Here is a 57,671-nt window from a genome sequence, read left to right as displayed (position 1 = left end):
TAATTTTATTTAAGAACGCATCTACCGGATTAATTTCTAAAACAGGAGTTGGATAATGCGTTTTTAAACGCGATACTTTACCAGTTTTTGTCATGGTGTGCCATTGATCGCGCACTCTACCGGTTGTTAAAATTAAAGGATACTCGCCATTAGGTTGCACCGAAGTATTCTCGATGGTTGATGGTAAATTGAATATCGCTTTTTGAGATGGTGTATAAAATTTTTTATCTTCAAATAAACGTGGTGTTCCTTTATGTCTATATTCCGGAACTGGCCATTGAAAGGTGCCTTCGTTCTTTAATCTATCGTAATTTAAGTAAGATACATCAATATTTGTTCCTTTGGTCATTGATGCGTACTCATCGTAAATTTCCGAAGCATTATTAAAATTAAACCCTCGGAAGCCCATACGTTGTGCAAAATCGCAGAATATTTCAACATCTGGTCGCGCTTCTCCTGGAGCTTCAATTTCTTTTGGTAAATATGATATACGACGCTCAGAATTTGTCATCGTTCCTTCTTTCTCTAACCAACCTGCTGCTGGTAATACTAAATCGGCATATTCTAAAGTATCCGATTTATGCGAAATTTCTTGAACCACTACAAACTTCGCCTTTTTCATGGCACTTTCAATTTTGTGGGTGTTCGGCATACTCACCAATGGGTTAGTACAAGCAATCCAAACCGCTTTCAATTTTCCGTTTTCTAAAGCATCAAATAGTTCTGTAGCGGTTAAACCTGGTTTAGGTGAGATTTGATCGACGCCCCAAAACTGAGCTACTTCACGACGGTGTTCTTCGTTGCCTAAATCTTTATGTACAGCAAGTAAATTTGCCATACCTCCTACTTCCCGCCCGCCCATAGCGTTGGGCTGACCTGTTAATGAAAACGGTCCTGATCCTGGTTTTCCAACCTGACCCGTAATTAAAGATAAATTAAGTAGTGATACATTTTTATCGGTACCAACCACACTTTGGTTAAGTCCCATGGCCCACATACTAATAAACCCTTTAGAAACGCCAATAATATCGGCTGCTTTTCTAATATCTTTTTCCTCTACACCACAAAGTTTTGAAGCTTGTTTTAATGACGTTTTAAATATTAATTCTTTATAATCTTGAAAACCTTCAGTATGTTTTTTTATAAATTTTTCGTCTATTAAACCTCTTTTATACAAACATCTTCCGATGGCATTGTATAAAATAACATCGGTTCCTGGAAGTAATTGTAAATGTAAATCGGCAAAATTAGCAGAATCGGTTTTTCTAGGGTCAATAACTATAATTTTCACCTCCGGATTTGCTTCTTTACGCATTTCTATGCGTCGGAATAAAATAGGATGGCACCAAGCAGGATTTGCACCTGTAATAAGGAAACAATCGGCCAACTCAATATCTTCGTAAGATACCGGCACACTATCTTCTCCAAATGTTTTTTTGTATCCAACCACTGCAGAACTCATACACAGCCTAGAGTTGGTATCAATATTATTAGTCCCTATAAAACCTTTAGCAAGCTTATTTGCGATATAATATTCTTCGGTTAAACTTTGTCCCGATACGTAAAATGCAACGCTATCTGGTCCATGTTTTTTTATAATCGATTTAAAAACACTCGCTGCACGATCTAAACCTTCGTCCCAACTTACACGCTCTCTTGGATGTGAACGACTCCAACGCATTTCTGGGTATAGAATTCTATCGGAAACATCATTGGCTACATAATGCAAATTCATACCTTTTGAGCACAACATACCTTTGTTTACCGGATGATCTTTATCGCCCTCGACCAGCACTTTACCATTGCTATCTTTTTTAACAATAATTCCGCAGCCTACACCACAATATGAACACGTTGTTTTTACTTCGTTTTTAATCATTGAGATTCACATTTTACACTAAGTAACATTATTTAACTTCAGAAAACAAATTCATTTTTTATTATTCTGAATACTTTAAAAAAGATGCATTTAATTTATTATTTATTAAAAACACCTTTGTAATACTACCTTTTACTTTACCAGAATTAAGTTCTCTGGTTTTACTAAACCATCTACTTTTGCAACTTTCTCATCTTCCGTTGAAAAACGAATAGATAAAGAAACTACCGCAGTTATAACTACTGTGACACCAATTATGAAATAGCCACTAGAAACTGCGGTAGCTGATGCTGCTGATTGTGCGGCTTTAATAGCCTCTTCGCCTAAACCTTGACTAGCAATGATGGCGCCTTTTTCCGCTACGGCCGATTGTGATTTTAATAGCATTGCTGCTAAAAACGCACCTACATTACCTCCTGCTCCAACAATTCCTGAAACCGAACCTATAGCTTTTTTATTTATAAATGGAACTACCGAAAACGTTGCACCTTCTGCCATTTGAACTGATAAACTAAATAATATTAAGAATGCCACACCAATTACAATACTTGTTGTAGTAGAGAACGTAATTAACATTAAACCTTGTATAGCTAAAATGAATGCTAAAAACAAAACTCGCCCTCTTAATCCTTTTAATTTCCCGAATTTATCTCCAAAGAATCCGCCCAATGTTCTTGCAAAAATATTCATTAACGCGAATGATAACACAATGTTTCCTGCTGTAACACGCTCTAATTGAAAGGTGTTTTGAAGATAATCATCCATAGTACCATAAACCGTTAACTCGATACCAAAACTAGCTGCATAAACCACAAATAAAATCCAAACTCTATAATCTTTCAAGACTTCTAAAAACCCAATTTGATCTTTTTTAGTTGAAACCATTTCTCCTGAAGCTCTCAAGTCTTTAAAATTTCCGTTAAGTGTATCTTTAGTAAAGAAGAAATAAATAATCCCCATACAGAAACAAACAATTCCTGCAACAATCATAGAATATCTCCATGCATCAGCATCGGCAACACCAAAACTAACAACAGCGGCAGCAATTAATGGCATACCTAATCTGTTCGCTCCTCCACCAAGGTTTCCCCATCCGGCAGATGTTGCATTTGCTGTACCAACAATGTTTGGCGCATACATTAAAGATGTATGTACTTGCGTGATAACAAATGACGCTCCAATAAAACCAATAAATAATCTACAAATTAAAAACTGCGTTGGCGTTTGTACCAAACCACATAATATTACAGGTATCGCTCCAATAGTAAGTAACCAAGTATAACATAACCTTGGACCATACTTATCACATAATTTACCGATAAGCAAACGCGCAAACACGGTTCCTGACACGGCTAAAATTATAGAATTCCATTTTTGATCTGGTGTTAAACCTAAGTCTTTAACCACATCGGGCATAAATGGAACAATACCGAACCATGCGAAAAAACACATGAAAAACGATATAGAAGTTATCCAAAATGTTCGTGTAGAAACGCTTTTAAAATCTAATAAACTTAGTGTTGTTGACTTTGCTTGTGCTAAATTTGCCATAATTGATAATTTTATACTTACAAAACTAAGTATAATTACTTAATTTATACGTAAAACATATACGTATTTATAAATTTATACTAGATTAACAATTTTAGTTTAAACTTTTTGAGGATCTGGTAAAATGGTATTAAATTTTAAGAAGAAACTTATATTATGATAATTAACAGAAGACAAAAAACAGCTTAATTATTTATAAACTAAACCATTATACATAATAATTATAACAGTTTTAAATAAAAATAAAGCATAAAAAAGAGCTGATAAGTTTATAAAAACCTAACAACTCTAATATGTAAACACTACTTAAAACTTGTAAGTAGTTATCGTTAATTTGTTTACTCTAATCCGTATTCCTTGGCTTTATTAGATAGTTCCATTAAATTCTTAACCTCTAATTTTTTCATAAGATTAAACCGATGCACTTCTGCTGTACGTTTACTAATGTTTAGCTCGTCTGCAATATCTTTATTATTTTTAAGCTGAAGTACTAAATTAAGTATTTGTTTTTCGCGCTTTGTAAGCTTAAAAGGATCTTCTACAGGTTTTACTTTTGGAGCAACAGCTGTATTTGTATTACCGTTAACAAAGTTATTCATGATAATAGCTGACACATCTCCTGTAAAATATTTTCCACCAGAAGCTACTTTATTCAAAGCTTTTAAAAACTCTTCCTTACTTGCTCCTTTTAATAAGTAACCATCGGCTCCAGCTTGAATGGCTTGTAACACATACTCTTCCGAATCATGCATAGATAGTACAAGTGTGCGAACATCTGTATATAATCGATTAACCTCTCTAACAGCATCAATACCATTCATTTCTGGCATACGTATATCGATAATTAGCACATGTGGTTTATTGGTTTTAAGAACTTCCAAAGCCTCTTTTCCGTTTGAAGCTTCGTCTATAACAACTACACCAGACTGATCTTCTAAAAGCGCCTTTATTCCATCACGAACTAAAACATGATCATCTGCTAATACAACATTAATAATATCCATAAATAACAATTATAAGTACAAAAGTAAGACTTTTTAAGTAATGCTACGTAATTTGAATTTGATTGTTGGCTTAGTGTTATTAGAAATCACATAACTAAATTAGAAACCTCACTCTTATGTGATGTCTCGATGCCTTGACATGACAAAAGAAAATAAAAAACTAATCATCCCTTAAAGGAATATTCAAAGTAACTCGAGTTCCTTTGCCTTCCTCAGAGCTTAGAAACAAACGGCCATCTATATATTTTATACGTTCTTTCATAAAAGTCATTCCCATACCTCCATCAGCATTTTTAAAGTTTTTTACATTTTGAGGATCAAAACCTTTACCGTTATCATCAATAACAATGCTTAAAATATTTTTACTATGAGAAAGCGACACTAAAATATGAGTGGAATCGGCGTATTTTATCGCATTATTTATCGCTTCCTGGGTTATTCTATAAATATTGATTTCAACTAAAGAATCTAAGCGGTCAGAAAAATCGGTTTTATTAAAAAACACAATTTCTTTTGCTGTAAGTCTAGCTAATTCTTTTGTGAGTTTAGTTATTGCTGGCACTATACCATGATCGGATAATTCTGGCGGTGTTAAATTAAATGTTGCCGTACGTACACCTTTTATAATATTAGTGGTAAGCTCTTTTAGGTGTTCAATTTTGGAAGCCGTTTTTTCAATATCGTTTATATTTATGCTTTCCAAATTATATTTTAAACCTGTAAGCATTTGCCCAATGCCATCATGAACATCTTTAGCTATACGGTTCTGTTCTTTTTCTTGATTCTCAATAATTTTACTTGAAATAATTTTTTGCTGACTTATCTCTTCTTGAAAATTCTTTTTATTTAAACGTTCAATTTCCAATTGTCCCGCCTTTCGCTCCGTAATTTCAGAAGCTATAATAAGAAGTTCGGTTTTCTCATCATTTGGACTAAAAGGAATTATAGCCATTTCTAACCAAATGCTTTCTCCTTCTTTAGTAGTTGCTTTTACTTCACCTTGCCAACCCGTTTTTTTATATTTTGTTACTAAGTTTTCTAATGCTATTTTCTCACTTTCTATAGTAGACATCACATTCCAAAACATAGCCGTATCATTAAATCTAGAAAATTTAAAACGTCTTGAAAACTTATTACCAATATGGATAATTTGACCGCTAGATAAAATACGAGCAAAAAGCAAGGTCTCATCCATCGCCTGACTTAAAGCACGTAATTCTTTAATAGATTTTTCTTTAGCATAACTAAGCTCATCAGCATCGAAAGCCATTTTTTTAGCATGCTTTTCGGCCTTGAGTAATTCTGCTAAAGTTGCACGAACCGATTTTGCTGTTGGCCAAAATATAAACAGTAATTCTCCTAATAAAATAACTAACGTTAAAACCATTAAAAGCGTCTCTAGTGTGCCTAGCCAGCGTACTTTTTCGTCCGCCTCTAAACTATACTGATTCACTATTTGATCCATGATTAATAAGAAATCACCCTCGTTATCTCTAACCAAGTTAATATCTTTATTAAAACTTTCAAGAACCAAACTATCCTTACTTTCGATACTAGTAATAATGCGCTGTGCAGCTTTTTCTATAACTTCAAAAACAACATTTAAAGCTTTAAATTTTATGGAAATATCTTTGCTATTTTCCGCAGGTAGACCTAATTCAACATCTCCTTGTTGTAAAGCATTATGAGATAATTGCCAAAGTGACAATGTTTCCTTTAACCGGTCTTTAATAACAATACTTGCCCTAGGAGTTTCTGCAGTAGCTAGTAATAAAATTTCTTTGGTAAGTTTCTGACTCAGCATACGTTGCCTACCCGCAACATTTATAACTGTAGAATCACTCTGCTGCGCCTTTAAATGCTGACGAACAAATATATTACTTACAATTACCGATAAAGCAATGGTGCTTAAGGCAATAATATATAAACGGCTCAATTTACCAAACGTACGCTGATCTAAAGAATTGCCGTTTTTTGTCATTTATTTTAATTTTTAAGAAATAGCTTCTTTTACCAAAGCTAAACTCTTTTCGGTAAACTTAATTTTCAATGCCTCGGCATGGCCTTCATCAGACATTTTCTTCCAAGTTTTTTGTAGAATATCAATTATTTTTTCATCGCTGTGTTTAGCAGCGAACTCATCGAAGTAAAAATCAAGAAACACTAAACAAATAACATCTTCAATAGTTTGAGATTCTTTATTTTTCTTAATTAGTTTTTTAAGTACAATAGCCTTAACACGGTCTATAAATTCATCATCGTAACCTACTTCTTTTAAAATGTCACCAGTTAATTCTGCATGCATTTGCTTTAAATCTTGGCGCCATTTTAAATAACCAACACGATCCATTGGGTATTCATTTCTAGCAATTTTCCATCTGCAAATATGCTGAGCTCTAGCAGCTATCTGCAAGGCTTTAGAAGCATTCGGGTCAAACTGCAACAAGGTTCTACTCATGCGTTGTGAGTACAATAATTCTTTCGGATATTCCATACCCGAAACCGAATACGTATTTACATCTTCAGCATTTTTTTTATCAATTAAAGCAATCGCAGTTTCAAATCTTGTAGGTTTCATTTTTTCATTTTTTAATCTGAAAAGCCAATATACACATTTTCTCCTTCAATTTTAACAGGATAAGTTGCAATGGGGTCTAAATCTCCATTTAAATTCTCTCCTGTTAGTAATGAAAATGTTTTTTTATGCAACGGACAAGCTATTTTTGGAATTCCTTTATGATCGCCTAACATACCTCTAGATAAAACCATTTCTTGTTTTTCTGGAGACAAATTTTGACAAGCGTACCATGTATTTAATCTAGAAAAATTGAAAACAGCAATTTGCAAATCTTTATACTTTACACATGCTCCTCCATCTTTAGGAAAGGCATCTACTGAAGCTGCTTTAAACCAAACTTTTACGTCTTCTTCTTTTACTGTTTTGTATTTTGATAATAAAGTTTCCATAAATATATCTGTTTGAAATAAGAATTATTTTTAATTTTTCCAGTGTTCTGGCATTTTTTGATCTCTCATAGGAACAAATACTAAATTATCATCTCTATCATCTGAATTCACAAAATGATTAAAACGTTTTTTAGTGTTTTCATTCTCTATAGCTTGTTTCCATTCACACTCGTAAGCATCGATCAAAAACTGCATTTCTTTTTCTAATTCCGAAGCAATATTTAAGCTATCATCAATTACAATTTTTTTCAATTGTTCGATACCACCTTCTAACTTATCTAACCAAGCAGCAGTTCTCATTAATGGAGCAGCTGTTTGTATGTAATACATTAAGTAACGATCTAAATATTTTAAAACCGTTTCATTATCTATTTTTTCAGCTAATAACTCGGCATGTCTTGGGGTTGCACCACCATTTCCACCAACGTATAAATTCCAACCACCTTCTACAGCAATTACGCCAAAATCTTTTCCACGAGCTTCGGCACATTCACGAATACATCCCGAAACCCCACCTTTTAATTTATGCGGAGAACGCAAACCTTTATATCTATTTTCTAATTCTATAGCGAAAGAAATACTCTCATCTAAACCGTAACGACACCAAGTAGAACCTACACAACTTTTTACTGTTCTTAAAGATTTACCATAGGCATGTCCACTCTCGAAACCAGCATCTATTAACTCTTTCCAAATAGCGGGTAAATCGTTTAATTCTGCTCCAAAGAAATCGATACGTGCACCACCGGTAATTTTTGTATATAAATTGTATTTAGAACCAATTTGACCTAGAACAATTAAACCTTCGGGTGTAATTTCTCCACCAGCAATTCTTGGTACTACAGAATACGTTCCGTTACGTTGAATATTGGCTAAGAATTTATCGTTTGTATCTTGTGTAACATCTTCTTTATTTGGAGTGAAATTATATAAACTAGCAAAAATAGAAGATACTAATGGTTTACAAGTTTCGCAACCATGACCGGTTCCACAAGTATCAAGAACCTCATTAAAAGAGGTCAGTTTTTTAATTTTTATAATACCATATAATTCTTGACGACTATATTCAAAATGCTCACAAATGACATTTTTAACCGTTTTACCAAGAGATTTCAACGTTTCGTTTACCAAATCGGTAACCATAGGTTTACAACCTCCACAACTTGTACTGGCTTTAGTAGATGAAATTACACCGGCTAAATCTTCGCAAGAACCATCTTTAATAGCACCACAAATTTGACCTTTACTCACGTTTTCGCAAGAACAAATTTGCGCCGTATCCGGTAAATCTAAAGCACTACCAAAAGCACCGCCTTCGGTTGCTGGTAATATTAATTGTGCAGCATCTTCCGGGATAGCCATACCATTTAAGTATACTTGATGAAGCATATTATAATCGGATGCATCACCAACTAAAATCCCTCCTAAAAGACTTTTACCGTCGAGACTTACATTAATTCGTTTATATAAATGTTGTGTTTTATTTTCAAAAATAACCGAATGCCCTTTTGATGCCGGCATAAAAGGTTCACCAAAACTCGCCACATCAACACCAATTAATTTTAATTTGGTAGACATATCAATTTCGGCAGGCATTAAACTTTCGGTTTTACCTAAAATTTGATCGACAGCAACACCAGCCATATCATAACCTGGAGCTACTAAACCAAAAATCATTTGATTGTAAAGAGCAATTTCACCAATAGCATAAATACTATCGTCCGATGTTTGCATCTTGTTATCAACCACAATACCACCACGTACCCCCATTTCTAAACCGCAAGTTTTTCCAAGTTCATCTCTTGGTCTAATTCCTGCTGAAATAATAAGCATATCGCAATCTAAAACGTCGTCTTCTCCAAACTCCATTCCCGTAATTGCTTTATCTCCTAAAATTTGATTGGTTGCTTTACTTAGGTGAATATTTAAACCGATAGACTCCAATTTTAATTGAAGCACTTGGCTACTACGTGAATCTAACTGCCTTGGCATTAATTTAGAAGCGAACTCTACAATATGCGGCTCTAAACCCATATCCATAGCAGCTTTACCAGCTTCTAAACCTAATAACCCACCACCAAGCACAGCAGCTCTAGGGTTAGGATTTGTCTTTTTAACCTTTTCTGCATACGCCAACATGCCTTCTAGATCTTCAATAGTTCTATATACAAAAACACCTTCTTTTTCAACACCTTTTATTGGTGGAACAAAAGCAGATGATCCCGTAGCTAAAACTAAGTAATCGTATGAAAATTCACGGTCTTTAACCGTTGTTATGGTCTTTTTTGAACGATGAATATCACTAACACGTTCACCTGTTATTAATTCTATACCATTTTCGGCATACCATTCGGCAGGTGCCATTTCTAAAGCTTTAGCATCTTGATTTTCAAAAAACTCACTTAAGTGTACACGATCGTACGCTGGGCGAGGTTCTTCACCAAAAACCGTTACTTTAAATGCTTCATTTCCAGATTGTGCTACAAATTTTTCACAAAATTTATAACCAACCATTCCATTTCCAACAACTATGATATTTTTCATAAACTACGTATTTAATACAAAACTAAGTAATTTTACTTAATTTTAATACTTAAACATATAGTTTTTTACGTAGTGCCCTAATAATTACATATTTCCTAAATTGACAATCGTTTAATTAAGTATTAGGCAAAAAACAGGATTATGAATTATCAAAATATCAGGATTTAAACAGATGCTTCTACCGTAATCACCACACTTTTAGATGCTGGAGTCTTTGCGGTATGCGCAAAACTATCTAATGGTACCAGCACATTAGTTTCAGGAAAATATGTAGCACAGCAGTTTTTAGGGATATCATAACCAACCACTTTAAAGTTGTTAGCATGGCGTTTAACACCTTTAAATTCTGACTTTAAATTAACCACCTGATGTTCTTTTAAGCCACGTACCTCCATGTCTTCACGATTCATAAAAATAATACGACGTTCGTTAAAAACACCTCTGTAGCGATCATCTAATCCGTAAATTGTAGTATTAAATTGGTCGTGACTACGTATTGTCATCATAATCAATTCATCATCCTTTAATTTCCATTCAGGAAGTTTATTAACCGAAAAATTAGCTTTTCCTGTTTTGGTGTTAAATTTTCTAACGCGAGCCCCATTTGGTAAATAAAAGCCTGAAGGATTTTTTAAACGCGTATTGTAATCCTCAAAACCAGAAACCACTTCCGCAATATCATCACGAACCAATTTATAATCATCTTTATAAGATAACCATTTCACCTTAGTTTTATGTTTTAAAGTCGCATGTGCAACACCACAAACTACAGCGACCTCACTTAATAAATCATCAGAGCATGGCTCTAAAATACCTTTAGTAGATGATACCACACCCATTGAATTCTCTACACTTTGCACCTGTTCTCCAGATTTTTGATAATCTTTTTCGGTACGCCCTAAACATGGTAAAATCAAAGCTTCTTTACCGGTAACCAAATGCGAACGATTTAATTTTGTACTCACATGCACCGTTAAGTTACAATTAGCTAATCCTTGGGCTGAATAACCCGTATCAGGCACAGCTGAAATAAAATTACCACCTAAACCAAAAAAGACTTTTACCTTTTTCTCGTACATGGCTTTAATGGTTTCAATAACTGAAAAACCATGTTTTGCACTTGGCTTAAATCCATACTTAGTTTCAATTTTATCCAAAAAAGCTTGTGGAGCAGCTTCCCATATACCAACCGTTCTGTCGCCTTGCACGTTAGAATGCCCGCGTACAGGACAAGTTCCTGCGCCTTCCTTACCAATACTTCCTTTTAACAAAAGTAAATTAACAAGTTCTCGAATATTATCAACTGCATTTTCATGCTGCGTTAACCCCATGGCCCAACAGACAATAATTTTTTCATTGTTTAAAATTAAATCAAAAGTTTGATTAAAAATATCTACAGAAACACCCGAAGCTTTTAAGCATTCATCAAAATTATAAGTTTTTAAATCTGCTACAAACGCGTTGTAATCACTAGTATATTCTTCAATAAAATGTTTATCAAAAACATTACCTAGCTCCTCTTCTTTTTCTAATAATTTTAGAAGAATTGCCTTTATAAAAGCCACATCGCCATTTATAGTAATTGGCACAAAAACATCGGCTAATTTTGTACCACCTGTTAATAATTTTATAGGATTTTGAGGATCGGTGAATTTAATTAAGCCCGCTTCTGGCAACGGATTAATCGCTATTATTTTACCGCCATTATTTTTACATTTTTCTAAAGCACTTAGCATTCTTGGATGGTTCGTTGCTGGGTTTTGACCAATAACCATAACCACTTCAGCTTTATATAAATCGTCTAATTTTACCGAGCCTTTACCAATACCTAAAGTTTCAGTAAGCGCACTTCCACTAGCTTCATGACACATATTCGAACAATCGGGTAAATTTGAAGTTCCAAATTCGCGTACAAATAATTGATATAAAAAAGCCGCCTCATTCGTTGTTCTCCCTGAGGTATAAAAAGCTGCTTCGTCTGGATTATTTAGCGCATTTAAATGGCTTCCTACTTTCTCAAAAGCAGCTTCCCAAGAAATGGATTGGTAATGCGTAGCCCCTTCCGGCAAAAACATAGGTTCTGCTAAACGACCTGATTTACCAATTTCAAAATCGGTAAAATTTGCCAATTCATCAACAGAATATTTTGCAAAAAAATCGCGATTAATGGTTTTATTCTGTGCTTCTTCAGCAATAGCTTTCATACCATTTTCACAGTATTCACCAATAGCAGAACGCTCATCATCTGGATCTGGCCAAGCACAACCTGGACAATCAAAACCACCTTTCTGATTTATTTTCAATGATAACTTCAACGCATCAGAAGCTTTCATGTATTTATTAACTTGTATTGCAGCCGCTTTTAGAGCACCAAAACCTACCGTGTTTTTTGGAGGGGCTTCCGTTTTTAAATTGGTAAATCCCTCTGGTGTTTTTGCTTTATCTTTTGCTGAACTGCTCATAAATAATAGTGGTTTCTGTTTTAATTATCTAAAATTACATTTTTATATAAGACTTAATCAAATTGAAATAAAAATATTTCATAGCTAAAGAATGATTAAATAAAACATAAGACACAAAAATATCTTTATTCAAACGGAGATTTATCCTCTATTTTGATAAAATCATACTCTAAAACAGCTACAAACAAATGAATAAGCTATTTTTTAAAAATTTCCTTATGTAGATAATTATAATCTTCTTTAGAATCGATGTCTAAATTTTCAAATTGAGGTTTCAAAGAATTCACCGAATTAGCATACGTTTTCAAGAGAGTTTTAGCGCCATCGTCATCATTCAAAAGCATTAATTCTTCAAAATAATATTTATCAAAAATAACTGGCACACCACGCTTTCCGTTTTTATATGAAGTGGTTATGATCTGGTTATTATTAGGATTAAATGCATTACATAATTCTCCTAAAAACCGAGAATCAATTAATGGCTGATCAGCTAATACAATCATCACACCATCTACTTTATAGTTTAACTTCTGAATATATTCAACCGCAACAGCAATAGATTTTCCCAAACCCACCTTCCAAGATGTATTATTTAAAACTGTAACCGGATATTTCGAAATCTCACTTTGTATAATCTCAAAATTAGCACCTAAAACAACAACAACTTCTGATGAATTTAGCTCTAAAACGGTGTTTAAGGTATGTTCCAATAAGGTTGAATTGCCCCAATTTAGTAATTGCTTAGGACTTCTCATTCTTGTCGAAGCTCCTGCTGCTAGAACTACAGTGACTATATTTTGGTTTTCTTTTTTCATAAAATGAAAAACCTATTCCTGAGCATGAATGCGTCCTGATTTCTTACTTAAAGACATCGGATTCTGATTTCTAACAAGAGCTAAAATTTCCGAAACAATAGAAATTGCAATTTCCTGAGGTGTTTCTGCTCCAATATTTATTCCTGCTGGCCCATGAATAGCATCCAAAAAAATATCTGATATTTCTGGAGTATATTCCAAAAACTGATTTAATAAATCTTCTCGTCTACGTGATGGACCAAGTAAGCCAATATATACCGGATTCGTTTCTTTTAAAGCAACCAAATATCTTAAATCGGTCGCAAAATTATGAGTCATTAAAACTACAGCGGTTTGGTTATCTATTTTACTAACATTCATTTCTTCCGGAGAAACTGCATAAAATGTTTTCGCTCCAGGGAAATTTTGAAGAGATTTAGGTTCTAATGGTCCTGTAATTACAGAAACCTCCCAACCTGTTAATGATGCATATTTGCATAATTGAACCGCATCATGTTCTCCACCAATAATTATTAATTTAAACCTTGGCGGCATAGTTTGTTTGAAGACGGATAATGATTCTGATTTTGATAAATTTTCTTTTTCTTCGGAAATAGGAAACACTGCGCTATTATCAAATTTCACGAACGAACCAATTCCATCGAAAACACCTTCTTTTTTATTCAAATATGAAATAATTTCAAAAGAATATCTCTCATCAATACACTTATAAAACATATCTAGAAATACATCAGAAAACTGAATAGGCTCTATTAAAATATACAAAACACCTTCACAACCTAAGCGATATCTTCCATCATAAGTCATCATCTTAGCTTGTCCTGTTTTAAAAACAGAAGCCGATTGTCTTAATATTTCTTTTTCCACGCAGCCACCACTTACAGCACCAACCATACCACCATTTTCATCGATAAGCATTCTTACACCTGGCCTGCGATAAGACGAGCCATCGAGCGCCACTACAGATGCTAAAACGGACTTTAAATTTCGTTTTTTAGCTAGCAGTGATTCATTAATAATGTCTATAAATTCGTGTGTCATAAAAAGTATGAGTAATACACTTTATCCTAAAACTTTTTCTTTAGGCTCCAAGTTATTTATAAGCGGTTGTTTATTAATTCTGTTTCCTGTGGCCGCATAAATAGCATTAGCTACAGCAGCACCAATAGGCGGTAGTGTAGGCTCTCCCAATCCTGTTGGATCGATATCACTTTCAATAAAATACACATCTACTTGTGGCGTTTGCCCCATTCTAATCATCTGATAACTATCAAAATTATTAGATTTAGGTACACCATCTACAAACCCAAAATCTGCATACATAGCATGTCCAATACCATCCAAAACACCTCCTTTTATTTGATTCATTGCTCCAAACGGATTAACCACAATACCACAATCTACAGCACAGGTAACTCGTTTAACACTTGGCACACCATCTTCCATGGTAATATCAGCAACCTCCGCGACATGGGTATTGTGGCAGTAATAAACAGAAAGTCCTTGAAAAACGCCTGCTTCGGTTTTACCCCAATTCGAATTTTCAGTAGCCAATTGCAACACACCTTGTAATCGCTCCGGACTGTATTCTATATTAGCATCTGGATTATTTTTAACATTATCCAATAAATTCATGTGCATTTGCACACGATCTATACCTAATTCTTCGGCTAACTCATCAAAAAAGCTTTGTTCTGCACTTGCCAAGAAGTTAGTATAGGGCGCTCTCCAAGCTCCTGTGGTAATATTACTTTTATAATTTGCGGTATCTACTTGGTAGTTTTCAATTGCTCCTGCTGGAAAAAAGTTAGGTATTAAACCATACATATTTCCGTTAATAGAAGCTTCTTTTAAATGATATCCCGTTATTTTGCCATTTTTAATTGAAGCTGATATTTTATATTTCGAAGAAGGACGATATACACCCATCGTCATATCATCTTCACGGGAAGACACTAATTTTATTGGTTTTTGAATTGCATTAGAAATCTCGGCAGCTTCATAAACAAAATCACCATACAATCGGCGTCCAAAACCACCACCCATTCTCGTCATATCGATACTTACATCTTCAAGATCTCTTTCCAATAAATCGGCAACCACTTGAGCGGCTGCTTCAGGCGTTTGCACAGGCCCAACTAAACGCACTTTTTCGGGAGATACATTAGCAAAGAAATTCATAGGTTCCATGCAATTATGAGGTAGAAATGGCGACTCATAAACACGTTCAAGAACCTTATCGGCATTTGCAAAAGCGTGTTTTACATTTCCATCTTGCCGTCTAGTATTAAATTTATTTCCTTCCAATAAATCTAATAGAACTTTATCATGAGTTTCAGAACTCTCAAGAGCAGTTTCGGTTTTCCAAACAGCCTTTATGGCCTTCTTTCCCTTCATGGCATCCCAAGTCGTTTTCCCTATCACAACCACTTTATCCGTACCACTCATTGGCATCGTCCAGCTATTTTTTCCACTATCGTTATAGGCTCTTACTTTTTCTCCAATAGTAATTACATCAACCACTCCCGGTAAAGCCCTGGCTTCAGAATCATCAAAAGATTCTAAAATTTGACCAAAAGCAGGAGGCCTTAAAACTGTTGCATAAAGCATTCCTTCTTCTTTATAATCTAACCCATAGAGCGGTTTTCCTGTTATAATTTTATCAATATCAACATTCCCTTTTCCTTGGCCAATAATAGTAAAATCTTTAGGATCTTTTAAAGTTACATCTTCTGGAACTTCAAGCCCTGCAGCTTCTAAAACCACATCACCATAACCAAGTTTATCTCCTTTAACGTTAGTAATAACACCATTTTTAGCAGAACATTCTGAAGCATCAACGCCCCATCTTGCAGCCGCAGCATTAACCAACATTTGCTTTGCTGTGGCTCCTGTTTGGCGCAATGGCTCCCAACCAAAACGAATAGACTGGCTTCCACCAGCTACTTGCCGTGTATAATTTTTTGTATCCAAAGGTGCTTGAACCACGTAAACATCTTCCCAAAGCACATCTAATTCTTCTGCGATAATCATCGGCATCGATGTTTTCACTCCTTGACCAATTTCTGGGTTAGGTGAAAAAATAGTTACTTTTCCTTCTTCGGAAATTTTAATAAACGCATTAAAATCATTGTAATTTAAAGCGCTCAAATCTACAGGAAGTTTTGCTTCAGGTTTACAAGCATTGAATAAATTAAAACCTATTATCATACCACCACTAGCTAAAGCCGATGATTTTAAGAACGATCTTCTACTGAATGTCATTTTTTTTGAAGGTGCCATTTTGTGTATATTAGGTTGATTAACTTAATTTTTCTGAAGCCACTTTTACTGCTTCCTCAATACTATTGTAAGCTGCACATCTGCAAATATTCCCATGCATGGCATCTCGTATTTCAGTTTGTGAAGGACTAGGATTTGTTTTTAAAAAAGCCGAAGCTGTCATAATTTGTCCAGCTTGACAATAACCACATTGCGGAACGTCAACCTCTTTCCAGGCTTGTTGAACCGGGTGATCGCCATATTCAGAAAGCCCTTCAATGGTCGTTATATTTGCACCTTCAGCTTGAGAAATTTTCAACAAACAACTTCTAGTCGCGTTACCATCTACATGAACTGTACAGGCTCCGCACTGTCCAATACCACAGCCAAATTTAGTTCCAACAAGATTGATTTTATCTCGTAACACCCACAATAAAGGCGTATCGGCATCGGCTTCGACCGTATGTTTTTCGTTGTTAACTTTTAAGTTGAATGTTGGCATGATTTATATTTTGGTATTAAGATATTAAAAATACAATGAAAATGTTGCGAACTTATTATTTTAACATGAGATTAACCGACTCTTAATTATCTCTCCTTCCTCCTATTTTACCCTTTAAAAAAATGATACTATTGAAAATCGGCAAAATAATGGCATGAATTATTAAATATAAAATATTGTTTAGTCTTTAGCGTATTTGAATATTAGAAAGCAATAGCCTCAAAAAATTGACAATACGAACTAATTTGAAAACCCAAAAGTTATCCTAAACTATTTACAAACTCCAAAGCACGTTGCTCATTATAATAAACATTGTTTTTAGAAATAAAACCAACATGACCGCCATGTTCAGGCATTTCTAAAAATAAATTCGGATTGTTTTTTGCTTCTTTTACAGGATAACATTCGGGAGATAAAAACGAATCATTTAATGCATTAATAATTAACGTAGGCGTTTTTATATTGGGTAGAAATTGTCGGCTGCTACTTTTTTCGTAATAGTCCGCAGCATCTACAAATCCGTGTGCTTTTGAGGTATAAACATTATCAAAATCTCTTAACGTTTTAATAGAATTAAACGTTTCTAAAGACATTTCATTTGGAAATTTTTCCATTTTTAATTTTAGAGACGCTTTTAAATGACTCAAAAAACGACTCGCATAAGCACTATTTTTCAATTTATGTAATTCTACACAGGCACCATTTAAATCGCAGGGTGCGGAGATTGCGATGGCAGCTTTAACTTCCGTGGGAACATGATCGCGTTCGCCTAAATATTTTAAAATAATATTAGCTCCCAAACTAATCCCTTTAAGGTAGATGGTTTCATATTTTTTTTCTGAAATAAGGTGTTGAACAATATCAACCAAATCTTCAGTAGCACCAGAATGATAACTTCTAAACTTTGTATTAATCTCGCCCGAACAACCTCTAAAATTAACTGATACTGCATCTATTTCATTCTCATTAAAAAGCTTTGCAGCACCTGTTAAATAAGGACGTTGCGCATGCCCTTCTAAACCATGAAGCAACACAATACAGGCGTTAGATTTTTTAGGAGAAAAACTCCAATCTAAATCTATAAAATCGCCATCAGATAATGTTAAACGCTCACGTTCTTGCTCTAAATAAATTTTACGAACAAGCCCAGAATATATCGTAGAAACAAAGCCACTTTTAAAATAAAATTTAGGTTTGTAGGTCGATGTTAATATTGGCATTATCTATAATTATTAGTTGTTAATGAAAAACAAATATTTTTTCTTCTAAAGAACAAAAGTAGTTAAATTACAAACAGTTTTATTTTATTCTAGCATTTCTTAAAAGTGATTATACTTAGTTTACATTCTCACTAAAAAACTTATAAGAATTTTAGTGAGAATGTAAAAACACAAGATAAATTAAAAGTAGTTTAACTGTTACTTTTTCGACCGATAAGCACACTATTTGTTCCTTCAATATTTTTAAAAAGTGATATTTCAAAGTAAATTGACTTTTCAAAATAAGCAATTACTTGCTCTGTTTTCTTTGTCATTTTTCCTTTTAAACCTAAATTAAAAATGAAATATCCATTTTCGTTAACTAATTTTGAAATATTCTCACAAAAAATAACAGAATAAAATTGATCTGGAACTTCATTATTAATAAATAAATCAATAATAATCAAATCATGTTTTTTATTATTCTTTTTAACAAATTTGTAAGCATCATATTTACTTATCGTTAGGTTGTGCGCAGTATAAATATCAAAATCATTTTTAGCAATGGTTATAATCTTTTCGTCAATATCTACCGCTTGAATATATCCATTAAAGTCAAACTTTTTTCTTAAGGAAGATATAACGCTACCGCCTCCCAAACCCAATATAAGAACATGTTTAACATTATCAAACTCAATTTTAGAAAGTGCATATTCTAGAATTTTTTGAAGGGATCCATAAGAATAGTTAGCATCTTTAGTATTGAGCATTTTTTTACCATTATAATAGGTTATTTGTAACTTCCCATTGGTATCAGAATCGATAGTTTTAGCTGTTATAGGCCATATATAACTTAATATTTTTTTCATTGAATAGAAATTACAACTAATGGATTACGTTAAATTTAGATTGTTATTAAGCAGTTGAAACCCTAAACTTCTAGCGGTGTAAACTTAAAATCTGTTCCGTTAAATAAACCTTTATCACTTAGTTTTAACGACGGAATAACTAACAATGCCATAAATGAAAGCGTCATGTAAGGCGCATTTAAATTAGAACCCAATTGTTTTGCCATAACATCAAGATCAGCATATTGTTTACCAATAGTTTCACCATCTTTATCGCTCATAATTCCTGCAACAGGTAATGACACTATTTTTTCTTCGGAAGCAGTAACAGCACAAATACCACCTTTATTTTCTATTAGTAAATTAACAGCTTTGCAAATCATTTCGTCTGAAACTCCAACAGCAATAATATTGTGAGAATCGTGACCAACCGATGATGCTATAGCGCCTTCTTTTAATCCGAAGTTTTTAATAAATGCCATGGCTGGTTTTTGATCGTTGTAGCGATTAACAACCGTGATTTTCAAAATATCTTTTTCGGTATTTGAAACAAGATTACCGTCTTCAATTAACGAATCTTCAATTAATTCATTGGTTACAAGCTGCCCTTCTAAAGCCTCAATAACTCTTATTTTATCTGATGATGACGCCACTTTAAAATCTAAAATTTCTTTTTTAGTACAGTCGAAATTATTCAAGTTTGTAAAAGAAACTGGCTTAATTAACGGCTTACCGTTATCTGAAACCAATTCACCATTTATATAGGTTTGAAGTGTTTTAAAATCTTTTAAATCTTCTACCACAATACAATCGGCAACATCATTAATTTGTAATAAACCCACATCTAAATTATAGTGCTTCACTGGGTTTATGCAAGCCGCTTGCAATACTTTAAAAACATCGATGCCTTTGGCAACGGCTCTTGCACATAATTTATTAATATGATTAAGAATTAAATCGTCAGGATGTTTATCATCACTACAAAACATCATGTTTTCGAAATATTCTGGTAATAAATCGATTAAAGCTTCAAAATTTTTGGCTGCACTTCCCTCTCGAATTAAAATTTTCATACCTTTTTGAAGCTTCTCTAAAGCTTCATCATAAGTAAAACATTCATGATCTGTAGAAATTCCCGCTCTAATATATTTTGAAACATCATCACCTCTTAATCCCGGTGCATGTCCATCAACAGGTTTGTTAAAATATTTTGCCCAAGCTATCTTTTTCATAACTTCATCGTCATTAAATAAAACGCCAGGATAATTCATCATTTCTGCCAAATATTTAATATCTGGATTTTCTAAAAGGATTTTGATATCATCGGAATCTATAACAGCTCCAGCCGATTCAAAAGTTGTTGCAGGCACACAAGATGGTGCTCCAAAGTTAAATTTAAACGGTACTTTTTTTCCGTTTTCAATCATAAACTCTACACCTTTTACACCTAAAACATTGGCAATTTCGTGCGGATCGGAAACTGTTGCAACAGTACCATGAGTTACAGCTAAACGCGCAAACTCACTAGGCACTAACATAGAACTTTCTATATGTATATGTGCATCTACGAAACCAGGAAGTATGTAATGATTAACATTATGTTCTGCTTCTGTTATAGATGAAATTTTACCGTTTTCAATGGTGATTTCACCTTTATAAATACGCTTATTTTGTATATCGACTATTTGGCCTTGTAATATCATGACTTATATGTTTTGATAGTTTTGTTAATACTCCAAAAGCTATTTTGGAATAAATTGAACAAACTATTGTAATGTAATTTTTAAAATATTTTTAGTGTTTTCGGTAACCTTAAAACGATTGTCTGCACGCCTATTTACAACCCAAACAATAGCATTGTTAGAGCACAACACCCAAACCTGCTCCTTATCTAAAAGTGATAGTTTCTCATCTTTTAAATATTTGCTAATTTTCTTTTTACCCGACATACCTAAGGGATGAAAAAAGTCGCCGTCTTCCCATTTTCGCAAAATTAATGGGTACTCTAAAGTATCTGCATCGACATAAATAACCTCAGTGCGTTTTCCAAAAATAGCATCGGCTTCATCAAAAAATAATAATCCAAAAGGAGATTCTATTTGTTTTTCTTCTTTTGAAATTAAAATATTTTCTTCTGTTTCGTTATTAATTTCACTTAATAATAAATGCTCCCTATTTTTAATTAATCGGTATGTTGCAGAGAACAATTGCTTTCCAGATTCGGCATCGAGTAAGTTTAAAACATCATTCCATTCGGTAAATCCATAATCTTTAAAAACTTCGAATAAATACGCTTTTGGATTCCTTAAGCTTTTAAATTCTGAAATTTTAAATACCGTTTTATCATCATCTTGAGAAACAATGGCTTTACTTAAAAGATTATCCACACTATCTTTTACAAGATCCGTGGTGTCGTTTAAATTACTAAGCGTTGTTTGAAAGCTTTGTAATAAACTTGGGTTTATTTCTTTTAAAATCGGTATTAAATTATGACGCAACTTATTGCGTACATATTTAGTAGAAGCATTACTGCGATCGTCTCGCCAAGCGATAGTATTTACTTTGGCATAATGCTCGATAGCTTCACTAGAAAATGGTAATAATGGACGAACAAAAATAGTATTGACTTCAGGAATCCCCGTTAACCCCTCTAAACCTGTACCTCTTGTAAAGTTTATTAAAAAGGTTTCGAGATTATCATCGACATGATGTGCTGTTAAAATATAATCGAATTCTAATTGATTTGCTAAATCTTCGAACCAATTGTAACGTAACTCTCGAGCTGCAATTTGAATCGATTGCTTATTGGTTTTAGCATAATTTTCGGTGTCAAAATTTTGAACAAAAACTTCTAAACCTAATTGTTCTGCTAACTGTTTTACAGATTCTTCATCGCCATTACTTTCTTCTCCTCTTAAATGAAAATTACAATGTGCTAGTGCTATATTAAGTTTTAATTGATGGCATAAATGTGTTAAAACAACGCTGTCGATTCCTCCAGAAATAGCAATTAGGATTTTGCTTTCGTTTAAAAATGCAAGATTTTTATTGATATGGTTTTGAAGGTTTTTAAGCATGTTTCAAATTTAGTGTTTATTTTGATTATTCGTAAAGATTTACAGGGCTTATAAGAAGTAAAAACAAATCAATTGCGCAAATAAACCATTGTTTAAAGTTGTTCTAAACCTAACGGATATACGCGCAAGGGATTGAACGGTTTGTTTGAAATCCTGCTTGTTTTCCTGAAAAACAAGCAGATTGAGTAGTGAAAGCCCGACCCTTTTCGGGTTGCGCCCAAAGTAATTTAATTCTCTAAAACCGTACGCATAGCTTTGGCTTTTACCAAACATTCTTCGTATTCCTTAAGCGGATCACTTTTTGCTGTAATAGCGCCACCAACGGAGTAAGACACGTATTTTTGTGTAGCATTGTATAAAATGGTACGGATAACCACATTGAAATCGAAGTCGTTTTCGGGTGTAAAATAACCGATGGCTCCAGAGTATAATCCGCGTTTTGTAGCTTCGAGTTTCTCGATGATTTTCATGGCAGAAATTTTTGGTGCGCCCGTCATACTCCCCATCGGGAATGTACTTTTTAGAATGTCTACTGGGTGCGTTTCTGGTTTTACTTCGGAAGTAACCGTAGAAATCATTTGATGTACTTGATCGAAGGTATAAATTTTGCAAAGCTCCTCTACTTTAACACTGCCTTTTGTGGCCGTTTTTGAAAGATCATTACGCACTAAATCTACAATCATAATATTTTCGCTTCGCTCCTTTTCGTCCGCAATTAAGTTGTTTTTCAACTCATTATCTTCCGTTTTATCTAAAGATCGTTTTGCTGTACCTTTTATAGGTTGCGAAATAAGATGCTGACCTTCTTTTTTGATATAACGCTCTGGCGAAGCACTTAAACCAAATTTATCGTAAAGTTTTACGAAAGCTGCAAAAGGTGGTTTTGAAATCGCATTAAGTTTATTATAGGTTTCTAAAGGCGAAATTTGGGTGTTTTCGGCATAAAATTCTTGACAAAAATTGGCTTCGTAAATATCGCCACTATGGATGTGATTAAGAAGCGTATTTACTTTTTCGAAATACTCATCCTTATGTATTTTAAGCTTTATTTTTATGTTGTTTTCTTCAGGGTTTGTAACAACTTCTTGAGTGTTTAGAATATCTTCTAAATCGGTTTGAATCTCATCATCTACAAATTTTAAATACTGAATTTCAATTTGATTATCTTTAAATAAAAATATTTTTTTAGGTTGAAAAAAAGATAAATCGGGAAACTCCAAACCGTCGGTATTCTGAGATTTTAGAGCCTCTACATCGTTTTTTAAATCGTAGGTTAAATACCCAAAAACCCAATCGTTTGCTAAGGTTTGATATTCTTTTAGTTTTTCGAAACCATCGTGGTAATCGGTTTGAATACTTGTAAAAGCTTCTACCGCCAAAATAGCATCGTAACTTGAGTATTGTTGCTCGTATTGATTGGAATCTAACCAAATAACTTCGTCGAATTGTTGACTCCAAATCAATAATTGATTTTTAAAATCGGCGGCATTTTCTGGATTATAAATTTGTTTTGTTCTCAAAAGGGAATTTAATAAGCTATTTTTCTGGTTCTAATATTCTAGATCTATTCGATTAAAAAATATTATTTGGTAAAGTTAATGAGTTTCCATAAAAAAATGTAAATTTTGTCCATAATACCAATTTTAAAAATAACTATGTACACTTTACAGAATAAATTACTTAAAATAGCCATTAATAAAACGGGAGCCGAACTAAGTAAAATAACATCGGTTAAGGACAACACTGATTTTATGTGGGATGGTAATCCAGATGTTTGGAGTGGTATTGCGCCAAATTTATTCCCAATTATTGGTGCTCTAAAAAATAATACTTACACTTTTGATAATAACGAATACAGCTTGCCTAAACATGGTTTTGTTAGGCATAGTAACGACTTAGAAATCACAGAACAAACAGAAAATAGCATTACTTTTAAACTGACTTATAACGATGAGTTATTGAAAATATATCCGTTTAAATTTGAATTTTTTATCTCTTATATTTTAACAGAAAATACGCTTGAGATAAAACATACCGTTAACAATATAGACGATAAATCGCTCTATTTTTCTCTAGGCGGTCACCCTGCTTTTAAATGTCCTGTTTTTGAAAATGAAACTTATGAAGATTATTTTTTAGAATTTGAACATGCCGAAAATTCTAAAACGCATTGTATTAATATGGAAAACGGTTTAATTTCATCTAAAACCGAACCCGTTTTTAACAATACAAACTTGCTACCAATAAAGCATGATTTATTTAATGATGATGCTCTTGTTTTTAAAGATTTAAAATCGGGACATGTAAGTTTAAAAAGTAAATTGAATGGAGAAATACTAAATGTAAGCTACCCAAACTTCCCGTACTTAGGTATTTGGGCCAAGCCAAGTGGAGATTATGTTTGTATTGAGCCTTGGTTAGGCATTGCAGATAACGAAAACACAAATCAAGGTTTCATGACAAAAGAAGGAATTCTAAAACTAGATTCTAAACAAAGTTTTACAGCAAGTTACCATATTACTATTGCAAAAGCACATTTATAGTAAACACGTAAATGACGGATAAACTTAGCTCGTAAAACAACAAGTTTTCAATTAGCTAAGGTTCTAAAAAATAGCTTAACTTTGCCGCTTAAACTTACCATTGTGACTTTTCAAGATTTAAATTTAAATACACCATTATATAACGCTCTAGACGATTTGGGCTTTACTACGCCTACACCGATACAAGCAGAAGCTTTTAACGTTGTTAGCTCGGGTAAAGACGTGGTTGGTATTGCGCAAACAGGTACGGGTAAAACGTTTGCCTACATGTTACCTATTTTGAAAAATTTAAAATATTCAATGCAGGAAAACCCGCGTGTTTTGGTTTTAGTACCAACGCGTGAACTTGTTGTACAGGTTGTAGATGAAATTGAAAAATTATCTAAATATGTTAACACTCGCGTATTAGGTGTTTATGGTGGTACTAATATTAACACGCAGAAAAGAGCTATTGCTGAAGGTATCGATATTTTAGTTGCCACACCAGGCCGTATGTACGATTTGGCTTTGAGCCGTGTTTTACAACTAAAATCTATTCAGAAATTAGTGATTGATGAAGTTGATGTTATGCTAGATTTAGGATTTAGACATCAATTAATTAATATTTTTGATATTCTCCCTCCTAAGAGACAAAACATAATGTTTTCCGCCACGATGACGCAGGATGTTGATGTTTTACTTAACGATTTCTTTAAAAACCCAGAACGCGTTTCTATCGCTGTTTCTGGTACTCCTTTAGAAAACATTAAGCAAGAGCGTTACAATGTACCTAACTTTTACACTAAAGTAAACCTGCTTTCTCACTTATTGAGAGATACAGAAAAATATAGTAGAGTTTTGATATTTGTAGCTTACAAACGTATGGCAGATCGATTATTTGATCAATTAGATGAAATTTTTCATGATGAACTTTGCGTTATTCACTCTAATAAAACACAAAATTACAGACTTAGAAGTATTGAGCAATTTAGAGAAGGGCAAAACCGAATTTTAATTGCAACCGACGTTATGGCGCGTGGTTTGGATATTGACAACGTATCTCATGTTATTAACTTTGATACGCCAGATTTCCCTGAAAACTACATGCACCGAATTGGTAGAACTGGTCGTGCTGAACGCGAAGGTGAATCTTTATTACTATCTACTGTAAAAGAAACCGTGCTAGTTGAACACATTGAAGCTTTAATGAATATGCAAATTCCTGTTTTGGAAATACCCGAAACTGTTGAAATTTCTACAGAGCAAATTGATGAGGAACGCGCACAAATAAAAGAACACTATAACCCTACTAAACGCACGGACGAAGACGCTCCTGGACCTGCTTTTCATGAGAAATCTGAAAAGAACTCTAAAGAAAATTTAGGTGGATCGTACAAGTTTAAAATTGCCGCGAAATACAAAAAACCTAAAACACGTGGTGATAAAAACTACAATAAACGTAACAAGAAAAAATAAAATTTACACTTAATTAGAATACAATAAAAAGAGGTTAGCTGAAAAGTTAACCTTTTTTTTGTTTTAATAATCTGTTACATGTTTCCAGTTTGCACCAGAAGCAACGCGATATACTTGCATTTCTGAAATCCCGAATTGTTTAGCTATCATTTTAATACGTGTACGCCGATTAGGGTCGTTTACTTTTCTTCTAATTAATCGAACCCGACTTTCGGTAAGCTTAGCATAAGATCTGTTTATTTTTCTGTTTTTATAGTTTTCACCAGAATATTGATGCACTTCCTTTTCTCGTTTTGTTGCCCATTTTAAATTATCGATATGGTTGTTTTCCTTATCATAGTCCAAATGAATAACATAAATCTGATCCTCTTCTTTTTCCAAAAAGTGCTGTGCAACCAGTTTATGGATATATCGACCTGTACTTTTGCCATTTACCCGCTGCTTTAAAGAAATACTGGGGTAACCATTTGTAAGCGACAATTTAACTAGTTTCTCTTGGTCGTGTTTGCAATTAATTAACCGACCATAATTGGAAATCTTGTAGTTTTCAAATTCGGCTATTTTGTCATCAAAAACTACGTGTTTCCATTTTTCTAATGGATAATCACGTATCATATTTTAATATTTAGTTAAGGTTAACTACAATATAAAATTTATTTCCATAAACACATCATTTTTAAAGCTTAATTTTCTCACAATCAAACAGATAAATTCTTATTAAATAATTAATAATGAATTGATCTTAATTTTATCAAAACATAAAACCTCCATTTAACTATTATAAATGGAGGTTAAAAATTATTTTATTTATAGCATTATTTCGCTCGAAGTGATTTTAAAACTATAATTCCAATTCGTATCAATATAAAAGTAACGGTTCCGAATACGGTTGTTAAAAAAGATACTTTAAGTCCTGCAGCGAGCATTCCGGAAGAAATACTCCCCATACTTTCTATAGCATCAAAAGCGGTGATTAAACCAATTATGGACCCTAAAAAGCCAAAAACTAATCCTAATAAGCTCGCTTCAGAAGCTAAACTCGTCATTTTTATAGATTTTGATTCATCTTTTTTCAAATTTACAAAAGCCTTGATAATAAAAAATAAGGCTAGTAAAAAGCAAATTAATATTAGCGACATAAAAAGTGGCCCGCCTTCCATAAAGCGATCGACAAAAACATTTGAGACTAAAAAAGTTGACAATAAATACATAGAAATTTTCATAATTAATAGTTTTAATTTAACATATCGCAAACCTAGTCGCTTTGGCCAAGCTACAGGATAAAATGCGATGGATTGCCAATTTAGCACCTGTTATAACTTTTGGTTAAATCCCCAACAGAATCAGTTATCTATCTATAAAACACCTTTAAAAATCAAAAATATAGTATTATTGTAAGGCTACAACAAAGGTATGACAACAAAAATAATATTAAATAAAACAGGTCAAGTATTGCTACACGCTATCTTTTGGTGTGGTGTGCTCCTATTTTACACTTATTTTTTTGGTTTTAATAGCGCCGATTTTAATTATGTGTTATCGTTTTCTTTGTTTTTAATGCCTATAACTATTGCCACCACTTATGTTTCGATATATAAACTTATTCCAGATTATTTTGTAAAAAAACGATATGCTTTGTTTGGCTTATACAGTTTGTACACCTTTATCATTTCAGCATATTTAATTGTAGTTTCTGTTTTTTATGGTCTCATTTATTTATCAAATTTTCAGTTTAACAATATGGCACCTATCAGCAAAAGCTTGTTGCTAGTTGGTACTGCAGTTTATTTGGTTGTTATAATTGTTAGTGCTTTTAAATTATTAAAATTGAATGCAAAACACAGCAATGAAACCAAAAAACTTGAGACTAAAATTTTAGAAACTCAACTAAAATTAAAAGAACAAGAATTAAACTACTTAAAAATGCAAATTCATCCGCATTTTTTATTCAACACCTTAAATACGCTATATGGTTTTGCTCTAAAAAAAGCAGACGAAACTCCGGATATGATTTTAAAACTATCCAATTTGTTAGATTATTTACTCTATCAAACCGATAAACCTTTTGTTTCTTTAACAGAAGAAATACATCATATTGAAGATTATATTGCTTTAGAGAAAATGCGTTTTAATAACACGCTAAACATTAATTTTAAGACCAGTACAGTTTCCGAAGTATTAAAAATAGCGCCCATGTTATTACTTCCTTTTGTAGAAAACAGTTTTAAGCATGGTGTTATAAAAAATGGCGAATTATCTATAAATATTGATTTACGTTGTGACGAAAATAAAATACACTTACAGATTGTAAACACAGCTTCTAAAGCTATTTCATCTAAAAGTGGTATTGGACTGGATAATATAAAAAAACGATTGGATTTGCTGTATTTAAATCAATATGAATTAAAAATTGATCAAACTGATGATCTATTTACAGTAAACTTAAACCTGAACTTAAATTAGGTATGGAGCAGCAGAACAACATTTCGTGCATTATTGTTGATGATGAAAGTATCGCTAGAGACGTTATTGCTAATCATCTTTCTAAAATTAATAACATAGATATTGTTGCAAGTTGCAGTAACGCTATTGATGCCTTTAATTATTTAAATAAGCATAAAATTGATTTAGTATTTTTGGATATCAATATGCCAGAAATTTCAGGGATTTCCTTTGCTAAATCTATCAACAAAGACATCAAAATTATTTTCACAACAGCCTATCGCGATTATGCTGTTGAGGGGTTTGAGCTTCAAGCCGTAGATTATTTACTAAAACCTATTTCATTTAATAGATTGCTACAAGCTGTTACCGCTTATTTTGATACTTACACAACTGCCAACAGCACTAAAGCTACAATATTAGAACAACATAACTTTATGTTTGTAAGAGCAGACAGACGCATGATTAAGGTCGATTTTGCCTCTATACTATATATTGAAAGTTATAGCGACTATATAAAAATTCATCTAGAAAATGAAACGATTGTAACTAGAGAAACTATTAGCGCTATTGAAGCTAAATTACCTAGTGATGCTTTTTTAAGAATACACAGATCGTTTATTATTGCACTTAAATCTATTACATCTTTCACCAACGAAGAAGTTACTATCAATAAAACGTCTTTAACTATTAGTAGAAGCTACAAAAAGGATGTTTTAAAGGTTCTTGAGAAATTTTAAAAAAACCTTTATAAAACAAAAAAGCTCCACTATTTCTAGTGAAGCTTTAAGTGAGCCCTGAAGGATTCGAACCTTCGACCGCCTCCTTAGAAGGGAGGTGCTCTATCCAGCTGAGCTAAGAGCCCGTAGTTTTTATGTTTCTACGAAAACATTGTATTAATAGAGATTTTCTATTTTCTACAATTTATATTAATTGGTTAAATATTTAATAAATAACCTTAATTTCAATATCTAATTTAAGAACTTAAAAGTAATGGGTTTTACTTTATCGGCTGCAAATATATAACTTATTAGAGTTCTAACAAATAAAATTTACTTTTTATTTTAAATAAATTCTCTATTTTAAATTTCAATAAATCTTCTTCATTTTATTCTTCAACTAAATTAAATAGTAACACATTGAAGTACAGAACATTTTATCTATTTATATAAATTTGAAGATTTTTAACACTCGAAAAAAAATATAATTATTTTATTTTTTTTAGCGTTCATTTTTAAATTCGGCTGGTGACTTTATGATATTTTCACAATTATTTCTGATCATTTCGTTATTTACATCATACAATGGAATTGTGAAAAAGAAAGAACTTCCTTCTCCTAAAGTTGAATCTAGCCATATATCACCTTTTAAAAGATTAACCAACTTTTTTGCAATAGTTAATCCTACTCCTGCCCCTTCGTAAGGTCTGTTTAAATCACTATTAACCTGAGTAAAACTTTTAAAAATTAAATCCTGATATTTTTTATCAATACCAATCCCCGTATCTGATACAAAAAATACAATATACTTTTGTTCATGTTTTTCGCAAATTCTAAACCCATAATTTATTGTACCATTTTCCGAAAACTTAATGGCATTCCTTAATAGGTTAACCAAAATGTTGGTAAGCTTTAATTTATCGGTATAAATGGTTAAGTTTTTATGAATTTCTGGTATTACTAAATTAAAATCTATGTGTTCCTTTTTTAATCGTTCTAAATAAATCTTCATGTTCCCATGAATTTCATTCATAAAAACACCTAAATCAATATCCTTAATGTTGACTTTAGTTTTCCCGGATTCAATAAGAGAAACATTAAAAAGATCGTCAATTAATTTAAGTAAGTGCTCTCCGCTATTATTTATTATTTGTGTGTACTCAATAACCTCATCCATAGATGTATCTCGATCTACCAAACCAGATAAGCCTATAATTGAATTAAGAGGTGTGCGTAACTCGTGAGACATGGTAGATAAAAATTCCGATTTTAATCGATCACTTTCTTCTGCATTGTCTTTAGCAATCGTTAAATCAAGGGTTCTCTCTTTAACAAGGTTTTCTAAATGATTTCTATAGGTTTCTAATTCCTTATTTTGAAGTATAATTTCTTGCTGCTTTTCTAGAAGCAAAATGTTATTATTTTTTAGCTCTTGTGTGCGTAACTGTACTTTGTTTTCTAGAGAAGCACTTAGCTCTTTAAGCGCTTCATTTTGAACTTTAAGTTGATTTTCTTGATCGTAACTTTTAAGCGCTTGCTTTACTGTTAATACAAGATCATTAGTATGCCAAGGTTTAGAAATATAACGATATAAACCAGCGTGATTTATAGAGTTTATAACCCCTTCAATAGTTGCTTGCCCAGTTAATAATATATTTAAGGTCTCAGGGGATTTACTATGAAGATTCATTAAAAACTCATCCCCTTTCATAACTGGCATGGCGTAATCTGCAATAACCACTTGTATTTTATAACCTAAGCTCATTAAGTTCTCGATAGCCTCTAAAGCTTCAGTTCCCGACTCTGCAGTTTCTATAATATACTTATTACCGAACGCATTTTTCAGCTCGGTTTTTAAACTATTTAAAACGATTTTTTCATCATCGACACAAAATATTACATCCTTTTTCATTCGCTGTAATTTAAGTTAATTGCAAACCAGAATCAATACATGAAAATAACTCAGACCGAACCCAAGGCTTTTTAATGCATTTATATAAATCTGCTTCATCTTCCGTTTTCTTAATCGATTTATAGTCCGCATGACCTGTTAACATTATTTTTAATGCATTAGGATACATCTGGTGTACTTTAATTAAAAATTCATCACCCTTTATAACCGGCATTAACCAATCGCTAATTATTATTAAATTGGTGCTTAAATCTAGTTCTAAATCTTCAATAATATCTAAAGCTTCTGTTGCACTTTCGGCAGTTTCATATAGAAATAAGTTACCGTAATTCTCTTTTAACTGCGCTTTAATACTATCTAGTATAATTTTTTCATCATCGACACATAATATTACATTTTTCTCCATAGTATTATTGTTGTGGTTTTATAGAATCTTCATTGTTACTACCTGCTATTGGTAGGTAAACACTAAAGGTTGTTTTTCCTGGTTCGCTTTGTACTTCAATTTTTCCGTGGTGCTTTTCTACTATTCGTTTTGAAATATCCAAGCCTATACCTGTACCTTCACCTGTTGGTTTAGTACTAAAGAAAGGATCGAATATTTTATCAATTTCATCTTTAGGAATACCTCGTCCGCTGTCACTAATTGAAACTACAACCCAATTGTTTTCTGTGTATGTTTTAATAGTTAATTTACCATTAAGCTCCATGGCATAAATGGCATTATGTAAAATATTGGTCCATACTTGATTTAATTCATCATAATAGCAAAGAATCTCGGGTATTTCCTTGTATACTTTTGCTACTTCTATACCTTGTTTAATTTGGTTGTTGTATAAAATTAAAACACTTTCAATGCCTTCTGTAACATCTGCTAAAACCTGCTCTTCGTAATTATTTACTCTAGACGAATTCTTTAGTGCAAAAACTACTTTTGAAGCCCTGTCGGCTGCAAATTCAATGTTTTCTGTACTTCTTTGTAATCCTGTAATTTTATAAGCTGTTTCTATAATTTTTTCAGAATTTTCGTTTTGCAATAAGTCTAAATAGTTTTCTACATTTTCTACTACCATCATATCTACAAAAGTATCTGCAAATGAATAGGCATTTTTAATATCGTGCTCTTCAAATATTTTAGATATTTTCTTTTTAAGCGATCGTTCTTCTTTTGACGTAAGCATGTGCCTATTTTTAAAAGAATCTTCAACTAAATTTAAGAAGTTTTCCTTTAACTCTTTTGGCAATTCATTTATAAATATAGGATATTCATTTAACACAAAACATAACGTTTTATTGATATTGCCGATAGATGAACGAATGGCTCCAAGTGGTGTGTTTATCTCGTGTGCAACACCAGCAATTAATTGACCAAGTGCTGCCAGTTTTTCTGAATTAATAAGTTTTTCTTGAGTTTGCTTTAAATCTCCTAGAGTCTGTGTTAACTCATTTGTGCGTTGTTTTAAAGCCTCTTCTCTAACATAGATTTGAGATAGCATTTCGTTGTATTCATCAACTAGATCTCCAATTTCATCGTTACCTTGTTTATGCACTCGTAGTTTATAATTTCCTTCTTGAGAAATTTCTTTAGTAGCTTTTGTTAAATTCAATATAGGTTCTGAAAGAACTTTTTGCAACCATGTAGCAAGTATATAGTTAACTAAAAGTAAGCAAACCAATAAAATAGCCATTTTAACTAAATAGTCATTAATTTTCATGGTTAGCTCTTCGGTAGAAACTCTTAAATAAATGGTTCCCGCAAATTCTTCATCGCTAAATATGGGTTTAGAAACACTTAAATGATCGTCTTCAAACTTATTCCATGAGCCTTTTACAAAAGTATTAGAAACGGGAATTTTATTGCCATTTTTGTAATATTCCGCAAAAACCTCATGTTTATCATTATAAACTATGCCAACCTCTAGCGAAGGAATATTTTGCAATTTGCCTAGCGTTTCTGTTGCACTTTCTGACACATCAAAAACCAAAGGCACAGCACAATAATCGCCAACGAGTGTAGCGTTAATTATAGTATTATTCTTCATGTCTTCCTTAAAATCATCTATATTACTATAGACAACATAAGAAAAACCTATCAATAGAGAAGACAACGATACTAACTGAATAATCAGCATCATTTTAACTTTAATTGATAGATTTTTAAAGATCATAATTTATATAAATTAACTTATCTGGAAGATTATGTTTTAATACTTTCTTATATAAATGTTATTGTAAGCTCGTAATCATCTTCACCAAACGTAGATTCAATAGTACCTACTATTTTTGATGATGATATAGAGACAATATCAATGCTAGAAAACCCCATTTCGCCAACTACAGGATAGACGTAAACAATTGGTTCTCCAAAGGATAAAATGGTATTATCTGAGTTTAAAGACCACGTACTTTCAAATAGAACTTCTCCAGTTGCATCATACTGTTCAAAAGTACCATCAGCATTAAATTTAAATGAATAGTTTCTAGTTTCTTCTGATTCGAGAATCATGATATCGTCTATCTCTACACCTCCATAATTTATAGTAGGTGAAAGCATTTTACTTTCTATCTTCCATGTTTTAGAACTCACCATATCACTGGGTGTGTTCGCATCGTTAGAGTCACTAGAACTACAAGAGGTTAAAGAAATAAATAAAGCGATAATAGCAGATAAATAATAATTGTTTTTCATAAAGATTTGAGAGTTTAATTTTAATATTTCCATTGTATGCCTATTAAGAAAAGAGAACCAATGTTGTCTGCAAAACCATATTCACGGTGTTTTCCTAATATGTTTTTTGCTGTAACATTAACAGACATATTTTTATTTAATTGATAGATTGTTTTGGCATTTAAAATCATGTTGGTTCTAATATCCATCTGCACTTTAGCATCATCAATATTATCTACATTTGATATTTGATAATAGTTATAGTTAGCAAATTCATGATCTGCATATATGTAAGCATCTGTATTAAAACTCCACTTTTTATTAGGTTTATAATTTAATGAAAAACCTCCAAAAAAGGATGGTGTCGCTTCTTCGCTCCATTGGGTAGGGTTTGTTCTATTGCTTAAAGTAGTTGTTAAAATATCTCCCTCAGCATTAGGTTCAAAAACAATATCAGTCAATTCAATCTCAATATCTTTTCTACCAGCAATATTAGTTTTTTGATACGTACCGAACACCTTAGCTTGAAAATTATCACTAAAATCATAGTTTAATGTAAATCCTGCTCCAAACTGGTTTGCTTTTAAATCGTAATTTTCGAATATAACAGAACCATCAGCATGTATAGCTAAAATTTCATCTGGCTCACCTGCTTCATTTATTTCTTGTGTAGTAACATAATCATAATATGCATTTGGATTTACAAAATTGTCTACTTTAGAATAAAATGCCTCAAAATCTAATGTTAAATTTGTTTTCAATTTCGTTCTCCAACCGATTTCAAAACTTGTAATAGTTGGGTATTTTAAATCTTCTTGGCCACTAACTGTAAAATCTACAGGTACATCTAAATTAGTAGCATTACTCGCATATTTTACAGTTAAATCACTATTTAGATACGTATCAAAAAAGAAAGGTGATTTACTGGCTCTAGAATAAGCAGCTCTAACTAAATTGTTTTTATTTATTCGATACGTGGATGCTATTTCAAAATTGGTGAAATAATTTTTATTAAACCCAAATTTATCAACTCGAATAGCTCCAATCATTCTAAGTTTAGATATTGGTTTCCATTCTGTTAATACAAAAGTGGAATAAGAAAACGTCTTTTTTGGCTCATCTTTAAATTCGAAGTTAAGCTCATTAAAACTAAATCCGTCATCGTAAGTAAACGGACTATTATATGATAAAAACTTATAATTAACTCCTGGTCTAATACTTACGTTTTTAAATTCTTTAAAATACTCTAGATTCCCTTCTATGTTAGTAAACTTATAAGAATTAAACTTGTAATTATTTTCATCTTTTCCGGTGTTAATATTAAACTGTCCGCTAAAGTTGTTGTGATTTATTTTTGCGTTAAAGTAATAACTTTCCGACTCTGTTTGAGATAATGGTGTTGCCAAATTTACAAAGCCTGTTCTTTGACTTTGGGATTTTTGTGCACCAACAGCAATATCAAAATTAGAACCTTCTTTAAAATTATGGGTTAAAAATATGTTTCCTCCTACTCTTCTTAAACTGAGATCTTCATTATAATACGCACCGAGTTCTTCTTGATATTCTAAAAACGTCCAAGGCTCATTGCCATTTACATCTTTTACCGGTGACACAAACATGGTTAAACTATCTACAGATGTATAACCTTTCCTTATGAAATCAAAATAATCCGTATCAAAACGGTGACGTTCTGTAAAATTACCAGAGAATGAAAGCTTTGTTTTATCATCCCAATTGTAACCAATATTTACACTAGCATTTTTAGCCTCGTTGGTTCCAATTTGGCTATTAACAGTAATGTTTTTACCTTTTTTATTAGCATGAGAAGTGATGATGTTAATTACACCAGTAACAGCATTAGGCCCGTATAAAGCAGACGCAGGTCCTCTAACAACTTCAATTCTTTCAACATCAATTAAATCTACAGGTAAAGTTTCCCAAAATGTTCCTCCACTAAAATAACTATATACAATCCGGTTATCAATCATAACCAATATGGTGGTATTGTAAGACAATGTTAAATATACATTTTTTGTAATATCATCATACCCTCTAATATGTATGTCGTAATTACCTGGAGTAATTTCTCTAACAATTAAACCTTGAGATAAACGCAATGCTTCTGGAATACTTGTAACTCCAGAATTACTAATTTCCTCTTTACTAATAATAGTTGTAGACAATGGTGTTTCAAACAAATCTTCTGGGTGTTTAGAAGCAGTTACCACAACATCAATATCCAATAACTCCTCAAGAGTCATTTCATTATAAACTTTATCTTTTTGCGCGAAAGTTTCGAAACATAACAATGATGTTATGATCATAATGAATAAAAGTATTTTTTCCTTAAAATTCATAACTTTGTTATTTAAAAATTTTTCCAATTCTCAATATATCCGAAGAGAACGATTGTCCTTCCATATCTAGAGATGTTAAATTCACCAATATCTTGGGTTTACTGTTTTCAATTCCAAATCCAAGGGAAATTTCCCCTTCTTCTACAAACCGTGTTGTAGCCGTTACTGATAAAACTTTATTACTTCTGCATAATTCAGAAAACCCATTAATGCCTTCCATGAAATAAACAACATCAAACTCAGAAATATTTTTCGCTAATTCTCTTGTTGTAATGGCTTTAAAAGCCATAGAACTTCCTAGTCCTTTAATAAACTCGTCTTTATCTAGGATAGTATTATCATTGTAAACCACTAAGATTTTAATTTGACTATTTTGAGGAATTTGAGGATTATACTTTAAAACCTTAGTTAATAGTGCCGCTTGAATATTTTCTGGCACAGCAATTTTTTGTCCAAAACAAGTGTTGCTCCAACAGATAAAAATGACAATAAGAATTATCCCCTTAGCTAGGCAGCTTATATTTTTGGAGAATTTTAAGTTAATCATTCGTAGGTTTCATTTTACTTTAAAATACAGTTATGCAAATTATATTTTTTTCACATAATCAAGTATGATTTTTATCATGCTCATATTTTACAACACATATACGGGGCTTTGAAAGAGAGCAATCAACAGTGTAAGCATATTAGCTTAATATAGAAAAAATTGGTTTTTCGGATAGTTATTTTACTATCCATAAATTATCATAGACTTTATTAAATAGGTATAAATTCAGCTATGCTTCTTATTGAAAAGAACTTGAAGCACGAGAGTTAGCTTTTTTTAATAATTGAACTAGTAATATATTTTTACTGTGTACACTCTTCTATAGATAGAATAGTAAACGGTTTGGTTATAACACTTCTTTTTAATTTCATTTGGGACTATTTTATTCAAGCAATCTATTAAATCTAGGCTAAATTTGTGCCCTGACGTAAGAATCGCAACGTTAATTATTTGCTAAAATAAACATTTAATCCGATATAAATGTTTTTAAACGACGTTTTAAACTTATTTATTATGAAAATAAATAAAAAAGAAGATAATTACTACATACAATTAATGAATAACTCTCAATATTTACAAAAACAAAAAATAAACCGCATACAAAACACCTCTATCTACTTATTAAAAGGATAAAGCTTACTGAAATGATGTGAGAGTTAAATTTTGAAATAATAATACATTGTTTAATTTCTAAACAAGAAGAAAAAATATTTATTAAAAAAATTATGTAGATAAAGTAAAATGCATTTTTAAAGAAGAAGAATAATAGGCTAACTATTATAGTTTGGTCGATATAAAAAAACACCGCTAATCAAAAGATTAACGGTGTTTAGTATTCCTATCTCTAGGTTAGTCGGGGTGGCAGGATTCGAACCTGCGACCTCCGCGTCCCAAACGCGGCGCGATAACCGGGCTACGCTACACCCCGAATTGGTTATCTATATTTTTTTCAAAATATTTTGCGGAGAGACAGGGATTCGAACCCTGGGTCAGTGTTTCCACCAACGACGATTTAGCAAACCGCTCCTTTCGGCCACTCAGGCACCTCTCCAATAATTGTTCTAAGAACTCAGCACTAATATTGTAATGCGGGTGCAAATTTAGGATTTCATCTTAAATCTAACAAACATTTTTTCATTTTTTTTCAAAAATTATTCAGGGTATTCAATTCTTAAATGGTAAATGTTTGCTAGCTTGTGTTTTAGCACTTTTTTAATCGACTCAATTTCTTTAAAAGTTATGTTCGCATTTAAAAATTGCCCCTCTTCTATCTGCTTATTTATTATATTTTCCACAAATGCGTCAATTTTTGTCGAGGTTGGCTCCTTTAAACTCTTAGATGCAGCTTCAATACTATCGCACATCATTAAGATTGCCGTTTCTTTACTAAAAGGCTTCGGACCAGGATAGCTAAAATCTAATCGATCTACATCATCATGGTTCTTTTTTTCCTGCATATAAAAGTAATACACCACGCTAGTACCGTGATGTGTTCTAATAAAATCTATAACACGATCTGGCAAATTATTTTTCTTAGCAATTTCTATTCCGTCAATAACGTGATCGGTAATTATTCTCGCACTTTCTTTAGATGATAACTCATCATGCGGATTAATTCCGGTAGATTGATTTTCGGTAAAGTAAGTTGGGCTCTTCATTTTACCAATATCATGATACAAAGCTCCTACCCTAACTAACATGGCGTTTGCTCCAATTTCATTTGCAGAAGATTCCGCCAAATTAGCAACGTTTAAGGAATGATGAAACGTGCCAGGTGCCTTATTAGATAATTCTTTTAAAAGCTTAGAATTAGTATCGGAAAGCTCTAACAATGATACATCGGATACCAACCCGAAAACTTTCTCGTAAACATAAATTAAAGGCTGCACAAATAATGTTGCTAATCCACAAAGTACAAAATAGCCAAAAGTTTTCCAGTCTAAAGTTTCAACCGTTCCTTCATGAATTACAAAAAACGCAAAATAAGCTATAAAATAAATAAGTGTAATTTGCCCAACCGAAATAAACAAATTAGCACGCTTGTAAAGCTCTTTTACCGTTAATATAGTAACAATACCAGCTATAATTTGCAAAAACATATACTCGTAACTATTTGGTACTACAAAACCTAAAAGCAACACGGTAATAACATGAGAAAACAACCCTAAGCGCGCATCGAAAAACGCTTTAAAAACTAAAGGCAGAATACATATTGGCACCACGTATATAAACTTTGAATTGTAGTTTACTACCATAGTGGTTAGAAAGATTAACAAAAATATATTGAAGAATATAAAGGTAACTTTGGTATTATTTTCAAATACACTTAATCTGTATTTCATTAAAAATAATAGAAGCATTAGTAACGCTAAGGCCACTAATAACGTGTATGCAAATAAAATCCAAATGTAGCTAGATTTGCTCCAAACCTGCGATTCGTATTCCGATTGTAAAGACTTTAATATTTGATATTTATCGCCCTGAACAACTTCTCCTTTAGAAACTATTAAAGTTTGTTTTTCAATACTTCCTCTAGCATAAACTATTTTATCTAACTCTTCTTGTAAAGCTTTGTCTGTGAAAGATTTATCGAAAGTTAAATTTGGTTCTACTAAGTCGTAAAACAATGAAACAAATTCAGTTTTATTAGAAGATAATTTATGCTTTTTTAAAACTTTTTCTATTACAGAAGTCACTTTATCCAATTTAATTAAATCGAAATAAATACCCTCTTGTTTCTTTACACGTTCGTCTAAAATTACAATTCTTTTTTCTTCAGAAAAACTATAACTTTCATTTAAAACACCAAACGCATAAAGTTGAGAAATAATATCAATTCCTGTTTTGTATAATTCACTAGATGATGTTAACGAAATAGTATCGGAAAAATTAGTAGTAAACTCCTTTTTAAAGGCTGTTTTTACTTTGTTTTCAATGCTACTATCAATGCTGAAATACAAAGTTCCATTATTAATAATATCTTCTTTTTCTTTATTAATTTCACTCTCAGATTTTTTAATAGCAAAATCGAAAGGCGCATACAAATTCTCTGACTGCCAAGGCTTTCCTTTTTCAAAATTATATTTAAATTTCCCGCTCTTCGGAAACAAATAAACAATTAAAAACGTTGTACAAATAAATAAGAGAACCTTATATATTAAAGAATGGTTTCGGTATAATTTATTTAAAAAGTCTTTCACAGGTACATTTTCTAACTAAATATAGATAAAAATTTAGTTAATGATTTCATTTTCAAATGTAATAAAATATTAGGCTTTCACCACCTTTTATAATGAACACATCTCTGTATATTATTAAAAAAATCGTTATTTTCGCAATGAATTTATTCTATTTTTAATTTTTCATTATAATATAAAATACATTCAAACTAAACCAAAGTAGATCATTATGAGCAAAGAAGTCGTTATCGTTTCTGCAGCAAGAACACCAATTGGTAGTTTTTTAGGAAGTTTATCAACCATTGCTGCCCCTAAATTAGGAGCTATTGCAATAAAAGGAGCATTAGATAAAATTAATTTAAAACCAGAATTGGTAGATGAAGTTTTAATGGGTAATGTGGTGCAAGCAGGAACCGGACAAGCTCCAGCAAGACAAGCTGCTATCTACGCAGGTATACCTAACACGGTGCCTTGTACAACGATAAATAAAGTTTGTGCTTCGGGTATGAAAGCTGTTATGCAAGCCGCTCAAAGTATTGCGCTTGGTGATGCAGATATTGTGGTTGCTGGTGGTATGGAAAACATGAGTTTAATACCTCATTATTTACATGCTAGAACGGGAACTAAATTTGGACCAACATCTTTAATAGATGGTTTACAAAAAGATGGTTTAGTAGATCCATATAGCGAAGATGCTATGGGAGTTTGTGCAGATGCTTGTGCTAATAAGTATGAGTTTTCTCGTGAAGCTCAAGATGCTTACGCCATACAATCTTACAAACGTTCTGCAGCAGCTTGGGAAGCAGGAAAATTTGATAACGAAGTTGTGCCTGTAGAAGTTCCACAACGCCGTGGTGATGCTTTAGTTTTTTCGAAAGATGAAGAGTTTACCAATGTTAAAATGGATAAAATACCGCAACTTAGACCTGCTTTTAGTAAAGATGGTACAGTTACAGCTGCCAATGCTTCTACCATAAATGATGGTGCTGGAGCTATGATATTAATGAGTAAAGATAAAGCAGAAGAACTTGGATTAAAAATTCTAGCGACCATAAAAAGTTATGCAGATGCTGCTCACGAGCCAGAATGGTTTACAACAGCACCAGCAAAAGCGCTTCCAAAAGCCTTGAACAAAGCAGGCATGAAACTTGAAGATGTAGATTTCTTTGAGTTTAATGAAGCTTTTTCGGTTGTTGGTTTAGCAAATATGAAAATTTTGGGTCTTAACGATAGCAATGTTAACGTTAATGGTGGTGCCGTTTCACTTGGACATCCACTGGGTTGCTCTGGTGTTAGAATACTAATTACATTACTGAATGTACTTGAACAGAACAATGCAAAAATTGGTGCTGCTGCAATTTGTAATGGCGGCGGTGGCGCATCGGCAGTAGTTATAGAACGCCCTTAAAAAACAATATATAAGTTAACTTTAAAAGCTGTTGCCTGTATATTAATTTGAATAAAACAGAGCTTTATTTAAAATATTAAACAACGATAATTGATTAATGCAATACGGAATTTGTAATTTAAGCATTGTACCTTTAAGACTAGAACCATCGGATGCTAGCGAATTAATTTCGCAAGTAATTTATGGTGATGTGTTTAAAGTTTTAGAACAACGTAAAAATTGGAGTAAAATTAGAATTGCCTTTGATACTTACGAAGGTTGGATAGATAATAAACAATATGTTGAATTAACAGAAGAGCAATACACTAATTTAAATAGACAGCCTTTGCAGCTTTCTGGAGATTTGGTTGAATTTATTCAGGATAAAGACGAACAACTCCACCCTATTGTTTTTGGCTCTAGCTTAAACGGAATCTCTTTATTAGACCACCACTATGATGGAGGGGTAATTTCTGGTACATGTCCTAAATCGCAAATAATACAAACCGCATTCACATACTTAAATGCACCTTATTTATGGGGTGGAAAAACACCTTTCGGGATAGACTGCTCTGGTTTTACACAAATGGTTTATAAATTAAATGGTTACAAATTACTTCGTGATGCCTCTCAGCAAGCCACGCAAGGCGAAGCTTTAAGTTTTATAGAAGAAAGTGAACCTGGAGATTTAGCTTTTTTTGATAATAGCGAAGGCACTATTACTCATGTTGGCTTAATAATGGAGGACAATTACATTATACATGCGCATGGTAAAGTAAGAATTGACCGCTTAGATCATTCTGGAATTTATAACGTCGACAAAAGAAAACACACGCATAAACTACGCGTAATTAAAAAGATTATTTAATATTTTTTTAAAATATACTGCATAAAAAAAGGTCGCAAATTGCGACCTTTTTTATTTTATGAAAGTGACTTTATAATTATTGAGCCCCTTCTAAAGCTTCAACTTTAGCTTTTAAACCTTTAGCTTTATCAGATTCACCTAAAATATTGTAGATGTTCATTAAAGTTTTTGCTGCGCTTAAGTTTTCAGTATCTATCTCTAAAGCTTTCGCTAAAAATGGTACTGCTTCTTTATATAAGTTTTGACGCTCTTCTCTTAATTCATCGTAACGTAAATCATCTTTTTTAGAACTTCCTAAACCATTCATTTCAGTAATAAGTGGCTCTTCTCTCGCTAATACAAGAGCAGAAATATTAATATAAGCATTTACATAATTAGGATCTAATTCAATTGCTTTCTCATAATAAGCCTTAGCCTCTACTGGATGATCAGATTGAGATGCAATTACACCTAAGTTATATTGTAACTCAGCATTTTCTGGCTCTAATTCTGTAGCTTTAGTTAAAAGCTCTTGAAACTTTTCAGTGTTACCCATTTTGAAATGAATATTAGCTTCAGAAAGAATTAAGTTTACATCATCTGGATTCTCATCTCTAGCTTCTTTCATAGCCTCAATAGCCTTCTCATTGTTACCTTCGCTAACATAAATTAATGCTACATTTTTAACAATTTCTGGTTTTTTAGATTCCGTTAAACGTTCACCTGGCTTAATGTGACTCTTTGCTTTTACATAAAGATCACGAGTTGCTTTATCTAGAATTTCTTCTTCTCCAGTCTCTTTGTTAATTGCAAAATATTGCTTTTGGATACCTGTATAACCTAAATTTTTAAGTTCTTCATATAATCCTAAAGCTCTATCATACTCTTTTACGTTTACAGCTGTTGCAGCTGCATAATAAAGATAAACAGTATCTTTTTCTTTTACTCTATAAGATTTTTCAAAATACTTAGAAGCATTAGAATAATCTTGCTTTTCGTAAGCAGCATTACCTTTAGTTAAAAACTTGTTAGTAATAGTTTGCTTTAAAGCAGTTACTTCAGATCCGTAAGCACTTTCTGCTTTTGTAAAACTTTCTAGAGCCGTTGCAATATCTGCATCAGACCCTTTTCCATCAGCATAAAGTGCTTGTCCTAATAAGTAGTAATACTTTGCTTTAGATTTTTCATCCATAGCACCTAAAAGACCTTCTGCTGTAGTTGCTGCTGCTTTTGCTGCTGCAAAATCGCTCGATTTAATAGCTTTTTCTACTGCCTTCAATTCTTTCTTTTGTGCAAATGAAAATGCACCCATTGAAATGGCTAAAGCTATGATTAATTGTTTTTTCATTTTAAGTAATATTAAGTTTAAATTTCAGTGTTATTATCTTCTAAATTATTATCAAGAGTTGTGCCATCTTCAGAAACATCAGTGTTTTCAACACCTTCAACGCCTTCTACAGAAGTTTCACCTTCTTCTCCTTCAAGTACAATCTCTTCATCTTCATGCATTACTTTTGCAACTGCGGCAATAGAATCTTTTCCTTTAAGGTTTATTAATTTCACTCCTTGAGTTGCACGTCCCATAACTCTTAAATCGGCAACTGCCAATCTAATTGCTACACCAGATTTGTTGATAATCATCAAATCATCATCATCCGTTACGTTTTTAATAGACACTAGATTACCTGTTTTCTCTGTAATAGAAATGGTTTTAACACCTTTTCCACCACGGTTAGTAATTCTATAATCTTCTAAACTAGAACGTTTTCCATAACCATTTTCAGATACTACAAGCACGTTGCTTTCCATATCGTCAACAGCAATCATTCCGATAACTTCATCTGTTTCTTCATCTTGTAAACGAATACCACGAACTCCAGAAGCACCACGACCCATCGGACGCGTTTTAGCTTCTTCAAAACGAATAGCTTTACCAGATTTTAATGCTAACATCACTTGGCTTTCACCAGTTGTAAGTTTCGCTTCTAATAAAACATCATCGTCCTTAATAGTAATAGCATTAATTCCGTTTGTTCTTGGACGAGAATATTGCTCTAAAGAAGTCTTTTTAACCTGACCTTTTTTAGTAGCCATAATTACGTAATGACTATTAATATATTCTTCATCTTTTAAATCTTGAGTACAAATGAAAGCCATAACTTTATCATCTTGTTCAATATTTACAAGGTTTTGAATAGCACGCCCTTTAGATGTTTTAGATCCTTCTGGGATTTCGTAAACACGCATCCAGAAACATTTTCCTTTTTGAGTAAAAAACAACATATATTGATGGTTAGTACCCACAAATAAGTGTTCTAAGAAATCTTCATTTCTTGTTGTAGATGCTTTTTGCCCTACACCTCCTCTATGCTGTGTTTTGTATTCTGTTAAAGATGTACGTTTAATATAACCTGCATGAGAAATTGTAATAACCACACTCTCATTAGGGATCATATCTTCGATACTTAAATCGCCACCAGCATATTCTATTACAGAACGACGCTCATCACCATATTTATCGCGAACAACAACTAATTCTTCCTTAATAATATCCATTCTACGCTCTTTGCGATCTAAGATATCTTTAAGGTCAATAATAGTTTTCATAATGTCATCATATTCAGCACGCAATTTATCTTGCTCTAAACCTGTTAACTGACGCAAACGCATCTCAACAATAGCTTTTGCTTGAATTTCTGAAAGTTTGAAACGTTCAATTAAGTTATTTCTAGCCTCATCTGCATTATTAGAAGCACGAATAATTTTTATTACTTCATCTATATTATCCGAAGCAATAATTAATCCTTCTAATATGTGCGCGCGTTCTTCTGCTTTACGTAATTCATAAGTAGTACGTCTAACAACAACTTCATGTCTATGCTCAACGAAGTAATGAATTAACTCCTTTAAGTTTAATAACTGTGGACGTCCATTTACTAATGCAATATTGTTTACACTAAAAGAAGACTGTAACGCTGTATATTTAAAAAGTTTATTTAAAACGATATTAGGAATCGCATCACGTTTTAAAACGTAAACGATACGCATACCATTTCTATCAGATTCATCACGAATAAGTGAAATACCCTCTAGTTTTTTATCGTTAACTAAATCGGCAGTTTTTTTAATCATATCTGCCTTATTGACTTGGTACGGAATTTCGTCAACAATAATACATTCACGACCGTTTACCTCTTCAATATTAGTTTTAGCACGCATAACAATACGTCCACGACCTGTATGGAAAGCTTCCTTTACACCATCGTATCCATATATAGTACCACCTGTTGGAAAATCTGGTGCTTTAATATGTTGTATAAGCTCATCAATTTCAATATCGTTATTTTCGATATAGGCAATTGTACCATTTACAACCTCTGTTAAATTGTGAGGAGGCATATTAGTCGCCATACCTACAGCAATACCCGATGCTCCATTAACTAAAAGACCTGGAATACGTGTTGGTAAAACCGTTGGCTCTTGTAAAGTATCATCAAAGTTTAACTTATGATCTACGGTTTCCTTATCGATATCTGCCAACATGTCTTCTGCAATTTTACGCATACGTGCTTCTGTATAACGCATTGCTGCAGGACTATCACCATCAATCGAACCAAAATTCCCTTGTCCATCTACTAGCATGTAACGTAAACTCCACTCTTGAGCCATACGCACCATTGCATCGTAAACCGAAGTATCGCCGTGTGGGTGATACTTACCTAAAACTTCCCCAACTATTCTTGCCGACTTTTTATGTGCTGTATTTGCTCTAATACCTAGTTCATGCATACCATAAAGTACACGTCTATGAACGGGTTTTAATCCATCTCTTACATCTGGTAAAGCACGTGACACAATAACTGACATTGAATAATCAATGTAAGCTGATTTCATCTCATCTTCAATATTAATTGGAATAAGTTTTTCTCCTTCTGCCATATATATTTTAATTAAGTTTTATGTAATTTTCAAAACATGCTAATATAACAATTCCAATAGTTATACTAAGGGTTTTATAATCATTTTTTCATGTTTTTTATTAACAATTTCACATCTCTTTTTAGTTAATAAGTATGTATTCCAAAATTTTGGATTTATATCCTTTTTTTCGTCAATTAGCATTTTACACACAAAAAAAGGTATAGTTTTTGTCGTTGGTAAAATGTTTTAGTATTTTTAATGCAGAAAGGACACGAATATGGATGATAATTTTTCCCCAAGAGTAAAAGATGTTATTGCTTACAGCAAAGAAGAAGCCCTAAGGTTAGGTCACGATTTTATCGGTACCGAGCACCTTATGCTTGGTCTTTTGCGTGATGGTAATGGCAAAGCAATAACGATTTTAAACGCTTTAGATATTGATTTAAATCATTTAAGGCGTAAAGTAGAAATATTAAGTCCTGCAAACCCCAATATAGCTGTAGGTTCTAACCAAAAGAAGAACTTACATTTAACAAGGCAAGCAGAACGCGCACTAAAAACCACGTTTTTAGAGGCTAAATTATTTCAGAGCACCTCAATAAATACAGCGCATTTACTGCTTTGTATTTTAAGAAATGAAAATGACCCAACTACAAAACTTTTAAATAAATTAAAGGTTTACTACGACAATGTTAAAGAACAATTTAAAATTATGATAACAAACGATGATAGTTATATAGAACCGAAAGCTGAATTCCCGGATGATGATTCTAACATAGAAGACGAATCTTCTAAAGACAGTATTTTTAATGCACCAACAGGTGCTAAAACCAACAAAAAGTCTAAAACTCCAGTTTTAGATAACTTTGGGCGCGACTTAACAGCAATGGCCGAAGAAGGAAAACTAGATCCTGTTGTTGGTCGTGAAGAAGAAATACAACGTGTTTCTCAAGTTTTAAGTAGACGAAAGAAAAACAATCCGCTATTAATCGGTGAACCTGGTGTTGGTAAATCTGCCATTGCCGAAGGTTTAGCGCTTAGAATTGTGAAACGTAAAGTATCCCGAATTCTATTCAATAAACGTGTAGTTACTTTAGATTTAGCCAGCTTAGTTGCCGGAACAAAATACCGCGGACAGTTTGAAGAGCGTATGAAAGCCGTTATGAACGAGCTTGAAAAAAATGATGATGTTATTCTATTTATAGATGAAATACATACTATAGTTGGAGCTGGTGGAGCTACTGGAAGTTTAGACGCTTCCAATATGTTTAAACCTGCTTTAGCAAGAGGCGAAATACAATGTATTGGTGCCACAACTTTAGATGAATACAGACAGTACATAGAAAAAGATGGTGCCTTAGAGCGTCGTTTCCAAAAGGTAATTGTTGAGCCTACAACGGTAGAACAAACTATTGAAATACTTAACAACATAAAAGGTAAATACGAAGAGCACCATAATGTTGATTATACACCAGAAGCTATTGCGGCTTGTGTAAAATTAACAAATAGATACATGACAGAGCGCTTTTTACCAGACAAAGCTATCGATGCTTTAGATGAAGCGGGTTCTCGCGTACACATTACTAATATTGAAGTTCCAAAACAAATTCTAGAACTAGAAAAGAAACTAGAAGAAGTTAAGGAAACCAAGAATACTGTTGTTAAAAAACAGAAATACGAAGAAGCTGCAAAACTAAGAGATGATGAAAAACGTCTTGAAAAAGAATTAGCTGTTGCACAAGAAAAATGGGAAGAAGACACCAAACAACATCGTGAAGTGGTAACAGAAGATAATGTTGCCGATGTGGTTTCTATGATGACTGGTGTGCCTGTAAACCGTATTGCGCAAACAGAAATTAATAAGTTAGCTGAATTGCCAGACCTTATAAAAGGAAAAGTAATTGGCCAAGATAATGCTGTTGCTAAGGTAGTTAAGGCTATTCAAAGAAACCGTGCTGGACTTAAAGATCCGAATAAGCCAATTGGGTCATTTATATTTTTAGGGCAAACAGGTGTTGGTAAAACACAGTTAGCTAAAGTGTTATCTAGAGAGTTATTCGATTCTGAAGAGTCTTTAATTAGAATAGACATGAGTGAATACATGGAAAAATTCGCTATTTCTAGATTAGTTGGAGCACCTCCGGGATACGTTGGTTATGAAGAAGGTGGACAACTTACAGAAAAAGTACGTCGTAAACCTTACGCAGTTATTCTTTTAGATGAAATTGAAAAAGCACATCCTGATGTATTCAATATGCTACTTCAAGTTTTAGATGATGGTTATTTAACCGATTCTTTAGGTAGAAAAATTGATTTTAGAAACACTATTATCATAATGACTTCTAATATTGGAGCTCGTAAATTAAAAGATTTTGGTACCGGAATTGGTTTTGGAACAGCATCACAAAAGGCTCAAGAAGATGCGAATGCAAAAAGTGTTATCGAAAATGCTTTGAAAAAATCCTTCGCACCAGAATTTTTAAATAGAATTGATGATGTAGTTGTCTTTAATGCTTTAGAAAAAGAAGACATCAACAAAATTATCGATATCGAATTAGAAAAACTTTTAGATCGTATTAAGTTATTAGGTTACAACCTAACTATTACAGAAACGGCTAAAGACTATATTGCCGATAAAGGTTTCGATAAACAATACGGAGCACGACCTTTAAAAAGAGCCATTCAAAAATATGTTGAAGATGCTTTAGCTGAAGAGATTGTAGCTTCGCATTTACAAGATGGCGATAACATCAAGATTGATCTTGATGCTAAAACAGAAGAGTTGAGTATTTCAATTATAAAAGCTGAAAAATCAACAGAGTCTTAAAATAAAATTATAAATAAAAAAAAAGCTCGAAATTAGTTTTTCGAGCTTTTTTTTATTCATCAAAACACCATTTCATATAAATGATGCACATAGTAAAAACATCAGTTGGGGTCATGCAGGTTTACGAAAACTACGTTATTGGTATTGTTAACGAAGGAGAAACCGTAACCGACCTGTCGAATGCCGACCTATTCAAAATAGCAAAAACCCATTTTAAAAACAAAAAATTTGTTTACATCTCACACCGCATAAACTCGTATGCCGTAGATCCCGTTATTTATATTCAAGCCTCAAAAATTGAAAACTTAGTAGGTTTTGCCATAGTTTCATCTAAAAAAATAGCACGTATCAATTCTCAAATCGAACAAATATTTTCAAAAAAACCATTGAAAACATTTACAGAAATAAATGATGCTACAGAATGGGCAAACAATGCAGTCCGCGAAGCTGATGATAAATAGTGTAAATTAAAACCCAAACTTAAATGGGTACAGCATAAGAATTTTTAATTTCGCCCATTACAAAAGTACTCTGTGCACTACCAATGTTTTTAACGCTCCCTAAATGGTTTAGAACAAAATTCTGATACTCCTTCATATCTTTTACCAATATTTTAAGTAAAAAATCATAATCTCCCGAGATATTATAACACTCTACAACTTCTTCAAGAGACACAATATCCTTCACAAATTGATTACCTATAATGCGTGTATGCTCTTTCAAAGTAATATTACAAAACACTGTTAAGCCCTTTTGAAGCTTTTCGGCATCTAAAACAGCAACATAGTTTTTAATATAGCCTGCCTTTTCTAATTTTTTGATACGCTCAAAAACTGGCGTAGTAGATAGATTCACTTTAGCTGCTAATTGCTTTGTTGTTAGGCTCGAATTAGCTTGCAACATTCTTAATAAGCGCAAATCTATTTCATCCAATGGTAAAGAAGAATTATTTTCTGGTAAACTCATATTTAACTAGATATAAATAACATTATTCTATTATACTACTCAAAAATAGGTAAATCATCTTAATATTAGCTATAATTTCTCACTTACATGCTGTAATACTAATTTTGAACAGCAATAAAATCTAATATTTAATTATGAAAACTACCCTTTTAGGACACCCAAGAATTGGACGCCAACGTGAATTAAAAAAAGCATGCGAAGCTTTTTGGTCAGGAAAAATTAATCAAACAGAACTACTAAACACTGCCAAAGAAATAAAAAAACAAAATTGGCTACAACAACAAGACTTAGGTGTTGATTTAATTCCGTCGAATGACTTCTCTTTTTACGATCAAGTTTTAGACGCTTGTTTAACTTTTGGTTGTATTCCAAAACGTTATAACAACATTGATAAAAGCAACTATTTAGAGTTGTATTTTGCTATGGCGCGTGGACTTCAAAAAGATAATATAGATGTTACTGCCATGGAAATGACAAAATGGTTCGATACTAATTACCATTATATTGTTCCCGAATTTGAAAAAGAACAAACATTTCATTTCTTTTCGAATAAAATTATAGAAGAATACAAGGAAGCTTTAACATTAGGAATAAAAACAAAACCTGTTTTAATTGGTCCGGTTACATTTTTACTTCAAGGAAAAGAAAAAGAATCAGGGTTTCATAGGTTAGATTTATTGGATAAATTATTACCCGTTTACTTCGAAGTTATTGAAAGACTAGAGAATTTAGGTGCAGAATATATTCAATTTGATGAACCTTGCTTAGCATTAAACCTTTCTGAAAAAGAACAACAAGCTATTACAAAAACATACAACAAAATTGCCAAAAAATTCCCGGCATTAAAAGTGTTTTTAGCTAACTATTTTGATTGTTATGGCGAAAATTTAAATATTGCTTTACAACTACCCGTCGATACTTTACACTTAGATTTGGTAAGATGCCCTTTACAATTAAATGATATTTTAGAATCTGAACATTTTAATCCAAAAACAAAACTATCGTTAGGTGTTGTAGATGGTCGAAACATTTGGAAAAATGATTTTGAAACTTCAATTAAAATTATAGAAAAAGCGAGTAAAAAATTAGATCCAGAAAATTTATGGATAGCGTCCTCTTGTTCTCTACTGCACACGCCATACGATCTCGATTTAGAAACTACTCTAGAACCCGAAATAAAACAATGGCTAGCTTTTACTAAACAAAAAATTGAAGAAATTGTTGCTCTTAAACATTTATTAAAAGCAGACAACGATGGTTACTTACACTTGTTTGAAGAAAATAAATTAGCAAACCTCACCAAAAAAAGCTCAAAACTAATCCATAATGATTCGGTAAAAACGCGAATTTCTAATTTAAAATCTTCCGATAGTCATAGAGAAAGTACTTTTTCTACACGTCAAGTTTTACAAAAACAAGCGTTACATCTTCCTCTTTTCCCAACTACTACTATTGGCTCTTTCCCGCAAACCAAAGAAGTTCGTAGCTGGCGTCTAAAATTTAAAAAAGGAATTTTATCTCAACAAGAATACAATACATTAATTGCCAAAGAAATTGAAGACTCTATCCGTTTTCAAGAAGAAATAGGTCTAGATGTTTTGGTACATGGTGAGTTTGAACGTAATGATATGGTTGAGTATTTTGGAGAAAAACTAAACGGATTTGCCTTTAGCAGCTACGGCTGGGTACAAAGTTACGGTAGCCGTTGTGTAAAACCACCTATTTTATTTGGCGATGTATCTCGCGAAAACCCAATGACCGTAAAATGGTCTGAATACGCACAATCTTTAACTGATATTCCTGTAAAAGGCATGCTTACTGGTCCGGTTACTATTTTACAGTGGTCTTTTGTTCGAAACGATCAGCCTAGAGACGTTACTTGTAACCAAATTGCATTAGCGATTAGAGATGAAGTTACAGATCTAGAAAAAGCGGGTTTAAAAATTATTCAAATAGACGAACCTGCCATTCGTGAAGGATTACCATTACGAGAGGAAGAATGGAAGAATTACCTAAATTGGGCTGTAAAAGCGTTTAGAATTTCGGCAAGTGGTGTGCAAAACCAAACTCAAATCCATACGCATATGTGTTATTCGGAGTTTAATGACATCATTGCAAGTATTTCTGATATGGATGCCGATGTAATTACTATTGAAACATCACGTTCTGAAATGGAATTACTAGATGTTTTTGTTGATTTTAAATATCCGAATGAAATTGGACCAGGTGTTTACGATATACATTCGCCACGCGTTCCTTCTTTAGAAGAAATTGAAAACTTGCTTACAAAAGCCAAAAACGTTTTACCTAAAGAACATATTTGGGTAAATCCAGATTGCGGACTAAAAACTAGAGATTGGCCAGAAACCAAAGATGCTTTGAAAAATTTAGTGACTGCTGCTAAAAATTTAAGATCCCAAACGTTGGAGCTCGTTTAAGCTTCCCCTAATTTGAATAAATAAGACTGTTTTTAGAATGTATTTTTACTATTCTAAGGCAGTCTTTTTATTTTCGTCCGGCACTCTAAACAATAAAATAATACCACCTATAAAAAAGACAACAAGCACCAAAATAGCATTTCTCATGGTTCCGGTAATTTGGTCTACGGTAGCAAAAATAACCATACCAATTACAATACCGATTTTCTCAGCAACATCATAAAAACTAAAGTATGATGTAGTGTCTTCCGTTTCTGGTAAAAATTTAGAATATGTAGAACGCCCAAGTGATTGCACTCCTCCCATAACCAAACCAACAATACCGGCCGCAATATAAAACTGCATTGGTGTATGCATTATATAAGCATAAAAACACAAAAACATCCAAACAAAATTAACAGCGATTAGTGTTTTAATATTTCCAAATTTAGATGATGCTTTTGAGGTTACATAAGCGCCAAGAATAGCAACCAGTTGTATCACCAAAATACTAACAATTAACCCCATTGTTTTTTCACTATCTGTTCCCCAAGAAATTTCTTCTTCTCCAAAATAAACAGCAACCAGCATAATAGTTTGTACAGCCATACTAAATACAAAAAATGCATATAGATAGCGTTTCAATCTTAAGTTTTGCTTTAACTCTTTCCAAACTTCTCTTAATTCTTTTAAACCATTAAAGATGACGGCTCGAGTTACTTTATGTCCAGATTTTGTTCCTTTTGGTAAAAAGTAAAATGAATATTGACTAAATAAAGCCCACCAAATTCCAACAGTAATAAAAGATATTTTCATAGCCTTAAACGAAGCTGCGTCTTTAGCCGCATCCATAGCTAATTGAATTTCAGCCTCGCTTCCTGTTTCTGTAATAGATGGATCTATACTTAAATCGAATCCAAAAAACTGCGGAAACATCACCATCATTAAATTGAATATTAACAACAACACACTTCCTAAATACCCCATGGAAAACCCTTTGGCACTTATGCTATCTTGTTGCTCTGGATATGCAATATCTGGTAAATATGAATTATAGAAAACCAAACTTCCCCAGTACCCAATTAATCCCATAAAATAGAACAACAAACTCAGGTGAATTTGTTCTAAATTAAACCAATACAACCCAACACAACCTACGCTACCAACGTAACAGAAAAACTTTAAAAAATTCTTTTTATTACCAACATAATCGGCAATTCCGGAAAGTATTGGCGAAGTAATCGCTACTACCAAAAAGGTAAAAGCTGTTACAAAAGTTATAAGTGCAGTACTTTTAAATTCGGTACCAAAAGCTCCAACAGTTTTAACTTCTGAAAGAAATAATGCCGAATAAAATATCGGAAAAATTGAAGATGCAATAGTTAAAGTATAAACCGAATTTGCCCAATCGTAAAATGCCCAAGCATTTAATAGTTTCTTACTTCCCTTTTCAAGTTGAATCATATAAAAAATTTCGCTAAATAAAAAAGCTGCTAATAATTAGCAGCTTCTAAAGTAAACAAATATTTTATTAAAATGTTATATCGCTCTAAACGATGTTACGCCAAATTTTGCAGCTTCCTTTTTAGCATCTGGAGCCCATTGCGTTAAGTTATTAATTCGCGTATCGTTAGATGGGTGCGTACTCATAAATTCTGCAGGCGCATCTCCTCCACTATTAGCTTTCATACGTTTCCATAATTCAGCAGCTTCATCTGGGTTATAACCAGCAACAGCCATTAAGTATAAACCAATTTTATCAGCTTCAGTTTCATGACTTCTACTAAAAGGTAACATTCCTAATACATTTGAACCAACACCATAGTACTGGTTAAAAGCATTTCTAGATTGCTCATCTTGTATAGCTACATTTCCTGCAACCGCTAAACCTTGTTGTACATATCCAGCACTCATACGTTGCTGTCCGTGGTTTGCTAATGCATGCGCAACCTCGTGCCCCATAATGGCAGCAACTCCTGTTTCGTTTGCTGCTATTGGTAAAATACCCGTGTAAAATACAATTTTACCACCTGGCATACACCAAGCATTTACAGTTTCATCATCTACCAAATTATATTCCCATTTGTAATCATTTAAATAACCAGCATTTCCGTTTGCAGTTAACCAACGCTCAGCTGCAACAGCTATACGCTGTCCTACTCTTGTAATCATTTCTGCATCTTTAGTACCTGTTACAACATTATTATCCGTTAAAAACTGATCGTATTGAGCAAAAGCAGTTGGAAACAACTGAGCATTAGAGACAAATGCCATTGTTTTTTTTCCTGTAAAAGGGTTTGTTGCACAAGAAAATATCATGGCACAAACTCCTAAGGATATTAAAGTAACTTTTAGTTTCATCATATTGGGTTTTATTAGATCTCAAAAATACAAAAACTGTATGTTTAATATTGAGACACATTTTTATTTAATTAGTCACATTCAAATTTAACAAACTTTGAACATAATAAAAGCGCTTTTTTATGAAAAATATAACTTTAATTAAATTCTATTCTGTTATTTTTAGATTTACACTACGACTGAATTAAAAAACAAATTTAAATATGAATAAGATAATTATAGTACTTGCTTTATTTTTAGCTTTTAGTTGCAATTCTACAGCACAAAAGAAAAAAAACGAGGTTAAAAAAACTTTTGAAGTTACTAAAACAAAATCTGAGTGGAAAGCACAATTATCTGATGTAGAGTATTACGTTTTACGTGAAGCAGGAACCGAACGTGCTTTCTCAAGCGCTTTAAACAATAACAAAAAACAAGGAACTTACGTTTGCAAAGCTTGCGAAACACCTTTATTTAAAAGTGAACACAAGTTTGATTCCGGCACGGGATGGCCAAGTTTCGATAGAGAAATTAAAGGTAATGTCGATTTTTCTACCGATTACGATTTAGGATATGCTAGAACCGAAGAACATTGTGGAACTTGTGGCGGACATTTAGGTCATGTTTTTAACGATGGCCCAAAGCGAACAACCGGGATGCGCCATTGCATTAACGGTGTCTCTTTAAAATTTGTACCTGCAGAATAAGCTTTTTTGAAAGTTACCTTCTCCATTTGCTTTTATTGCCTTGATGAATTACATTTATCGCATGGAAAGTTATTTAGAAAGTATTAGAAAACAGTTTGAATATTATAAAGGTTTAGGCGACAAAACTTTTGATCAATTATCATTTGATGAATTACAAAATGAAATTGCCCAAGATGCCAATTCTATAGCCATTATAACAAAGCATCTTTCTGGGAATATGCTAAGCCGTTGGACAAACTTTTTAACTGAAGACGGTGAAAAACCTTCGAGAAACCGAAATCGAGAATTCGATGATACTTTTGAAACCAAAGAGCAATTATTAGAAAGTTGGAATACTGGTTGGGACTGCCTATTTAATGCTATAAAACCTTTAACGGAAAGCGATTTAGAACGCATAGTTTATATCAGGAATGAAGGCCATACTGTTACAGAAGCGATAAATAGACAATTAGCACATTACTCTTATCATATTGGTCAAATTGTTTTTTTAGGTAAAATTTTTAAAGGAAAAGATTGGCAGATTCTTTCCATCCCTAAAGGAGGATCTAAAGCTTATAACGATAAAAAGTTTAGCGAAGAAAAATCTAGAAAGCATTTTACTGATGATTTATAATGGTGGTATTTTGTAATTTAAATTTCGATATTTTAAATTGAAGTGCTTACTGTGATATGATGTCTCCCAGCGTCGACATGACGAAACAAACCCACTAATATAAATACTTAAAACATACTTTTGCGGATATGCCCTGCGAGAAGGATTGATGCGATATCCTTTTGTTTTAGGTTGATTCACTTGTACTTTCGAGTTTAGAAAAAACGAAAACAATCAAGCCATCACTCTCCTTAAGAAAAAAACAAAAGATATAGCGGAAAGCCTGTTTGCCATTTTTCATGGCAACTCGCTATAAACATTAAACAAAAAAGAGAGAATTTATAATTTAAACTTCTTTTTAAACGGACGAATAATTAAACGTGCTTCGCGATCGAAACGTATGTAATTATACACCCAGTTTACAAAAACAACCATCCGGTTTCGGAAACCAATTAGGAAAAACAAATGAACAAACATCCAAACATACCAAGCAAAAACACCTTGAAATCTCAATGTTTTTAAATCGACCACTGCTTTGTTTCGTCCTACTGTTGCCATAGCACCTTTGTCTTTATATTCAAAAGGTTTCATGGGTTTTTCCTCTATAAGTTTTAAAATATTACTCCCCAATTGCTGACCTTGTTGTATGGCGGGTTGTGCCATCATTGGTAAGCCGTTCGGAAACTCATCGGTTGCCATGCAAGCGATATCGCCAATGGCAAAAATATGCTCGAAGCCTTTTACTTGGTTGCATTGGTTTACTAAAATACGGTTACCACGAGTAACAAAATCTTTAGCATCTAGTCCTTTTATAGTTGCACCTTGTACTCCTGCTGCCCAAACTACGGTAGCTGTATCGAAGGTTAAATCGGAATTTGTAGTTACTGTTTTACCATCGTAATTAGTTACACGAACGTTTTTCCATACATGAACGCCAAGTTTCTCAAGAAAGTCTTCGGCTTTTGCCGATGCATTTTCACTCATACCCTTTAATAAGCAACCTCCAGATTGTATAATATTAATCTGCGCTAAACGAGTATCTAAATCGGGATAATCTTTTGGAAGAATACCTTTTTTAATTTCGGCTAAAGCACCTGCAAGCTCTACGCCTGTTGGACCACCACCTACTATTACAAAATTCATGAGAGCAATACGCTCATGCAAATCAGTTGTTAATAGAGCTTCTTCAAAATTCTCGAGTATTAAACTCCTTAGGTTTAGAGATTGTGGTATGGTTTTCATGGCCATACTGTGTTTTTCGATTTCCGTATTACCAAAATAATTAGTTTTAGATCCCGAAGCCACCACTAAATAATCGAATTTTAAATCGCCAATATTCGTTTTTATGGTATTGCAAGTGGTATCAATTTCATTTACTTCTGCAAGCCTAAAGTGAAAGTTTGGAAAATCTTTTAAAATTTTACGAATGGGATATGCTATGGAGTCTGGCTCTAGTCCACCGGTAGATACTTGGTATAATAACGGTTGAAATGTATGATAGTTATGTTTATCCAAGAGTACCACTTGTACTTCTTGTTTTGATAATTTTCTTGCTAAGGCAATTCCTGCAAAACCGCCACCAATTATAATAATTCGTGGGTAACTTGTTTTAGGTATGTTCATAAATAATAACTTGCAAAGCAAAGGTAGTAAAACAATGGTAAATTCCCTTTATTACTGAGGCTTCTAATTTATTGAAAACCAAAAGGAACAGGAGCGTGCTTTTTTTTTCGATT

General features: G+C 32.8%; 43 protein-coding genes and 3 tRNA genes (1 of these 46 only partly in view). 11 read left to right on the top strand and 35 right to left on the bottom strand.

From position 1 onward, the window contains the following. From DFQ06_RS01765 to pabB, 17 genes are all read right to left on the bottom strand, one after another. Positions 1-1,879 carry the 5' portion of a nitrate reductase gene (locus tag DFQ06_RS01765; protein ID WP_133965678.1) on the bottom strand. It extends 1,643 nt beyond the left edge of the window, so 1,879 of the gene's 3,522 nt are visible here — the first part of the coding sequence; the start codon lies at positions 1,877-1,879; the stop codon falls past the left edge of the window. Between the two features lie 132 nt (positions 1,880-2,011). Beyond that, positions 2,012-3,430, bottom strand: a complete 1,419-nt coding sequence (locus DFQ06_RS01760; RefSeq protein WP_074936260.1) for an MFS transporter — start codon at positions 3,428-3,430, stop codon at positions 2,012-2,014. Between the two features lie 338 nt (positions 3,431-3,768). Beyond that, entirely contained in the window at positions 3,769-4,434 is a 666-nt protein-coding gene (locus DFQ06_RS01755; RefSeq protein WP_042494830.1) for a response regulator transcription factor, read from the bottom strand. A 160-nt stretch (positions 4,435-4,594) separates the two neighbouring features. Further along, entirely contained in the window at positions 4,595-6,415 is a 1,821-nt protein-coding gene (locus DFQ06_RS01750; protein ID WP_133965676.1) for a sensor histidine kinase, read from the bottom strand. 12 nt (positions 6,416-6,427) lie between these two features. Further along, positions 6,428-7,012, bottom strand: coding sequence for a DUF4202 domain-containing protein (locus DFQ06_RS01745; protein WP_133965674.1), 585 nt, complete (start codon positions 7,010-7,012; stop codon positions 6,428-6,430). Positions 7,013-7,023: 11 nt separating this feature from the next. Continuing rightward, the gene (gene nirD, locus DFQ06_RS01740; protein WP_042494828.1) at positions 7,024-7,401 is read right to left on the bottom strand and encodes a nitrite reductase small subunit NirD; all 378 of its coding nucleotides are present in this window, start codon (positions 7,399-7,401) and stop codon (positions 7,024-7,026) included. A gap of 30 nt (positions 7,402-7,431) precedes the next feature. Further along, positions 7,432-9,945 carry a nitrite reductase large subunit NirB gene (gene nirB, locus DFQ06_RS01735; RefSeq protein WP_074936265.1) on the bottom strand — a complete coding sequence of 838 codons (2,514 nt, stop codon included), beginning with the start codon at positions 9,943-9,945 and terminating at the stop codon, positions 7,432-7,434. Between the two features lie 164 nt (positions 9,946-10,109). Next, complete coding sequence (locus tag DFQ06_RS01730) at positions 10,110-12,407, bottom strand: FdhF/YdeP family oxidoreductase (RefSeq protein WP_133965672.1); 2,298 nt, start codon at positions 12,405-12,407, stop codon at positions 10,110-10,112. Between the two features lie 197 nt (positions 12,408-12,604). Then, positions 12,605-13,222 carry a nucleotidyltransferase family protein gene (locus DFQ06_RS01725; RefSeq protein ID WP_133965670.1) on the bottom strand — a complete coding sequence of 206 codons (618 nt, stop codon included), beginning with the start codon at positions 13,220-13,222 and terminating at the stop codon, positions 12,605-12,607. Between the two features lie 12 nt (positions 13,223-13,234). Then, on the bottom strand, positions 13,235-14,263 hold the full coding sequence (locus tag DFQ06_RS01720; RefSeq protein ID WP_133965668.1) for an XdhC family protein: 1,029 nt from the start codon (positions 14,261-14,263) through the stop codon (positions 13,235-13,237). 21 nt (positions 14,264-14,284) lie between these two features. Further along, positions 14,285-16,486, bottom strand: coding sequence for a xanthine dehydrogenase family protein molybdopterin-binding subunit (locus tag DFQ06_RS01715; RefSeq protein ID WP_235833457.1), 2,202 nt, complete (start codon positions 16,484-16,486; stop codon positions 14,285-14,287). Between the two features lie 37 nt (positions 16,487-16,523). Continuing rightward, positions 16,524-16,985, bottom strand: a complete 462-nt coding sequence (locus DFQ06_RS01710) for a (2Fe-2S)-binding protein (protein ID WP_042494825.1) — start codon at positions 16,983-16,985, stop codon at positions 16,524-16,526. Positions 16,986-17,245: 260 nt separating this feature from the next. Beyond that, positions 17,246-18,205, bottom strand: a complete 960-nt coding sequence (locus DFQ06_RS01705; RefSeq protein WP_042494824.1) for a YheT family hydrolase — start codon at positions 18,203-18,205, stop codon at positions 17,246-17,248. A gap of 191 nt (positions 18,206-18,396) precedes the next feature. Continuing rightward, a complete protein-coding gene (locus tag DFQ06_RS01700; protein ID WP_042494823.1) occupies positions 18,397-19,053 on the bottom strand; it encodes a spermidine synthase in 657 nt (218 codons plus the stop codon). A 62-nt stretch (positions 19,054-19,115) separates the two neighbouring features. After that, the gene (gene ade, locus DFQ06_RS01695) at positions 19,116-20,735 is read right to left on the bottom strand and encodes an adenine deaminase (RefSeq protein ID WP_133965664.1); all 1,620 of its coding nucleotides are present in this window, start codon (positions 20,733-20,735) and stop codon (positions 19,116-19,118) included. Between the two features lie 63 nt (positions 20,736-20,798). Beyond that, positions 20,799-22,109, bottom strand: coding sequence for a tRNA lysidine(34) synthetase TilS (gene tilS, locus DFQ06_RS01690; RefSeq protein ID WP_133965662.1), 1,311 nt, complete (start codon positions 22,107-22,109; stop codon positions 20,799-20,801). Positions 22,110-22,336: 227 nt separating this feature from the next. Beyond that, complete coding sequence (gene pabB / locus DFQ06_RS01685; protein ID WP_133965660.1) at positions 22,337-23,629, bottom strand: aminodeoxychorismate synthase component I; 1,293 nt, start codon at positions 23,627-23,629, stop codon at positions 22,337-22,339. Between the two features lie 105 nt (positions 23,630-23,734). Here pabB and DFQ06_RS01680 point away from each other — a divergent pair, with 105 nt between their 5' ends. Together DFQ06_RS01680 and DFQ06_RS01675 are read left to right on the top strand one after the other, a co-directional pair. Continuing rightward, on the top strand, positions 23,735-24,652 hold the full coding sequence (locus tag DFQ06_RS01680; protein WP_317129985.1) for an aldose 1-epimerase family protein: 918 nt from the start codon (positions 23,735-23,737) through the stop codon (positions 24,650-24,652). A gap of 102 nt (positions 24,653-24,754) precedes the next feature. Continuing rightward, on the top strand, positions 24,755-26,107 hold the full coding sequence (locus DFQ06_RS01675) for a DEAD/DEAH box helicase (protein WP_042495360.1): 1,353 nt from the start codon (positions 24,755-24,757) through the stop codon (positions 26,105-26,107). A 63-nt stretch (positions 26,108-26,170) separates the two neighbouring features. Here DFQ06_RS01675 and DFQ06_RS01670 read toward each other — a convergent pair whose 3' ends face one another. Further along, positions 26,171-26,722: an NUMOD4 domain-containing protein gene (locus tag DFQ06_RS01670; protein ID WP_042503857.1), complete on the bottom strand. Its 552-nt coding sequence runs from the start codon at positions 26,720-26,722 to the stop codon at positions 26,171-26,173. A gap of 200 nt (positions 26,723-26,922) precedes the next feature. Continuing rightward, positions 26,923-27,330, bottom strand: a complete 408-nt coding sequence (locus tag DFQ06_RS01665; RefSeq protein ID WP_227805182.1) for a MotA/TolQ/ExbB proton channel family protein — start codon at positions 27,328-27,330, stop codon at positions 26,923-26,925. A gap of 190 nt (positions 27,331-27,520) precedes the next feature. On the opposite strand from DFQ06_RS01665, the gene DFQ06_RS01660 reads away from it, so the two are divergent. Then, positions 27,521-28,570: a sensor histidine kinase gene (locus DFQ06_RS01660; RefSeq protein WP_042494818.1), complete on the top strand. Its 1,050-nt coding sequence runs from the start codon at positions 27,521-27,523 to the stop codon at positions 28,568-28,570. Between the two features lie 2 nt (positions 28,571-28,572). Beyond that, positions 28,573-29,289 carry a LytR/AlgR family response regulator transcription factor gene (locus tag DFQ06_RS01655; protein WP_042503856.1) on the top strand — a complete coding sequence of 239 codons (717 nt, stop codon included), beginning with the start codon at positions 28,573-28,575 and terminating at the stop codon, positions 29,287-29,289. Between the two features lie 51 nt (positions 29,290-29,340). On the opposite strand, the gene DFQ06_RS01650 is transcribed toward DFQ06_RS01655, so the two are convergent. The 10 genes from DFQ06_RS01650 to DFQ06_RS01605 all read right to left on the bottom strand — a co-directional run bounded on the left by DFQ06_RS01650 (position 29,341) and on the right by DFQ06_RS01605 (position 39,952). After that, positions 29,341-29,414 (bottom strand) — tRNA-Arg (locus tag DFQ06_RS01650). Positions 29,415-29,770: 356 nt separating this feature from the next. Beyond that, positions 29,771-31,180 (bottom strand): hybrid sensor histidine kinase/response regulator, encoded by a 1,410-nt coding sequence (locus tag DFQ06_RS01645; RefSeq protein ID WP_133965658.1) that lies wholly within the window; start codon positions 31,178-31,180, stop codon positions 29,771-29,773. Between the two features lie 10 nt (positions 31,181-31,190). Next, positions 31,191-31,586, bottom strand: coding sequence for a response regulator (locus tag DFQ06_RS01640; protein ID WP_042494815.1), 396 nt, complete (start codon positions 31,584-31,586; stop codon positions 31,191-31,193). A gap of 4 nt (positions 31,587-31,590) precedes the next feature. Continuing rightward, positions 31,591-33,315, bottom strand: a complete 1,725-nt coding sequence (locus DFQ06_RS01635) for an ATP-binding protein (RefSeq protein ID WP_160491505.1) — start codon at positions 33,313-33,315, stop codon at positions 31,591-31,593. Between the two features lie 80 nt (positions 33,316-33,395). Further along, positions 33,396-33,869 carry a hypothetical protein gene (locus tag DFQ06_RS01630; RefSeq protein ID WP_133965656.1) on the bottom strand — a complete coding sequence of 158 codons (474 nt, stop codon included), beginning with the start codon at positions 33,867-33,869 and terminating at the stop codon, positions 33,396-33,398. Positions 33,870-33,889: 20 nt separating this feature from the next. Next, entirely contained in the window at positions 33,890-36,172 is a 2,283-nt protein-coding gene (locus tag DFQ06_RS01625; RefSeq protein WP_159140047.1) for a TonB-dependent receptor plug domain-containing protein, read from the bottom strand. A gap of 40 nt (positions 36,173-36,212) precedes the next feature. Continuing rightward, positions 36,213-36,752, bottom strand: coding sequence for a YfiR/HmsC family protein (locus DFQ06_RS01620; RefSeq protein ID WP_042503850.1), 540 nt, complete (start codon positions 36,750-36,752; stop codon positions 36,213-36,215). An 853-nt stretch (positions 36,753-37,605) separates the two neighbouring features. Next, positions 37,606-37,680: transfer RNA gene (locus DFQ06_RS01615), tRNA-Pro, on the bottom strand. A gap of 34 nt (positions 37,681-37,714) precedes the next feature. Then, positions 37,715-37,803 (bottom strand) — tRNA-Ser (locus DFQ06_RS01610). 100 nt (positions 37,804-37,903) lie between these two features. Then, positions 37,904-39,952, bottom strand: a complete 2,049-nt coding sequence (locus tag DFQ06_RS01605; RefSeq protein WP_042503848.1) for an HD family phosphohydrolase — start codon at positions 39,950-39,952, stop codon at positions 37,904-37,906. A 208-nt stretch (positions 39,953-40,160) separates the two neighbouring features. Here DFQ06_RS01605 and DFQ06_RS01600 point away from each other — a divergent pair, with 208 nt between their 5' ends. Then, a complete protein-coding gene (locus DFQ06_RS01600) occupies positions 40,161-41,339 on the top strand; it encodes an acetyl-CoA C-acyltransferase (RefSeq protein WP_042503846.1) in 1,179 nt (392 codons plus the stop codon). Between the two features lie 97 nt (positions 41,340-41,436). After that, positions 41,437-42,186, top strand: a complete 750-nt coding sequence (locus DFQ06_RS01595) for a C40 family peptidase (protein ID WP_042494757.1) — start codon at positions 41,437-41,439, stop codon at positions 42,184-42,186. A gap of 76 nt (positions 42,187-42,262) precedes the next feature. Here the strand turns inward: DFQ06_RS01595 and DFQ06_RS01590 are convergent, their stop codons facing one another. Both DFQ06_RS01590 and gyrA read right to left on the bottom strand, forming a co-directional pair. After that, positions 42,263-43,513 carry a tetratricopeptide repeat protein gene (locus DFQ06_RS01590; RefSeq protein ID WP_042503845.1) on the bottom strand — a complete coding sequence of 417 codons (1,251 nt, stop codon included), beginning with the start codon at positions 43,511-43,513 and terminating at the stop codon, positions 42,263-42,265. A 17-nt stretch (positions 43,514-43,530) separates the two neighbouring features. Further along, positions 43,531-46,104: a DNA gyrase subunit A gene (gene gyrA, locus DFQ06_RS01585; protein ID WP_133965652.1), complete on the bottom strand. Its 2,574-nt coding sequence runs from the start codon at positions 46,102-46,104 to the stop codon at positions 43,531-43,533. A gap of 259 nt (positions 46,105-46,363) precedes the next feature. On the opposite strand from gyrA, the gene DFQ06_RS01580 reads away from it, so the two are divergent. Both DFQ06_RS01580 and DFQ06_RS01575 read left to right on the top strand, forming a co-directional pair. After that, a complete protein-coding gene (locus tag DFQ06_RS01580) occupies positions 46,364-48,913 on the top strand; it encodes an ATP-dependent Clp protease ATP-binding subunit (RefSeq protein WP_042503843.1) in 2,550 nt (849 codons plus the stop codon). 80 nt (positions 48,914-48,993) lie between these two features. Beyond that, positions 48,994-49,374 (top strand): hypothetical protein, encoded by a 381-nt coding sequence (locus DFQ06_RS01575; protein ID WP_074936297.1) that lies wholly within the window; start codon positions 48,994-48,996, stop codon positions 49,372-49,374. 19 nt (positions 49,375-49,393) lie between these two features. Here DFQ06_RS01575 and DFQ06_RS01570 read toward each other — a convergent pair whose 3' ends face one another. After that, the gene (locus DFQ06_RS01570; RefSeq protein WP_133965650.1) at positions 49,394-49,879 is read right to left on the bottom strand and encodes an Lrp/AsnC family transcriptional regulator; all 486 of its coding nucleotides are present in this window, start codon (positions 49,877-49,879) and stop codon (positions 49,394-49,396) included. 134 nt (positions 49,880-50,013) lie between these two features. On the opposite strand from DFQ06_RS01570, the gene metE reads away from it, so the two are divergent. Then, entirely contained in the window at positions 50,014-52,317 is a 2,304-nt protein-coding gene (gene metE, locus DFQ06_RS01565) for a 5-methyltetrahydropteroyltriglutamate--homocysteine S-methyltransferase (protein ID WP_162857630.1), read from the top strand. A 48-nt stretch (positions 52,318-52,365) separates the two neighbouring features. Here metE and DFQ06_RS01560 read toward each other — a convergent pair whose 3' ends face one another. Then, the gene (locus tag DFQ06_RS01560) at positions 52,366-53,760 is read right to left on the bottom strand and encodes an MFS transporter (RefSeq protein WP_133965647.1); all 1,395 of its coding nucleotides are present in this window, start codon (positions 53,758-53,760) and stop codon (positions 52,366-52,368) included. Between the two features lie 75 nt (positions 53,761-53,835). Continuing rightward, on the bottom strand, positions 53,836-54,657 hold the full coding sequence (locus DFQ06_RS01555) for a M48 family metallopeptidase (RefSeq protein WP_174564429.1): 822 nt from the start codon (positions 54,655-54,657) through the stop codon (positions 53,836-53,838). Between the two features lie 203 nt (positions 54,658-54,860). On the opposite strand from DFQ06_RS01555, the gene msrB reads away from it, so the two are divergent. Next, entirely contained in the window at positions 54,861-55,343 is a 483-nt protein-coding gene (gene msrB / locus DFQ06_RS01550) for a peptide-methionine (R)-S-oxide reductase MsrB (protein WP_133965645.1), read from the top strand. A 61-nt stretch (positions 55,344-55,404) separates the two neighbouring features. Continuing rightward, positions 55,405-55,956 carry a DUF1572 family protein gene (locus DFQ06_RS01545; RefSeq protein WP_074936450.1) on the top strand — a complete coding sequence of 184 codons (552 nt, stop codon included), beginning with the start codon at positions 55,405-55,407 and terminating at the stop codon, positions 55,954-55,956. A gap of 318 nt (positions 55,957-56,274) precedes the next feature. Here DFQ06_RS01545 and DFQ06_RS01540 read toward each other — a convergent pair whose 3' ends face one another. Then, positions 56,275-57,558, bottom strand: coding sequence for an NAD(P)/FAD-dependent oxidoreductase (locus DFQ06_RS01540; RefSeq protein WP_042503948.1), 1,284 nt, complete (start codon positions 57,556-57,558; stop codon positions 56,275-56,277). Positions 57,559-57,671: the final 113 nt, after the last annotated feature.

The sequence above is a fragment of the Algibacter lectus genome, from assembly GCF_004368925.1.
Lineage (GTDB): Bacteria > Bacteroidota > Bacteroidia > Flavobacteriales > Flavobacteriaceae > Algibacter > Algibacter lectus.
The sequence above is the reverse complement of the archived record's forward strand: the minus strand, read 5'-3'. Positions and strand labels throughout refer to the sequence as shown.

What these genes read in the sequence shown, in the direction of transcription:
- DFQ06_RS01760 (WP_074936260.1), bottom strand. Translation starts at nt 3,430, where the DNA reads ATGGCAAATTTAGCACAAGCAAAGTCAACAACACTAAGTTTATTAGAT.
- DFQ06_RS01755 (WP_042494830.1), bottom strand. Translation starts at nt 4,434, where the DNA reads ATGGATATTATTAATGTTGTATTAGCAGATGATCATGTTTTAGTTCGT.
- DFQ06_RS01750 (WP_133965676.1), bottom strand. Translation starts at nt 6,415, where the DNA reads ATGACAAAAAACGGCAATTCTTTAGATCAGCGTACGTTTGGTAAATTG.
- DFQ06_RS01745 (WP_133965674.1), bottom strand. Translation starts at nt 7,012, where the DNA reads ATGAAACCTACAAGATTTGAAACTGCGATTGCTTTAATTGATAAAAAA.
- nirD (WP_042494828.1), bottom strand. Translation starts at nt 7,401, where the DNA reads ATGGAAACTTTATTATCAAAATACAAAACAGTAAAAGAAGAAGACGTA.
- nirB (WP_074936265.1), bottom strand. Translation starts at nt 9,945, where the DNA reads ATGAAAAATATCATAGTTGTTGGAAATGGAATGGTTGGTTATAAATTT.
- DFQ06_RS01730 (WP_133965672.1), bottom strand. Translation starts at nt 12,407, where the DNA reads ATGAGCAGTTCAGCAAAAGATAAAGCAAAAACACCAGAGGGATTTACC.
- DFQ06_RS01725 (WP_133965670.1), bottom strand. Translation starts at nt 13,222, where the DNA reads ATGAAAAAAGAAAACCAAAATATAGTCACTGTAGTTCTAGCAGCAGGA.
- DFQ06_RS01720 (WP_133965668.1), bottom strand. Translation starts at nt 14,263, where the DNA reads ATGACACACGAATTTATAGACATTATTAATGAATCACTGCTAGCTAAA.
- DFQ06_RS01715 (WP_235833457.1), bottom strand. Translation starts at nt 16,486, where the DNA reads ATGACATTCAGTAGAAGATCGTTCTTAAAATCATCGGCTTTAGCTAGT.
- DFQ06_RS01710 (WP_042494825.1), bottom strand. Translation starts at nt 16,985, where the DNA reads ATGCCAACATTCAACTTAAAAGTTAACAACGAAAAACATACGGTCGAA.
- DFQ06_RS01705 (WP_042494824.1), bottom strand. Translation starts at nt 18,205, where the DNA reads ATGCCAATATTAACATCGACCTACAAACCTAAATTTTATTTTAAAAGT.
- DFQ06_RS01700 (WP_042494823.1), bottom strand. Translation starts at nt 19,053, where the DNA reads ATGAAAAAAATATTAAGTTATATATGGCCTATAACAGCTAAAACTATC.
- ade (WP_133965664.1), bottom strand. Translation starts at nt 20,735, where the DNA reads ATGATATTACAAGGCCAAATAGTCGATATACAAAATAAGCGTATTTAT.
- tilS (WP_133965662.1), bottom strand. Translation starts at nt 22,109, where the DNA reads ATGCTTAAAAACCTTCAAAACCATATCAATAAAAATCTTGCATTTTTA.
- DFQ06_RS01670 (WP_042503857.1), bottom strand. Translation starts at nt 26,722, where the DNA reads ATGATACGTGATTATCCATTAGAAAAATGGAAACACGTAGTTTTTGAT.
- DFQ06_RS01665 (WP_227805182.1), bottom strand. Translation starts at nt 27,330, where the DNA reads ATGAAAATTTCTATGTATTTATTGTCAACTTTTTTAGTCTCAAATGTT.
- DFQ06_RS01660 (WP_042494818.1), top strand. Translation starts at nt 27,521, where the DNA reads ATGACAACAAAAATAATATTAAATAAAACAGGTCAAGTATTGCTACAC.
- DFQ06_RS01655 (WP_042503856.1), top strand. Translation starts at nt 28,573, where the DNA reads ATGGAGCAGCAGAACAACATTTCGTGCATTATTGTTGATGATGAAAGT.
- DFQ06_RS01645 (WP_133965658.1), bottom strand. Translation starts at nt 31,180, where the DNA reads ATGAAAAAGGATGTAATATTTTGTGTCGATGATGAAAAAATCGTTTTA.
- DFQ06_RS01640 (WP_042494815.1), bottom strand. Translation starts at nt 31,586, where the DNA reads ATGGAGAAAAATGTAATATTATGTGTCGATGATGAAAAAATTATACTA.
- DFQ06_RS01635 (WP_160491505.1), bottom strand. Translation starts at nt 33,315, where the DNA reads ATGATGCTGATTATTCAGTTAGTATCGTTGTCTTCTCTATTGATAGGT.
- DFQ06_RS01630 (WP_133965656.1), bottom strand. Translation starts at nt 33,869, where the DNA reads ATGAAAAACAATTATTATTTATCTGCTATTATCGCTTTATTTATTTCT.
- DFQ06_RS01625 (WP_159140047.1), bottom strand. Translation starts at nt 36,172, where the DNA reads ATGATCATAACATCATTGTTATGTTTCGAAACTTTCGCGCAAAAAGAT.
- DFQ06_RS01620 (WP_042503850.1), bottom strand. Translation starts at nt 36,752, where the DNA reads ATGATTAACTTAAAATTCTCCAAAAATATAAGCTGCCTAGCTAAGGGG.
- DFQ06_RS01600 (WP_042503846.1), top strand. Translation starts at nt 40,161, where the DNA reads ATGAGCAAAGAAGTCGTTATCGTTTCTGCAGCAAGAACACCAATTGGT.
- DFQ06_RS01595 (WP_042494757.1), top strand. Translation starts at nt 41,437, where the DNA reads ATGCAATACGGAATTTGTAATTTAAGCATTGTACCTTTAAGACTAGAA.
- DFQ06_RS01590 (WP_042503845.1), bottom strand. Translation starts at nt 43,513, where the DNA reads ATGAAAAAACAATTAATCATAGCTTTAGCCATTTCAATGGGTGCATTT.
- gyrA (WP_133965652.1), bottom strand. Translation starts at nt 46,104, where the DNA reads ATGGCAGAAGGAGAAAAACTTATTCCAATTAATATTGAAGATGAGATG.
- DFQ06_RS01580 (WP_042503843.1), top strand. Translation starts at nt 46,364, where the DNA reads ATGGATGATAATTTTTCCCCAAGAGTAAAAGATGTTATTGCTTACAGC.
- DFQ06_RS01575 (WP_074936297.1), top strand. Translation starts at nt 48,994, where the DNA reads ATGATGCACATAGTAAAAACATCAGTTGGGGTCATGCAGGTTTACGAA.
- DFQ06_RS01570 (WP_133965650.1), bottom strand. Translation starts at nt 49,879, where the DNA reads ATGAGTTTACCAGAAAATAATTCTTCTTTACCATTGGATGAAATAGAT.
- metE (WP_162857630.1), top strand. Translation starts at nt 50,014, where the DNA reads ATGAAAACTACCCTTTTAGGACACCCAAGAATTGGACGCCAACGTGAA.
- DFQ06_RS01560 (WP_133965647.1), bottom strand. Translation starts at nt 53,760, where the DNA reads ATGATTCAACTTGAAAAGGGAAGTAAGAAACTATTAAATGCTTGGGCA.
- DFQ06_RS01555 (WP_174564429.1), bottom strand. Translation starts at nt 54,657, where the DNA reads ATGAAACTAAAAGTTACTTTAATATCCTTAGGAGTTTGTGCCATGATA.
- msrB (WP_133965645.1), top strand. Translation starts at nt 54,861, where the DNA reads ATGAATAAGATAATTATAGTACTTGCTTTATTTTTAGCTTTTAGTTGC.
- DFQ06_RS01545 (WP_074936450.1), top strand. Translation starts at nt 55,405, where the DNA reads ATGGAAAGTTATTTAGAAAGTATTAGAAAACAGTTTGAATATTATAAA.
- DFQ06_RS01540 (WP_042503948.1), bottom strand. Translation starts at nt 57,558, where the DNA reads ATGAACATACCTAAAACAAGTTACCCACGAATTATTATAATTGGTGGC.